Annotated in this window: 57 protein-coding genes and 1 pseudogene (1 of these 58 only partly in view); 40 read left to right on the plus strand and 18 right to left on the minus strand. The window is 70.5% G+C overall.

The features are described from left to right. The first annotated feature begins 130 nt into the window (after positions 1 to 130). Both ACFHW1_RS09870 and ACFHW1_RS09875 read left to right on the plus strand, forming a co-directional pair. The gene (locus ACFHW1_RS09870; RefSeq protein ID WP_416615274.1) at positions 131 to 280 is read left to right on the plus strand and encodes a tetratricopeptide repeat protein; all 150 of its coding nucleotides are present in this window, start codon (positions 131 to 133) and stop codon (positions 278 to 280) included. 898 nt (positions 281 to 1178) lie between these two features. Next, positions 1179 to 2006, plus strand: a complete 828-nt coding sequence (locus ACFHW1_RS09875; RefSeq protein ID WP_416615275.1) for a hypothetical protein — start codon at positions 1179 to 1181, stop codon at positions 2004 to 2006. Positions 2007 to 2186: 180 nt separating this feature from the next. On the opposite strand, the gene ACFHW1_RS09880 is transcribed toward ACFHW1_RS09875, so the two are convergent. Further along, a complete protein-coding gene (locus ACFHW1_RS09880; RefSeq protein ID WP_416615277.1) occupies positions 2187 to 2756 on the minus strand; it encodes a GntR family transcriptional regulator in 570 nt (189 codons plus the stop codon). A gap of 669 nt (positions 2757 to 3425) precedes the next feature. On the opposite strand from ACFHW1_RS09880, the gene ACFHW1_RS09885 reads away from it, so the two are divergent. From ACFHW1_RS09885 to ACFHW1_RS09955, 15 genes are all read left to right on the plus strand, one after another. Next, a complete protein-coding gene (locus ACFHW1_RS09885; RefSeq protein WP_416615278.1) occupies positions 3426 to 3674 on the plus strand; it encodes a hypothetical protein in 249 nt (82 codons plus the stop codon). Beyond that, the gene (locus tag ACFHW1_RS09890; protein ID WP_281550829.1) at positions 3671 to 4183 is read left to right on the plus strand and encodes a hypothetical protein; all 513 of its coding nucleotides are present in this window, start codon (positions 3671 to 3673) and stop codon (positions 4181 to 4183) included. The genes ACFHW1_RS09885 and ACFHW1_RS09890 overlap by 4 nt, the downstream gene beginning before the upstream one ends. Positions 4184 to 4290: 107 nt before the next feature. Beyond that, positions 4291 to 5103 (plus strand): GntR family transcriptional regulator, encoded by an 813-nt coding sequence (locus ACFHW1_RS09895; RefSeq protein WP_416615279.1) that lies wholly within the window; start codon positions 4291 to 4293, stop codon positions 5101 to 5103. Beyond that, positions 5091 to 5855 carry a glycosyltransferase family 2 protein gene (locus ACFHW1_RS09900; RefSeq protein WP_416615280.1) on the plus strand — a complete coding sequence of 255 codons (765 nt, stop codon included), beginning with the start codon at positions 5091 to 5093 and terminating at the stop codon, positions 5853 to 5855. The genes ACFHW1_RS09895 and ACFHW1_RS09900 overlap by 13 nt, the downstream gene beginning before the upstream one ends. Before the next feature lie 250 nt (positions 5856 to 6105). After that, the gene (locus ACFHW1_RS09905) at positions 6106 to 6525 is read left to right on the plus strand and encodes a transcriptional regulator (RefSeq protein ID WP_416615281.1); all 420 of its coding nucleotides are present in this window, start codon (positions 6106 to 6108) and stop codon (positions 6523 to 6525) included. A gap of 102 nt (positions 6526 to 6627) precedes the next feature. Beyond that, on the plus strand, positions 6628 to 6855 hold the full coding sequence (locus tag ACFHW1_RS09910) for a hypothetical protein (protein ID WP_416615282.1): 228 nt from the start codon (positions 6628 to 6630) through the stop codon (positions 6853 to 6855). Continuing rightward, entirely contained in the window at positions 6852 to 8534 is a 1683-nt protein-coding gene (locus ACFHW1_RS09915) for an FtsK/SpoIIIE domain-containing protein (protein WP_416615284.1), read from the plus strand. Before ACFHW1_RS09910 ends, ACFHW1_RS09915 begins: the two co-directional genes overlap by 4 nt. Further along, positions 8531 to 8800, plus strand: a complete 270-nt coding sequence (locus ACFHW1_RS09920) for a hypothetical protein (protein WP_416615286.1) — start codon at positions 8531 to 8533, stop codon at positions 8798 to 8800. Before ACFHW1_RS09915 ends, ACFHW1_RS09920 begins: the two co-directional genes overlap by 4 nt. Positions 8801 to 8806: 6 nt before the next feature. Beyond that, entirely contained in the window at positions 8807 to 9019 is a 213-nt protein-coding gene (locus ACFHW1_RS09925; protein ID WP_416615287.1) for a hypothetical protein, read from the plus strand. Continuing rightward, positions 9016 to 9621, plus strand: coding sequence for a DUF2637 domain-containing protein (locus ACFHW1_RS09930; protein WP_416615288.1), 606 nt, complete (start codon positions 9016 to 9018; stop codon positions 9619 to 9621). The genes ACFHW1_RS09925 and ACFHW1_RS09930 overlap by 4 nt, the downstream gene beginning before the upstream one ends. Continuing rightward, positions 9618 to 11378 carry a replication initiator gene (locus ACFHW1_RS09935; RefSeq protein WP_416615289.1) on the plus strand — a complete coding sequence of 587 codons (1761 nt, stop codon included), beginning with the start codon at positions 9618 to 9620 and terminating at the stop codon, positions 11376 to 11378. Before ACFHW1_RS09930 ends, ACFHW1_RS09935 begins: the two co-directional genes overlap by 4 nt. Before the next feature lie 17 nt (positions 11379 to 11395). Beyond that, entirely contained in the window at positions 11396 to 11578 is a 183-nt protein-coding gene (locus ACFHW1_RS09940) for a helix-turn-helix domain-containing protein (protein ID WP_281567298.1), read from the plus strand. A 2-nt stretch (positions 11579 to 11580) separates the two neighbouring features. Beyond that, positions 11581 to 12852, plus strand: a complete 1272-nt coding sequence (locus ACFHW1_RS09945) for a tyrosine-type recombinase/integrase (protein ID WP_416615292.1) — start codon at positions 11581 to 11583, stop codon at positions 12850 to 12852. A 175-nt stretch (positions 12853 to 13027) separates the two neighbouring features. After that, positions 13028 to 13183 carry a hypothetical protein gene (locus ACFHW1_RS09950; RefSeq protein WP_416556353.1) on the plus strand — a complete coding sequence of 52 codons (156 nt, stop codon included), beginning with the start codon at positions 13028 to 13030 and terminating at the stop codon, positions 13181 to 13183. Between the two features lie 577 nt (positions 13184 to 13760). Further along, positions 13761 to 15056: a cellulose binding domain-containing protein gene (locus ACFHW1_RS09955; protein ID WP_416615294.1), complete on the plus strand. Its 1296-nt coding sequence runs from the start codon at positions 13761 to 13763 to the stop codon at positions 15054 to 15056. A 218-nt stretch (positions 15057 to 15274) separates the two neighbouring features. On the opposite strand, the gene ACFHW1_RS09960 is transcribed toward ACFHW1_RS09955, so the two are convergent. After that, positions 15275 to 15979: an alpha/beta hydrolase gene (locus ACFHW1_RS09960; RefSeq protein ID WP_416615296.1), complete on the minus strand. Its 705-nt coding sequence runs from the start codon at positions 15977 to 15979 to the stop codon at positions 15275 to 15277. Between the two features lie 189 nt (positions 15980 to 16168). After that, positions 16169 to 16517 (minus strand): annotated as a pseudogene (locus ACFHW1_RS09965) (iron chaperone). Positions 16518 to 16728: 211 nt separating this feature from the next. On the opposite strand from ACFHW1_RS09965, the gene ACFHW1_RS09970 reads away from it, so the two are divergent. After that, positions 16729 to 17217 (plus strand): NUDIX domain-containing protein, encoded by a 489-nt coding sequence (locus ACFHW1_RS09970; protein ID WP_416615298.1) that lies wholly within the window; start codon positions 16729 to 16731, stop codon positions 17215 to 17217. Between the two features lie 36 nt (positions 17218 to 17253). Here the strand turns inward: ACFHW1_RS09970 and ACFHW1_RS09975 are convergent, their stop codons facing one another. Then, positions 17254 to 18012: an alpha/beta hydrolase gene (locus ACFHW1_RS09975; protein WP_416567533.1), complete on the minus strand. Its 759-nt coding sequence runs from the start codon at positions 18010 to 18012 to the stop codon at positions 17254 to 17256. Between the two features lie 194 nt (positions 18013 to 18206). On the opposite strand from ACFHW1_RS09975, the gene ACFHW1_RS09980 reads away from it, so the two are divergent. Next, complete coding sequence (locus tag ACFHW1_RS09980) at positions 18207 to 18647, plus strand: GNAT family N-acetyltransferase (RefSeq protein ID WP_416551426.1); 441 nt, start codon at positions 18207 to 18209, stop codon at positions 18645 to 18647. On the opposite strand, the gene ACFHW1_RS09985 is transcribed toward ACFHW1_RS09980, so the two are convergent. The 3 genes from ACFHW1_RS09985 to ACFHW1_RS09995 form a co-directional block, all read right to left on the minus strand. Continuing rightward, entirely contained in the window at positions 18598 to 19314 is a 717-nt protein-coding gene (locus ACFHW1_RS09985) for an HAD family hydrolase (protein ID WP_416551427.1), read from the minus strand. The two genes, ACFHW1_RS09980 and ACFHW1_RS09985, sit on opposite strands and share 50 nt — an antisense overlap. A gap of 146 nt (positions 19315 to 19460) precedes the next feature. Further along, complete coding sequence (locus tag ACFHW1_RS09990) at positions 19461 to 19658, minus strand: DUF397 domain-containing protein (RefSeq protein WP_416551428.1); 198 nt, start codon at positions 19656 to 19658, stop codon at positions 19461 to 19463. An 18-nt stretch (positions 19659 to 19676) separates the two neighbouring features. Beyond that, complete coding sequence (locus ACFHW1_RS09995; protein ID WP_416551429.1) at positions 19677 to 20531, minus strand: helix-turn-helix domain-containing protein; 855 nt, start codon at positions 20529 to 20531, stop codon at positions 19677 to 19679. A gap of 369 nt (positions 20532 to 20900) precedes the next feature. Here ACFHW1_RS09995 and ACFHW1_RS10000 point away from each other — a divergent pair, with 369 nt between their 5' ends. Further along, positions 20901 to 21293 carry a DivIVA domain-containing protein gene (locus tag ACFHW1_RS10000; RefSeq protein WP_416551430.1) on the plus strand — a complete coding sequence of 131 codons (393 nt, stop codon included), beginning with the start codon at positions 20901 to 20903 and terminating at the stop codon, positions 21291 to 21293. Continuing rightward, entirely contained in the window at positions 21265 to 21513 is a 249-nt protein-coding gene (locus ACFHW1_RS10005; RefSeq protein WP_416551431.1) for a hypothetical protein, read from the plus strand. Before ACFHW1_RS10000 ends, ACFHW1_RS10005 begins: the two co-directional genes overlap by 29 nt. A 178-nt stretch (positions 21514 to 21691) precedes the next feature. On the opposite strand, the gene ACFHW1_RS10010 is transcribed toward ACFHW1_RS10005, so the two are convergent. Continuing rightward, positions 21692 to 23572, minus strand: coding sequence for a heavy metal translocating P-type ATPase (locus tag ACFHW1_RS10010; RefSeq protein WP_416615300.1), 1881 nt, complete (start codon positions 23570 to 23572; stop codon positions 21692 to 21694). 318 nt (positions 23573 to 23890) lie between these two features. On the opposite strand from ACFHW1_RS10010, the gene ACFHW1_RS10015 reads away from it, so the two are divergent. The 6 genes from ACFHW1_RS10015 (at position 23891) to ACFHW1_RS10040 (ending at position 30994) form a co-directional block, all read left to right on the plus strand. Further along, the gene (locus tag ACFHW1_RS10015) at positions 23891 to 25204 is read left to right on the plus strand and encodes an NB-ARC domain-containing protein (protein WP_416567535.1); all 1314 of its coding nucleotides are present in this window, start codon (positions 23891 to 23893) and stop codon (positions 25202 to 25204) included. Continuing rightward, positions 25155 to 25703, plus strand: coding sequence for a tetratricopeptide repeat protein (locus ACFHW1_RS10020; RefSeq protein ID WP_416567536.1), 549 nt, complete (start codon positions 25155 to 25157; stop codon positions 25701 to 25703). Before ACFHW1_RS10015 ends, ACFHW1_RS10020 begins: the two co-directional genes overlap by 50 nt. Before the next feature lie 67 nt (positions 25704 to 25770). Then, positions 25771 to 26673 carry a carbohydrate ABC transporter permease gene (locus tag ACFHW1_RS10025; protein ID WP_416551436.1) on the plus strand — a complete coding sequence of 301 codons (903 nt, stop codon included), beginning with the start codon at positions 25771 to 25773 and terminating at the stop codon, positions 26671 to 26673. Beyond that, positions 26670 to 27539 carry a carbohydrate ABC transporter permease gene (locus tag ACFHW1_RS10030; protein WP_416551438.1) on the plus strand — a complete coding sequence of 290 codons (870 nt, stop codon included), beginning with the start codon at positions 26670 to 26672 and terminating at the stop codon, positions 27537 to 27539. The genes ACFHW1_RS10025 and ACFHW1_RS10030 overlap by 4 nt, the downstream gene beginning before the upstream one ends. 25 nt (positions 27540 to 27564) lie before the next feature. Then, the gene (locus ACFHW1_RS10035) at positions 27565 to 28899 is read left to right on the plus strand and encodes an ABC transporter substrate-binding protein (RefSeq protein WP_416551440.1); all 1335 of its coding nucleotides are present in this window, start codon (positions 27565 to 27567) and stop codon (positions 28897 to 28899) included. Positions 28900 to 28975: 76 nt separating this feature from the next. Continuing rightward, positions 28976 to 30994, plus strand: a complete 2019-nt coding sequence (locus ACFHW1_RS10040; protein ID WP_416567537.1) for a beta-galactosidase — start codon at positions 28976 to 28978, stop codon at positions 30992 to 30994. A 42-nt stretch (positions 30995 to 31036) separates the two neighbouring features. Here ACFHW1_RS10040 and ACFHW1_RS10045 read toward each other — a convergent pair whose 3' ends face one another. Then, on the minus strand, positions 31037 to 32077 hold the full coding sequence (locus ACFHW1_RS10045; protein WP_416567538.1) for a LacI family DNA-binding transcriptional regulator: 1041 nt from the start codon (positions 32075 to 32077) through the stop codon (positions 31037 to 31039). Between the two features lie 154 nt (positions 32078 to 32231). Here ACFHW1_RS10045 and ACFHW1_RS10050 point away from each other — a divergent pair, with 154 nt between their 5' ends. The 4 genes from ACFHW1_RS10050 to npdG all read left to right on the plus strand — a co-directional run bounded on the left by ACFHW1_RS10050 (position 32232) and on the right by npdG (position 35120). After that, positions 32232 to 32990 (plus strand): HAD family hydrolase, encoded by a 759-nt coding sequence (locus ACFHW1_RS10050; RefSeq protein ID WP_416551446.1) that lies wholly within the window; start codon positions 32232 to 32234, stop codon positions 32988 to 32990. A 213-nt stretch (positions 32991 to 33203) separates the two neighbouring features. Then, on the plus strand, positions 33204 to 33407 hold the full coding sequence (locus ACFHW1_RS10055) for an SPOR domain-containing protein (protein WP_123604862.1): 204 nt from the start codon (positions 33204 to 33206) through the stop codon (positions 33405 to 33407). 91 nt (positions 33408 to 33498) lie between these two features. Next, positions 33499 to 34104 carry a histone gene (locus ACFHW1_RS10060; RefSeq protein WP_416567540.1) on the plus strand — a complete coding sequence of 202 codons (606 nt, stop codon included), beginning with the start codon at positions 33499 to 33501 and terminating at the stop codon, positions 34102 to 34104. Positions 34105 to 34424: 320 nt separating this feature from the next. Further along, complete coding sequence (gene npdG, locus ACFHW1_RS10065; protein ID WP_416551451.1) at positions 34425 to 35120, plus strand: NADPH-dependent F420 reductase; 696 nt, start codon at positions 34425 to 34427, stop codon at positions 35118 to 35120. An 88-nt stretch (positions 35121 to 35208) separates the two neighbouring features. Here npdG and panB read toward each other — a convergent pair whose 3' ends face one another. Both panB and ACFHW1_RS10075 read right to left on the minus strand, forming a co-directional pair. Further along, the gene (gene panB / locus ACFHW1_RS10070) at positions 35209 to 36054 is read right to left on the minus strand and encodes a 3-methyl-2-oxobutanoate hydroxymethyltransferase (protein WP_416551453.1); all 846 of its coding nucleotides are present in this window, start codon (positions 36052 to 36054) and stop codon (positions 35209 to 35211) included. A gap of 129 nt (positions 36055 to 36183) precedes the next feature. Beyond that, on the minus strand, positions 36184 to 37995 hold the full coding sequence (locus ACFHW1_RS10075) for an NAD+ synthase (protein ID WP_416551455.1): 1812 nt from the start codon (positions 37993 to 37995) through the stop codon (positions 36184 to 36186). 341 nt (positions 37996 to 38336) lie between these two features. Between ACFHW1_RS10075 and glnA (ACFHW1_RS10080) the strand changes: the two genes are divergently transcribed. Further along, positions 38337 to 39689, plus strand: a complete 1353-nt coding sequence (gene glnA, locus ACFHW1_RS10080; RefSeq protein ID WP_123602782.1) for a type I glutamate--ammonia ligase — start codon at positions 38337 to 38339, stop codon at positions 39687 to 39689. Between the two features lie 76 nt (positions 39690 to 39765). Further along, positions 39766 to 40191, plus strand: a complete 426-nt coding sequence (locus ACFHW1_RS10085) for a DUF350 domain-containing protein (RefSeq protein WP_416551457.1) — start codon at positions 39766 to 39768, stop codon at positions 40189 to 40191. A gap of 109 nt (positions 40192 to 40300) precedes the next feature. Here the strand turns inward: ACFHW1_RS10085 and ACFHW1_RS10090 are convergent, their stop codons facing one another. Further along, positions 40301 to 40819 (minus strand): hypothetical protein, encoded by a 519-nt coding sequence (locus ACFHW1_RS10090; protein ID WP_416551459.1) that lies wholly within the window; start codon positions 40817 to 40819, stop codon positions 40301 to 40303. A gap of 118 nt (positions 40820 to 40937) precedes the next feature. Beyond that, positions 40938 to 41849 carry a S66 peptidase family protein gene (locus ACFHW1_RS10095; protein WP_416551802.1) on the minus strand — a complete coding sequence of 304 codons (912 nt, stop codon included), beginning with the start codon at positions 41847 to 41849 and terminating at the stop codon, positions 40938 to 40940. 226 nt (positions 41850 to 42075) lie between these two features. On the opposite strand from ACFHW1_RS10095, the gene ACFHW1_RS10100 reads away from it, so the two are divergent. From ACFHW1_RS10100 to mptB, 3 genes are read left to right on the plus strand one after another with little or no spacing between them, the layout of a single operon-like run. Continuing rightward, positions 42076 to 42834 (plus strand): type 1 glutamine amidotransferase, encoded by a 759-nt coding sequence (locus ACFHW1_RS10100; RefSeq protein WP_416551461.1) that lies wholly within the window; start codon positions 42076 to 42078, stop codon positions 42832 to 42834. Positions 42835 to 42841: 7 nt separating this feature from the next. Further along, on the plus strand, positions 42842 to 45937 hold the full coding sequence (locus ACFHW1_RS10105; RefSeq protein WP_416567543.1) for a bifunctional [glutamine synthetase] adenylyltransferase/[glutamine synthetase]-adenylyl-L-tyrosine phosphorylase: 3096 nt from the start codon (positions 42842 to 42844) through the stop codon (positions 45935 to 45937). Further along, entirely contained in the window at positions 45930 to 47462 is a 1533-nt protein-coding gene (mptB, locus tag ACFHW1_RS10110) for a polyprenol phosphomannose-dependent alpha 1,6 mannosyltransferase MptB (protein WP_416551465.1), read from the plus strand. Before ACFHW1_RS10105 ends, mptB begins: the two co-directional genes overlap by 8 nt. Positions 47463 to 47564: 102 nt before the next feature. Here the strand turns inward: mptB and glnA (ACFHW1_RS10115) are convergent, their stop codons facing one another. After that, the gene (gene glnA, locus ACFHW1_RS10115) at positions 47565 to 48989 is read right to left on the minus strand and encodes a type I glutamate--ammonia ligase (RefSeq protein WP_416551467.1); all 1425 of its coding nucleotides are present in this window, start codon (positions 48987 to 48989) and stop codon (positions 47565 to 47567) included. A 260-nt stretch (positions 48990 to 49249) separates the two neighbouring features. Here glnA (ACFHW1_RS10115) and ACFHW1_RS10120 point away from each other — a divergent pair, with 260 nt between their 5' ends. Beyond that, positions 49250 to 49594 carry an RDD family protein gene (locus ACFHW1_RS10120; protein WP_278174568.1) on the plus strand — a complete coding sequence of 115 codons (345 nt, stop codon included), beginning with the start codon at positions 49250 to 49252 and terminating at the stop codon, positions 49592 to 49594. Positions 49595 to 49654: 60 nt separating this feature from the next. On the opposite strand, the gene ACFHW1_RS10125 is transcribed toward ACFHW1_RS10120, so the two are convergent. The 4 genes from ACFHW1_RS10125 to ACFHW1_RS10140 form a co-directional block, all read right to left on the minus strand. Further along, the gene (locus ACFHW1_RS10125) at positions 49655 to 50344 is read right to left on the minus strand and encodes a DUF4191 domain-containing protein (protein ID WP_416551469.1); all 690 of its coding nucleotides are present in this window, start codon (positions 50342 to 50344) and stop codon (positions 49655 to 49657) included. Positions 50345 to 50388: 44 nt separating this feature from the next. Then, positions 50389 to 51330, minus strand: a complete 942-nt coding sequence (gene lipA / locus ACFHW1_RS10130) for a lipoyl synthase (protein WP_416551471.1) — start codon at positions 51328 to 51330, stop codon at positions 50389 to 50391. Positions 51331 to 51452: 122 nt separating this feature from the next. Continuing rightward, positions 51453 to 52094: a lipoyl(octanoyl) transferase LipB gene (gene lipB / locus ACFHW1_RS10135; RefSeq protein ID WP_416589652.1), complete on the minus strand. Its 642-nt coding sequence runs from the start codon at positions 52092 to 52094 to the stop codon at positions 51453 to 51455. Positions 52095 to 52145: 51 nt separating this feature from the next. Next, positions 52146 to 54059, minus strand: a complete 1914-nt coding sequence (locus ACFHW1_RS10140; protein WP_416615302.1) for a DUF2079 domain-containing protein — start codon at positions 54057 to 54059, stop codon at positions 52146 to 52148. Positions 54060 to 54175: 116 nt separating this feature from the next. Between ACFHW1_RS10140 and ACFHW1_RS10145 the strand changes: the two genes are divergently transcribed. The 3 genes in view from ACFHW1_RS10145 to ACFHW1_RS10155 are tightly spaced (at most 21 nt apart) and all read left to right on the plus strand, a layout consistent with a single transcriptional unit that may run on beyond the window. Further along, positions 54176 to 55153, plus strand: a complete 978-nt coding sequence (locus tag ACFHW1_RS10145; protein WP_416551477.1) for an ATP-binding protein — start codon at positions 54176 to 54178, stop codon at positions 55151 to 55153. 21 nt (positions 55154 to 55174) lie between these two features. Next, positions 55175 to 55567 (plus strand): SCO5389 family protein, encoded by a 393-nt coding sequence (locus ACFHW1_RS10150; RefSeq protein ID WP_416551479.1) that lies wholly within the window; start codon positions 55175 to 55177, stop codon positions 55565 to 55567. Continuing rightward, positions 55557 to 56166, plus strand: the 5' portion of a protein-coding gene (locus ACFHW1_RS10155; RefSeq protein ID WP_416551481.1) for an LLM class flavin-dependent oxidoreductase. It continues 413 nt past the right edge of the window; 610 of the gene's 1023 nt are visible here — the first part of the coding sequence; its start codon is at positions 55557 to 55559; its stop codon lies off the right edge, out of view. The genes ACFHW1_RS10150 and ACFHW1_RS10155 overlap by 11 nt, the downstream gene beginning before the upstream one ends.

Consider the following 56166-nt stretch of genomic DNA (forward strand, 5'->3'; position numbering starts at 1 on the left):
CCTACTTGCGGGGTGAGGCGGGTGACGCTGCCGGTGCGGTGACCGCCTTCGAGCAGTTGCTTGCCGATCAGTTGCGGGTGCTGGGCCGGATCACCCCGACACCCTGCGCACCCGCAACAACCTCGCCCTTATGCGAGGTAAGGCGGGTGACGCTGCCGGTGCGGAGACCGCCTTCGAGCAGTTACTTTGCGACTGTCTGCGGGTGATGGGGCCGGATCACCCCCACACCCTGACCACCCGCAGCAACCTCGCCCACTGGCAACGACAGAGCAGCCTCTGATCTTCGCCGCAGACGCCTTCCAGACCACGGCAACCGTCCCTCGTTGAAGGCCGAGGTGACACGGCGTGGCGCGGCGGGCGGTTGTCCGGCGGTGACGGTGGTTTTCCGCCCCGGCCGCGTAGCGGTCCGGGGCGGCTTGCCGCTGGGCGGTGTTCCGCCGGCGCGCCGCGCTGGGCGCGGCGTCTTGATCCAGAACAGAGCTATTCGGCAACTCGTGGAGGTAGTCATTGGTGGAGTAGCCACCTGACACTCGAGAAGTTCTGGGAATTTGCCCGAATTTTTCCATTTCTGTAATTTTGGCGAGCTGTCCGTATCCTCTGGAGCCCTTTTCGCCATTGCCGTCGGTCGCACTATGATGTCGAGGTCCTAGCCTCAGAGGTATCGGAGCTTCTGTGGAATCAAGATCCACTACTGCCAGCAGGTCTCTCGGTGTCCACGGTGTGTCCAGCAGTTCCGAAAAGTCCTCACAGCGGGTTGCTGATGTCGGTGCGGACCATCAACAAGATCAAGAAGTTGAGTTTCGGGTGTCCGTCCCAGGTGGGACCACGGCTGCCGCAGTTGATAGGTATATCACATGCGTTCAGGATTTCGCCCGTGCGCTGTCGAGGGAGACGTCTCGACTCGAGGAGGCCGAAAGGGCAGACGTCCTTGAGCGTCCAGAAATAACTGCCACAATGGTGGTGAAAGCGTATGAAGAGGTCAGGAAGCCGAAGATCGGATCCGAGCCGATCCCTCCGTGGCCACTGATTGCACAGGTGATCGCCTTCGCCGCCGCAATGCTGGCAGGCATCTTTGGGAGCTATTTGAACTCCCGATGGCAATGGGGTGCTACAATTGGAGCCGCATCCGTGGGTCTTTTTGCGCAAGGATATGCAATTATGGCACTTAGGAGGCGAAGGTGAGTCTAGGGGATTCCGGCGGCATCGCACCATCTGCGATGGACATATCTGACTCCGCTGAGTATGCTCTGGCGGAACACCTTAACTCTATTCGTGATCGAATTGTCAGGGAAGCGTCTAGCTTAAGTCGGGCAGACGGAGATTGTGAGATTAGAGCGACAGATATCTCTCGTGCCATCGAGCAAATCTCCCAAGAAGAAATGAAGCTGCACTTTTTCAACAGGGTTCGAAGAGTTGTTAGGCTCGGTGCATCGATTACCCCCTTAATGATTGTGCTTCCGGCGGTCTCGGTGTACGTGTATCGTACATCTGAATCTCAAGATTTTCCCTGGCCTGCGCTTATCGCGGGACTCATCGCAGGACTCTTCGTGCCGGTAGCGCCGGAGGTGGCAACTCGCATCCTGCGGAAGCGGATTGCACGCATCACCAATCGCTCACATGAATTCGTTCGGGTGATAGCAAGACTAGAATCAGAGGCGCGAAGCTATGCGGCGAATATCGGAGGCGAGGAGGTGGCGGAAGGTAGTCTCTCTGTGGTATTCGATCTACTGAAGATGCGAAGAATTTGGACTGACGATGATATTCATGTTTTCCGGCTACTTCTGCGCATCAGGAATTCTGTTGTGCATGAAGGAAAGATTTTAGGATCTGACCACGACTTCGAAAATGCAATAGCACAAGCTACCAAGCTTCACGAATTGATTCCGCAACCACCGCGAACGATTGGTCGCGACCTCCGTCGGCAGGCATCCGATGGAGACCGTCGGCCAAACAGAACCAAAAGGCCATTAAGCGTGCCCTACCCCCGACAGAATATTCACCATTGATCAGTAGGCTGTGTTCAAGTTCTGCCTGATTAGCGGGAATGCATACCTTGACTGCCTCGTTGCGGGCGTAGGTTTGACGGTTGGATGGACGACTATTGGGACAAGAATTCTATCCCTCGTCTCTAGGGTGTTGGCCTCCCGGATGCGGCAAGCCGGGCGGATGCGTTTCGTGGACGGGTGTCACTCGGAATCCGAGAATGGCGAGTCTGGCGGCGTTTCAGGTCGGCTCTGGTCTGCTTGGGGATTGCGTGGTTGATGTGCTTGGTTGTCGGCGGCGGTGACGGTGGTGTCCTGGTGATGGATTTCGCGTAGCTCAGGGCGGTAGTCGGCGAGGATCGTTGCGATGGTGTGGGCTGTTTCGATTGCTGCGGTGAGGTCGCGGGCGTGGATCGGGATGCGGACGACGTAGCGGGATTGAGTGTGGGAGTCGCCAGGTACGAAAGGCTCCCTGTTCCCGGTTGACTGGTCTGCCTCGTCCTGGTGGGCGGTGGTCGCGGTGACCCCGGTCGGCGGCGGTGCGGGTGTTGGTCGGGTGTGGGTGCCTCGGCCGTGTTCGGTGGTGACGAGTCCGTCTTGGCGTAGGGCGTTGATGGCGGCGCGGATGGTGCCGCGTGCGACGTTGAACTCTTTGGCGAGTGCGGTTTCTGGGGGTAGGAGTGCGCCGGGTGGTATGGCGCCGCTGGTGATGCGGTCGCGGAGTTGGTCGGCTACGCGGCGGTAGCGGGGTGTTCCGTAGTGCGGGGTTGGCACTCGTGTCACGTTACCTGTCTGTTGTGTAGTCAAGTGCCGTCTGACTGCTCGTTTCTACGTCTGGACAACAGGTCCACTTGTAGGTACGTTTCCCTGTGTGTGGTCGGGTTAGCCGCTCGTGATCAAGGGGTTGGCTGCGACGGCTTCCGGCCACACGCTCGCGCACCTTCTGTCGGCGCCTCCTCTGTGTGGGGGTGCGGGTGGTGTGCGTCCTGGTCGGGGTGCGGCGTTACCCGACTCCGCCCGCCGGGCGGTGCGCCGTATCTCGCGGTGGGGCCGGCGGCTCCTGTGCGTTCCCCCCGTTGCGTGCGGGGTCGCCGGTCTCCTGTCAGCGTGGGAGGTGCTGATCATGAAAGCTCCGCGGTCACGTCTGGTGGCGTGGTGGCATCGTCGACGTCGGACCGGCCCGACTGTGCGGGCGGTGGCCCGTGTCGTTCCTGGGTGGGCGGTGGAGCCGACCCGGGTGTCTCCGCTGGTGGTGGGTGCGCCGTTGTTGACGGTGGGTCAGCGGTTCCGGGCTGCTGGTGGGCGGTGGTCGCGGTGACCCCGGTCGGTGGTGGCGCGGAGAAGGTGGAGCATCCGGCGTGGTGTGCGCGGGAGCGGTGTGGGCATGTGGTGCCTCCGCTGTTCGCGCACATGGCGCGGCGGCACCGGTCGAGGTTGTGTCAGGTGGGCACGCCTCGTGTCGCGGGCGGCAGTGTGGTGGCGTATCTGATCGGTGGTGACCGGTTGCCGCCGGTGGTGGCGGTGCACGCGGCTGCGCCGTGGCTGGGCGCGGGGTGTGCCGAGTTGCGGTTGTCGGAGGTGCGCAAGCTCGTCGACGCGTTGACCGGCCTGCTCGCCGACGCCGACGCGGCCGGCACCGGACCGGGCGACGACACCAACGGCGGCGGCCGAGGGAAGGTGGGCGGCTCGTGAACGGGGAGGATGCCCGGCCGGGTGGGCTGGTGTTGTGTCCGGTGTGGTGTGCGGGGTGTGGTCCGCGTGACCGGATGCACCGGGCCGGTCTGGTGACGGCGGGTACGGAGCGCACGGGCTGGGTGAGTGCGGATGTGATCGCTGATCACGGGGCGGTGTCGGATGTGCGGGTGAAGGTGGACGTCACCCGGTACGCGTCGACGCAGACGGTGTTGCTGCAGCCGGGTCCGGCGGCGCGGTTCCTCGGCGGCCTGAATCAGGCGACGCGGCTGCTGCACGCGTTCACCCGCCCGACAGTGCGGGTGGAGGGGTTGGCGTACCGGCGGGCGGCGCAGTTGGAGCCGGGGATGCGGGTGCTGCTGTTCGGCGGCGTGGTCCTGGTCGTCGACACCGACGAGGTTCCGGAGTTCCCGACGGCGGCTCTGTTGTCGGTGCGGCAGGAGTCCGGCGGCCCGGTCTACACCGTGCTGGTGCCGGCCGATATGGAGCCGCTGGTGATCGGACCATGACCCAGCGGATCACGCGCAGGGTGGTGCGGGGCGGGGTGTGGGCCGACCGTCCCGGAGCGCCGACTACCTGGCAGACGTATGAACGTCTAGGGGGTAGCGTTGCGGGTGTGACGGCCAAGGACTGGCGACCCCGGTATCTGCAACTCGCGGAGCAGTTGCGGGGTCAGATCCTGTCCGGGGACATGCCGCCGGGCACGTTGATGCCGTCAGAAACCGAGTTGGCCGACTCGTCGGGCCTGTCCCGCACGAGTGTCCGCAACGCGATCCGGCAGCTGCGGGAATGGGGCCTGGTCCGCGCCGAACAAGGGCGGGGCACGTATGTGCGGGCTCCTCGTCAGCGGGTGCGGCGGCGGAACACGGAGCGCTACCAGTGGGAGAAGGACCGCGTCCTGCTGTCGGAGGCGGAACGGCGGGCGACGGGTGGCACGGAGCATGACACCGGGCTGACGGTCGATGATCTGAAGTTCCACGCCGAGTACACCCGCGTCCCGGCCGATGCCGAGATGGCGGCCGCGTTCGGCCTGGAACCGGGTACGGAGTTGCTGCGGCGGGTGTACTGGACGACGACCCGGTCGGAGTCGGCTCCGTTGTCGGTGTCGTACTCGTTCCTGCCGGTGGCGTTGATCGCCGGGAACCCTGACCTGCTCGACGCGGGCAAGGAGCCGTGGCCCGGTGGGACGCAGCATCAGCTGTACACGGTCGGGATCGAGCTTGACCGGATCGTGGACGAGATCCGGGCGCGGCCTCCGTCGCCGGATGAGGCCGAACTCCTCGACATCGATCCGGGCGTGTCCGTGCTGACCGTGCGGAAGACCTCGGTGGACATCGGTGAGCGGGTGGTGGAGGTCGCCGACGTCGTCATGCCCGGCGACCGGACAGAGCTCGTGTACTCGAACACGCTGACGCGGTGGCCTGCTTGACCCAGGTCGTTTCGGTCATCACCCCGGTGCACCTGCCGAGCATCGGCTACCTTGCCGACGCCTACGCCTCCCTGGCCGCCCAGGACATGCCGGACGGCTGGGGGTGGCGGTGGCTGGTCCAGGAGGACGGACGCACCGGGGCCGTCGCCGACGCCCTACCCGACGACCCGCGTATCTCGGTCGGTGTCGGCCGTCCCGGCGGCCCCGGTGTGGCCCGGACCCTCGCGATGGACCGGGTCGACGGGCCGTTGGTGAAGGTCCTCGACGCCGATGACCAGCTCACCCCCGGTGTCCTCGCCCGGGACATCGCCACCCTGGCCGCGCATCCGTCGATCGGGTGGTCGACGTCGCGGGTGCTGGATCTGCTGCCGGACGGGTCCACGGTCGGCTTCGACTCCGACCCGCCAGCCGGCCCGATCGCCTGCGGTGACGTGCACGCGTTCTGGCTCGCCAACAACTACCGGGCACCCGTGCACCCGGCGACCCTGTGTCTGCGCACTGATGTGCTGTTCGCCCTGGGCGGTTGGATGGCCCTGCCCGCGTCCGAGGACACCGGCCTGCTCCTGGCCGCGAGCACCATCACCGGCGGCTTCTTCCACGCCGAAACCGGCCTGCTGTACCGCAAGTGGCCCGGACAGGTCACCAGCCAGGCCGCGCACCGCGAACCCGGCGAACACGCGACCCGGATGCGGATCATCGACACCCGCGTCAAGGCGCTGACCGCGCTCAACACCACGATCACCCTGCCCTAACCGGCTCCCGCCCCGGCCTGGTCCACAGCCGGCCGGCGGGGCTTCTTCGCATGCCCGTCGACCTCTCCGGGTGCTCGTTGATGTCGCCCGACCCCTTTAACGAGCGCGAGCCGGGGTTGCGGTGCTGTCCGCAAGGGTTATTCGGGGTATACCGGACCACTTTTCGAGGCTTGTTGACATGTCTGCCAAGTGGTCTCTACCTTTGGTCCTGCCGGTTGGCAGACGTTACTACAAGTTGGGAGTGGCAGAGATGGCTCTGCGAGGCGGAACGAGGTTCTCGGTCCGGTGTTCGGACGTGTTCCCGGCGGGGTGCGCGTTGGTGCCCGAGTCGCTGGGTGAGGTCGAGGACTACGACGAGAAGACGGGCCGGCGGTCGCCGGCGAAGGACAAGCTGACGGGCCAGCGGGTGTGGCAGGTCCGCGTCATGGACCTGGACCCGGAGTTGGGCAAGCGGTCGCGGGAGACCACGGTCAAGATCTCGGCCGACCACCAGCCGGTCCCGCCGACCGGCACGCCGTTTGAGGCGGTGGAGTTCGACGACATGACGGTCACGCCGTACGTGGCCAACAACGGACGGATGGCGTACTCGCTGCGGGCGTCGGGGATGCGCGCCCCGGCCGGTGTCGCGTCCAACGGCACCGGTAAGGCGCGGGCGGCTACGGGCTCGTAGCACTCGGTTCGGGGTGGGGCTGTCTGGTCTTGGCGGACGGCAGCCCCACCCCTGGCGCCTTCCCCCCACTCCTCTTCTTCACAGATTCGGTGAGGTTCCGACGTGTCCCAGGTTAAGCGCGCCCAGACTCGGGCGCGGATCCGCTGTGCCGACTGCAAAAACATGTTCACCCCCACCCCGACCGACGCCCAGGGCGACACCGACAACGCCGCGACGGATGGCGGGGATGCGGCCCGGTGTGGGCTGTGCGCGGGCCAGCTGGTGTTGCCGTTCCCCCGGCTGCGCGACGCTCGCGGCCGCTTCCTCCCCGTCGCCGGGGGTGACCGATGATCGGCCGTCCGCGTGGTGAGGTCGTCACCACCGTCTCCGGTGACCTGCTCGTCGTCCGGCCCCGCCGACTGCGGCTGCCCTGGTGGGCCGTACTCCTCGGGCTGCTCGCGCGGTGGACCGGTCGGGGCCTGTGGTGGTGCCTCAAGCATCCGCGCATCCTCACCGTCTCCGTGATCACCGTGGCCGTGTACCTCGACTACGGCACTGCCGGGCTGGTGACTCCGGTTGTGCTGGCGGGGTTGGGGTCGGCGGTGTGGCGGTGGCGGCACGAATCGTCCTGGTGGGCGTGGTGCGCCGGACCTGTGCTCGGCCGGTGGCGGCACACGGTCGTCTACCGGCGAGTGTGGCGCGAAGCGATGACCATGTGTGACCTGTCACGGGTCTACCAACACCAGACCGTGCTACCGCAACTCCTCGCCGTGCACTGCGACCAGGCCCTCGACGTGTTGTCGGTACGGATGCTGCGCGGCCAGACTCCCGCCGACTTCCAACGCGCGACCGAACAGCTGGCGTACGCGTTCGGCCGGCGGCACGCACGCGTCTACACCGAACGGCCCGATGAACTGCCGGTGCGTGACGGTGGCTGGGTGGGGTGGCTGCTGCGCCAGGTCGACGCCTACCGGTTCCGCGACCGGCCCGACGTGGTCTACGTCGTCCTGGTCCGCACCGACGCCCTACGCCGAACGGTCCCGCCGTTCCCGGTCCCGACGGTGCCGGACTTCACCGCGCTGCCCCTCGCGGTGCGGGAAGACCTGCGGACCTGGCATCTCCGGCTGTTGGCGACGCATGTGCTGATCGGTGGGGCGACCCGACGCGGGAAAGGCTCCGTCCTCTGGTCGCTGGTCCGCTCGTTGGCGGGTGGGGTGGCGTCCGGGCTGGTCCGGCTGTGGGTGATCGACCCCAAGGGCGGGATGGAATTCGCGTTCGGCCGGCCGATGTTCGCCCGGTTCGCCTCCACCTCCTTCGACGCCATGGCCGATCTCCTCGATGAGGCCGTGCAGGTGTTGCGGGAGCGGCAGGCACGCCTTGCCGGCACGGTCCGGGTCCACACACCCACGACCGATGACCCCCTCGTCGTGGTGGTGATCGACGAAATGGCGGCGCTGACCGCCTACCTGCAAGACGTCGAGCTGCGTAAGCGCATCGCTGCCTCGTTGGGGCTGCTGCTGTCCCAGGGTGCCGGCGTCGGCGTCCTGGTCGTGGCGGCGTTGCAGGACCCGCGTAAGGAGGTGCTGCCGTTCCGGGACCTGTTTCCCACCCGGATCGCGCTCGGCCTGACTGAGGCGTCGCAGGTGGACATGGTGTTGGGCGACGGCGCACGGGCGCGGGGCGCGTTGGCGGATCAGATGCCGTCGTGGGCCAAAGGCGTCGGCTACGTCCTGCTGGACGGCACCCCCGACCCGGTCCGGGTCCGGTTCTCCTACCTCACCGACACCGACATCAAAACCATGGCGGCCGAGTACGCGGCACCGGTGGCCGCTGCGGACATCCTCGCCCAAGTCGGCCGGGAAACCGCCCCCGAACCACAACCCTCCCCGGCGACACCTCGGCGGATTCCGTTGCCTCGTAAGCCTTCCGGGCCGCTGCTGCCTGACTCACTACTCAACCTGCTGGGCGACAGCGGCCAGCACGACCAGGGCGACACCGACACCCCGAACAAGGGGGGTGGTTCTCGGTGAGCGAAACATCGACGTCGGGGCGGCGCTTCTACCGGCTGCGGACCCCCACCCCCGACGGCGGACGCGGAACAGCCGTCTCCGTGCGGGTCGACACCGACCGGCCCGACCCCTACCCGCTGTATGTCGCCATCGGCTCCGGTCGGCGCCGGGTCTACCTGACCCCCGGTGAGGCGTGGGCGCTGTGGCGCTGCCTGTCCGAAGCGGTCGCCTCCCTCGGCGACCCACCCGACCACATCCGCACCACCATCCACCCGACCGGGAGGTAACCCCCGATGGCATCCCTCAACCGACCCTCCTGGCTTCTCGTCCGGCTGCCGTGGCTGGCCCGCCTGCTGCACCGGCCGATCCGCATCACCGCGACCGGCCCCGCCGATCAACTCGCCTCCTTCCTCACCGGGCTGAGCACGTTCCTGCACCGGCACGGACGACCCGGCCGACGCATCCGCATCGACCTCACCATCACCGACGACAAGGACAACGCATGAGCTGGCAGCGTGCGGAAACGGTGCTGCGGTTGGTGATCCTGCTCGCTATCGGCTCGATGGCCGGCGCGGCGGCGTTCACCCACGTCCATGACCTGTCCGTCGCTCACGGCCAACCCCACTGGATCGGCTGGGCCAACGCCGTCGCCGTCGAACTGATGGCTATCTACCTCGGCCTGGAAATCCGGGCACGACGCCGGGCCGGTCGACCCGTCGGGTTCGTCGCCGTCCTCCTCGTCGGCTTCGCACTCCTGTCGTTGGCCGCACAGGTCGCTGAAGCCGAACCCTCGGTGTGGGGCTGGATCGTCGCGGCCGTGCCGTCGCTGGCGTTCCTCGCCCTGGTCAAGGTCGTGCTGTCCAGCGCACCCGCTGTCCCGGCCGGTCCGGCGGCGTCGACTGTGGCGGCCAACCCGGCTGATCGGGTGCCCGTCGACCAGGCCGGCGGCGTCGACCAGGTCCCGACCGACGACACCGACCCGGAACCGGATCACGTCGAGCGGCCGGCGGTCGTCGAACCGGTCCGCGTCGGCGGTCACGCGTCGGTGCTGCCGCCGCTCGGGGTCGTTCAGCCGCGACGGGCAAACGGGATGGTGGTCGGCCGGTGACCGCACCCACCACCCTGCCCGGACTCGGCACCGATCGGCCTGCGACCGTCGAGCAGCCTCGGCCCGGCTCCCGTGCCGCGCGGATGGGCCTGCCCCGGTCGGTTGATGTCCTGCGCGATGTCGCCACCGAATACGGCGTCTGTATCCGTCCGCTCACGATGCGGCGGACCGATCTCGACACCGGCCGTACCGAGGTCATCGACCTGCCCTGCGGGGCGACCCGCGAGGACAAGTGCCCGCCGTGCGCGAAGCGGAACCGCCGACTACGGCAGGCGCAGATCCGCGACGGCTGGCACCGCGACGACGAACCCTTGCCGCCACCCGAACCGGCCACGGACGCGCAGAAGGCGCTGATCGTGCTGCGGGCGCACTTCGAGTTCGAACGCGACGCAGCCGTACGGGAAGCCGACTGGCAGCAGGTCACCGACCTCGACGACGCCATCACCGAGGTAGAAGACGCCATCACCGCCGAAGGACTACGCGGCCGGGTCGCACCACCCCACACCTCAACCGACGCCGATGGCGTCGACCAGGGCGACGCGCAGGACAACGGCAAGCGGCGGAAGCGGTCGACCAGGCGGCGGCAGGACGCACCCGACCTACCCCGCAAGCCTGTCGAAGCCCGCACCGTCGGCAAGACCTACACCGCACCCGACGGCAGCCAGTATCGCCCGTCGATGTGGCTCACGCTCACCCTCGACTCCTACGGACCCGTCCGCCCGGACGGCACCCCGGTCAACCCCGACCGCTACGACTACCGGCGGGCGGCCTGGGACGCGGTCCACTTCCCCCGACTGCTGGACCGGTTCTGGCAGAACCTGCGCCGCTGCGAAGGCTGGAACGTCCAGTACGCCGGATGCGTCGAGCCGCAACGACGTCTCGCGCCTCACGCGCACTTCGCGATCCGCGGCACCATCCCCCGGCAAACGCTGCGGACGGTGGCGGCGGCGACCTATCACCAGGTGTGGTGGCCGTCGGTCGACGTCCAGCACTACGGCGGGGAACACCTGCCCGTCTGGGACGTCGACCAGGGCGCGTGGGTCGACCCGCACACCCGCGAACCGCTGACCAGCTGGGCGGAAGCACTCGACGCGGTCGACGCCGATCCGGACGCGGAACCGGTCCACGTCGTCCGCTTCGGCACCCAGGTCGACGCACGCGGCGTCATGCCCGGCACCACCGACGCGGAACGGACCATCCGCTACATCACGAAGTACATCACCAAACACGCCGCCGACTGCCACACCACCACGGGTGGCCGGCAACGCCAGCATCTCGAACGGTTCTGGCAGCAACTGCAGGTCACCCCATGCACCGACCGGTGTGCGAACTGGCTGCTCTACGGCGTCCAACCGAAGAACGCCAGCGCGAAGCTGCGGCCGGGACGCTGCCGGGGCAAAGTCCACCAACGCGCCACCCTCGGCATCGGCGGCCGGCGCATCCTCATCTCCCGCGACTGGTCCGGCAAAACCCTGTCCGACCACAAACACGACGCACGCGCCTGGGTCCGGGCACTGCTCGGCGCAACGACCGACCTGGCCGGCGTCGACCAGCCGACCGGCACCGACGGCGCGACCTCGTCTCGGCACGCGTGGGAGCTGGCCCGGCCCGACGACCCGGACGTCACACCCCTCGGACACCGGCTCCTGCGCTCCATCTCCGAACGCGCCCGCTGGCGCTCCCAACTCCTCGCCGCGAAGGACCGAGCGGCACAGGAGTCGAGGCACGACCTTTCGGCAACGGGGACGGCGGCGTGATGGGGGAGGGGCACAGCGTGGCGAAGCACGGGGAACTGTGGTCGGTCGAGGACGTCTCGGCGTTCCTGCGGGTGCCGGTGGAGACCTTGTACCGGTGGCGTAAGCACAAGAGCGGTCCGCCGGCTGCCCGGATCGGCCGGCATTTGCGGTACGACCCGGCGGACGTACGCGAGTGGTTCCGCTCGCAGGCGGCGGCGTAGCCGTGGCGCACATCGAAGATCGCTGGTATAAGACGATCAAGCATCCCGGCGGCCGTACCGAGCGGGTCAAGTCGGAACTGTTCGGCAAAGGGCTGAGGTACCGCGTCCGCTACGTCGGCCCGGACGGGCGGGAGCGCAAGAAGTCGTTTCCCGACCGGGCGAAGCGCGAAGCTGAGGCGTTCCTGGTCTCGACCGAATCGGACAAGCTGCGCGGCGCGTATGTCGACCCGTCCGCCGGTCGGATCACGTTCCGGGAGTACGCCGAGGAGTGGTTGCGGACGCGGTCGTTTGACGAGTCGACGCGGGAGAGCACTGAGATCCGGGTGCGCAAGCACATCCTGCCGTACTTCGGGCACCGGTCGTTGGCGTCGATCATGCCGGGGCACGTGCGGGCCTGGGATGCCAGCCTGGTCGGCAAGATCGCGGTCACGACCAGGTCGGTCGTCTTCGCGCACCTGCGTACCATCCTCGGCGCGGCCGTGGATGACGAGCGGATCGCCAAGAATCCGTGCTCGGCGCGCTCGGTCAAGGCACCTCGGCCCGCTGAGCGGCGGGTGGTTCCGTGGACCGCCGACCAGGTTTCGGCAATCCGGTCCGGTCTCGCGTCGCGTTACCGCCCGATGGTCAACCTTGGTGCCGGGTGCGGGCTGCGTCAGGGCGAGATCTTCGGCATCGGCGTCGATGATCTCGACCTGGATGCCGGCTGGGTGCATGTCGTACGCCAGGTCAAGCGGGTCCGGTCCCGGCTGGTGTTCGGCCTCCCGAAGAACGACCGGGATCGCCGGGTGCCGCTGTCGGCGTCGGCCGTACGGGTGCTGCGGGAGCACCTGGCCGCCGTCAAGCCGGTCACTATCACCTTGCCGTGGGAAGACCCGTTCACGGGCGACCCGGTGGCGGTGCCGCTGCTGTTCACCACGACGCGGGGCAACGCGCTGAACCGGGCGACGTTCGATGGCAAGAGCTGGCAGCCGGCGGTCGAAGCGGCGGGCATCGTGCCGACCAGGGCGACGGGGATGCACGCGTTGCGGCACTTCTACGCCTCGGTTCTGCTCGACGCGGGGGAGAGCGTCAAGACGCTGGCGACGTACCTGGGCCACGCTGACCCCGGCTTCACGCTGCGGGTGTACACGCATCTGATGCCGGCCGGCGAGGAGCGGACCCGGCGGGCGATCGACGCGCTGTTCGGTGACGACGCCGGGATGGGCGACGACGGTGGGGACGGCCGGGACGGTGACGACGGCGGGGACGTCTCGGATGACCCGGACGCCCTGTAGACGCCCTGAGGGGCCTTGGTGGGGGTGTTCGTGCAGCTCAGATGGGGTGTGGGTGCGAGAATCCGGCGTACAGGTCGACTCGTCCGTCCACCCCAGCTCACAGCCACGCGCGTACCGCCGGCTGCGTCAACAGGGCGGGCATCGACGTTCGTGCCAAGGTTCTATCGTCGGTGCCGTGTCCGACATCCTGCAGATCGGCTCCCTCGCCGTCCCCGTTGGTGCCCTCGTCGTCTACGCGGTCGGGTTCGTCGTCCTCTACTGGGTCATCCGCCTTGCTGTCCGGCACGCCATCCGAGACGCCGACCGGCGGCGGTCAGGTGACCGGCGGTAGCTCCGAGAGGTGGATCGGTCGGTCGGGCTGTTGCCCGAGTGGCTGGAGCTGCTTGACGCTCGACGCCGCCCCAGTTAATCTCGTTCATAGTCGAATATCTATGCGCTGTGAAATCTGTGCTTCGTTGAGGGCATCCGTCGGCCGGTGACCGGGCCGCCGTTCCGACGGTTCACGGCCGTGTGTTCAACGCTAACGGAACGGTGTGCGGTCGACCGCTTCCGGCTGACTTTCGGTGCCACAGGGCCGGGATCGCCAGCGCGTCCGAACGGCATGGGCACTGCTGACGGGTCTGCGTAGCCCGGGAACTGGGCTCATCTGAGTCGGATTCCGCTGACTTCTGGCCGCGTCTACCGCAGGAGAAATCAGGAGGCACTTCGTGAAGAACGTTGGGACCAGCGTTTTCACAACAGGACGTTCACCAGGTACAACAACCGTGCTTGGTGTGGCTGTCACCCTCGCCGCTGTCGGGGCACTCGCCGTGTCCGGCATGTCGGCTGCCGCTGTTCAGGCTGCGGCCGACGAGCCAGCGGCATCAATGTTGGCAAGTTGCGATGACCGGCTGTTCGGCTGGGCGTCAGTGTCGGCGAACGGTGTCGCCACGACGACCGGCGGCGGCAACGCCGCCCCGCAGACGGTCACATCGCTTAGCGACCTACGGCGGTACGCCAACGACTCGACCCCACGCGTCCTGCGGATCTCCGGCACGATCAGCACTGGGTCGGCGGCCGTGGAGGTCGGCAGCAACAAGACCCTGATCGGCGCAGACGCGAACGCGACGATCCGTGGCGGCATCAACATCAACGGCGGTAGCAACATCATCATCCGCAACTTGAACGTGCAGGGTGGCGGCCAGGGCAGCAGCCCGGCCGACACGATCGCCGCGCGCAACGCCCACCACCTATGGTTCGACCACCTGAACCTGTGGGACGCCAGCGACGGGTTGCTGGACCTAACCCGAGGCGTCGACTACATGACGGTGTCCTGGGTCAAGTTCTGGTACACCAACAGTTCCCACTCGCACAGGCTGGCCAGCCTGGTGGGTGGAGGCTCGAACCACGGCGACACCGACAGCGGAAAGCTGAACGCCACCTACCACCACAACTGGTTCGCTGATCTGGTTGACCAGCGTGGACCACGAATGCTGTTTGGCAAAGGCCACGTCTACAACAGCTACTACAATTCCCCCGGGAACGCGTACGCCATCGGCACCGGATCGTACGCCTCCGTTCTCGTGGAGAACAACTACTTCAAGGACATACGGGACCCGCACCGGTTCCAGGACTCGAACCCCACGTACATCACCGCGCGGGGAAACGTCTACGACAACACCAGCGGTCGGCGTCACACAGGTGCCCAGGGTAGTGGCGTCACTCCGTTCACGAACCCGCCGTACAGCTACTCGCTCGACGCCGCAAACGACGTCCCCGGCATCGTCAGTGCCTGCGCGGGCCCGAGGCTGTCCGGGACGCCGCTGCCGCCGACGACGGCGCCGCCGCCCACTACGCCACCACCGACGACCGCGCCGCCGACGACGGCGCCGCCCACCACGCCACCACCTACCACCGCGCCACCGGCCACTGGTGCCTGCAGCGCCTCCTACCAGACCGTCAGCTCGTGGCCCGGCGGCTTCCAGGGCGAGGTGGTCGTACGAGCAGGAAGCACGGCGATCAACGGCTGGACCGTCCGCTGGACCCTCGGCAGCGGGCAGAACATCAACCAGCTCTGGAACGGAAGCCTCAGCACCAGCGGCTCCAGCGTGACGGTACGCAATGTGGACTACAACGGCACACTACCGGCCGGTGGGACCGCGACCTTCGGGTTCCTCGGCTCCGGCTCACCGTCCTCGCCGTCTCTGACCTGTTCCAGCCCGTAAGGTGCCGCTGGGCCAGGTGCCTTGGCCCGAGGCCCTGGCCCAGCAGCGCTCCGCCGGTCACGGATTGTTCGTCCGCGTTGCGTCAGGAGCCGTACGGGGCAGCAGCTGATCGAGTGCCGCGCTCGCGCAAGCATGCCGGACCCGCCGTCTCGAGAACGGCAACCGGGTCTGCTGAGGTCGAGCCGATCCGGACGGATGCCAGCTTCGATCAGTGCTGGTCAGTGCGGCATGAGGTGGCGGATGAAGAACCGTACCGTGCTGTCCAGTTCGTGTTCCGGGAGCCGGTCGGCGTGCCGGCCCGGGTTGGCGTGCAGCGTCTTCTCGGTCGAGCCGAACCCGTCGAACAGGGACAGGCTCTGCTCGCGGGGGACCCGTTCGTCGTCCCACTGGATCAGGAACTCGACCGGCACGGCGATCCGTGCCGCAGCGTCCAGCGTGGCTGCGGCGCTGGCTCCACCCAGGCCGAGGACCGCCGCGCGGACTCGCGGCTCGGCGGCGACGAACGGTACGCCGAGCCCGCAGCCCAACGAGACTCCCCAGTAGCCGACCGGCCCGGCGCCGAGGTGGTCGAGGACGGCCCGCCACTCCGGGACGGTCTGCCGGGCGACCAGGGCATGGAAGTCGCCGAGCAGCGCGGCCAGGTCGCCGCCGGAGCTGGCAGCGGTCTGAATCTCGGTGACGATGTCCTGGTAGCGCTCGTCGGTCGGCCGCTCGCCGTGGTTCGGCACGTCGACGCAGACGGCGGTGAAGCCGCTGGACACGAAGCAATGGGCCCGGTGCAGGACGCCGGGAGCGGTCTTGTGCTGGCCGCCGCCGTGGCCGATGACGATCAGCGGCGGGCGGTCGGTGCCGCTGCCGGCTGAGGTCCAGAGCACAGCGGGTACGCCGTCGATGGCGAAGTGTTCTTCCTGGATGTTGTGCATGCGCGGACGCGCCTTTCGAGAGTGCCTTGTGCGGGCGCTCCCTAGACCATGCGGGGGAGGGAGTCCCGACCTGTCACAGCGTTGATCGGACTCACCTCCTCGGGCAGCAGTCATGCACGGCGCAGCGAGCGTACCGTAACCTCACCCCGCTATCGGCGCTCACCTGTCGGTCGAAGCCGTACCCGCAGGTCAGCTCACGGCCTTCTTGACGAGGGCGGCGATGGTCTCTGCGGCCTGCTCGCTGAGCTGGGCGACGGCGAAGGACGTCGGCCACAGGCCGCTGTCGTCGGCGAGGTTGGCCGCAGCGGAAGAAGCACAAGACCTTGCCCTTCCTCGCGTACGCCGGCTGGCCGTACCAGAGCTTCGGGGACAGTTCGGGGGCGTTGGTGGTGACGATGGCGTGGATGCGTTCGGCCAGTGCGCGGTCCGACGGTTCCATTTGGGCGATCTTTGACAGCACGTCGAGTTCCTCGGCGGCTGCCTTGCCACCACGACTGCGGGTTGTCTCCCTCCTGAGCTCTGCGGCGCGTTTCTTCATGGCGGTGCGCTCGCCCTCGGAGAAACCCTCCGTGTCTGCCTTGCCCGTCGTGTCGCTCCTGGTCGTTGTCGGGTGTGACCGAGGGTCACGCTAGCCGTGCTGCGACGGCTGGTGCTTCTCAAATCCTGATCGGCACAGGCGGCCCGCCGCCACGAGTCCTGACTGGCAGAAGACGCCGCGAGCCGGACATTCGGGCGGTTAGCCTCCGGTGGTGAGCTCCCCGTCTGACGATTACACAGCGACATTGCTGCGAAAGCGGATGGGCTCGGCTGTGCTGCTGCGCGACCATGACGGACGAATCCTGCTTGTCGAGCCGACGTACAAGGACTACTGGGAGCTGCCAGGTGGCGTGGTGGAGGCCGACGAGTCGCCGTACGACGCGGCGGTCCGTGAGCTGGCCGAAGAACTTGGCCTGGCGGTCACTCCCGGCCGGCTGCTGGTGGTCGACTGGGTGCCGCCTCGCCCCGGCCGTACCGAAGGAGTGATGTTCGTGTACGACGGCGGCGTCCTGGAGGCGTCGCAGACCGACGCGATCCGGCTTCCGCCGCAGGAGTTGCGGAACTGGGCGTGGTCGACCCTGCCGCAGGCGCAGCAGCGGCTCTCGCCGCTGCTGGCTCGGCGGGCCGCCGCCGCGCTGGAAGCGGCGACGGACAGCGGGACTGCCTACCTTGAGGGCGGCAATCGGGTAGGGGGGCCGTAGGGCGCGCAGAGTCAGATCGGTGATCGCTCGGTGGTGTCAGGAACTGCTTGCGGTGCCAGAGCTACCCAGGTGCCGGGCGAAGAACCGGATCGAGCTCTCGATTTCGAACGACGGGACTCGGAAGTGGCTGCCAGGGTTGGCGTGCAGCGTCTTTTCTGCGGAGCCAAGTGCGTCGAAGAGCTTCAGGACGGAGTCCCGTGGATTGCCTTCGTCGTCCCACTGCAGCAGGAACTCGACCGGGATCGTGATCCGCGCTGCGATGCCGGTGAGCCACTCGCTTCCAACGAGGCCGAGGACCGCAGCCGTGATCCGAGGCTCGGCCGCGACCAGGCGGATACCCGTCTCACCGGCCTGGGACAGGCCGTAGTACCCGACGGGCTGGCTGTCGCCGACGGAGTCCAGGTTCTGCAGCGCGTCCAGCGTGGTCCGCCAGTCGGGTATGAGCTGCGCCGCCACGGTGTCGTTCAGGGCGGGCCACGCCGGGCCGAAGGGCTCGCCCGCAGCCTCCCGTTCCTCGATGAGCGCGACAAGCCGTCGGATTTCCGGGTGCTCCGGCCTGTCGCCAGTACCGGGCGCGTCGATCGCGGCGACCGCGAAGCCACCGGAGGTGACGTAGGGGAAGGCTCGGGAGACGACCTCCCAGCCCTTTTTGTGCTGGCCGCCGCCGTGCCCGATCAAGACCAGCGGACGGGGACCGGAGCCCTCGGCGGGCGTCCAGAGAACCCCGGGGATGTCTCCGACGCTGAAGAGCTGCTCGCGGATGCCGTCATCGACGGTCTCCGAGGTGATGCGCATGGCAGTGATTGCACCGGCATTCCCGCCGACGAGGCGAGCCAATTACCCGATGAGGAGGCGGTCGGCAACGACGGCGTAGGCCGGCACGCCCGCTGCCGAACCCGAGGGTGTCATCAGAGTGTGGTGACCCTGGCTGACTTACCGAACTCGCTGGGCCGCCTCGCGTGGGGCATCCGGTGGATAGAGTCGCGAGCATGAGCGTCGAGATCGAAGCCGTCCGAGTCGCCACCGACGAGGTCGTGAAAGCGTTCGGACGGCTCCTTCCACAGCTGTCCCGTTCCGCCCAGCCGCTCGACCTGACGGCGCTGGACGAGCTGGTGGCGTCGGACGCAAGTACTTTGCTCATCGCTCGCCGCGAGGGCGAGATCGTCGGCGCGCTGACCCTGGTGATGTTTCCGATCCCGACCGGTAGACGGGCGTGGATCGAGGATGTGGTGGTCGACGAGGTGGCGCGCGGTCTCGGGGTCGGCGCGGCGCTGACTCAGGAGGCCGTCAGGCTGGCTCGGGAGGCTGGCGCTCGGACCGTTGACCTGACGTCGCGCCCGTCTCGTGCTGCCGCGAACCGGCTCTACGAACGACTCGGCTTCAGTCTCCGTGACTCGCGGGTCTACCGCCTTGCACCCGGCGGTCGGTGAGGGCGGCGACGACTTCGGCCATGCTGCCGATGATGGCGTCTGATCCGCTGAGGCTGTGGTATTTGCGGGGTTTGTTGGCGTAGCCGATCGTGGGTACCCCGGCGGCCCGGGCAGCTTCGATGTCGGTGGGTGAGTCGCCGATGAGTACGCATTCCTCGGGGTGGGCGTGCAGTTCACCGATGGCGGCGAGCACCGGTGCCGGGTTCGGTTTCATGCCGGCGGGGTCGGCGTACGGGCGGCCGATGACGGGGTGGATGTAGACGTCCAGCTGTCGCGCGATCAGGTACCGGTTGACGGCGTCGGCGCTGTTGTTGGAGACGATCGCGATGCCGCGTCGGGCGCGATGGGCGGCCACGATGACTTCCTGGGCGTACGGGGTGGGTTCGGCCACGGCGACGGCGTCCAACTCGGCAGCGCGCAGGGCGTCGTCGACTTGGCGCACGATGGTTGGCCGGTCAAGGGTGGCGCTCCAGCGCAGCACGGCGAGCGGGTCGGGTTCATCGAGCAGGTTGGGCGGGACGGTGACGCCCTGGTCGACGAGCAGCCGGCGCAGGGTGGCGGCGACCTGGGGCGCGGGGTGGTTGGCGAAGACCTTGCAGACGGGTCCGTCGAAGTCGAGCAGCAGGAACCGGGCGCGGCCGATGACGGCGGCGAGTTCAGCGGTCATGAGGCGTGCTCGCGGGCGATGGCGGTCAACTTGCTGTCGAAACAGCTGGCGTGACCGCAACGCAGTCGCAACGCGGTCACTGTTCCGCTACCTCTGGTTCGCAACTTCGCCAGCGACGTGGTGAAAGACATCCACGCCGCTGGCGGTTACGCGGAGAGCTGGGACGACTTGAGCGCGGTGGTGAAGGCGGTCCAGGCGGAGGGGGCGAAGGTCAGCGCCGGGCCGGTCGGGTCCTTGCTGTCGCGGGTGGCGACGACTCCCGGCAGGTTGCGGGCGACCTCGACGCACTGGCTGTTCGAGTCGCTGCGGCTGCTCTTGATCCACACGGCGCGGGTGAGGTCCATCGCGCCCCTCCTTCTGGTCTACGCCAAGTCCTTGGCGATCGCGGCGATCAGGTCCCGGGACTTGCCTGGGCTGAGCGCCGCCGTCTGCAGGTGGGTGTAGGTAAGCGTAACCCGATTCATGTCCTCGGGACGTTCCAGATACACGTCTCCAGCTGGGCTGATCACGTACGCGACAGGGCTGTGCACGTCCTCGTCGAAGTCCAGGATCGAGAACGATCCGGTGGTGCCGGGATGATGGCCTTCGCTGAACGGCAGCACCTGCAGCATGACGTTCGGCCGGGTGCTCACTTCGGTCAGGTGGTCGAGCTGGCGGCGCATCACCGCGTCGCCACCCGTACGTCGGTGTAGCGCAGCCTCGTCCACGATGGCCCAGAACTTCAGTGGTGGGTCCTCGGTGAGGCGATCCTGTCGCGCCATTCGTAGCTCGACCCGCCGATTCACCTCGCCGAGATCGTCCGGCCAGGCAGCTTCGACGACGGCTCGGGCGTACTCCTCGGTCTGGAGCAGGCCGGGGACGATGGCCAGCTCGAAGTTGCGCACCTCGCGGGCGGCGCCTTCGAGACCGACGTACATGCTGTAGTTCATCGGGATGGTGCCGTACTTGGACCACCAGCCGCGCTGCTTGCCCTGCTTCTGCAGGTCGAAGATGGTGGTGCGGCGATCTTCGTCGGTGACACCGTAGCGGTCGAGCATGACGATCAGGTCGCCACGGCCGACGCCGACGTCACCGGCCTCGATCTTGTAGATCTTCGACTCGCTGCAGGCGAGCACCTCGGCGATGGCGATCTGGGTGATGCCGGCCGCCTCGCGGGCGGCCTTGAGCTGCCTGCCGAGCTGCCATCGGGCGATCGTGGGTCCGCTTGCTCGTGACATGTAGACCTCCTCCGGATCCTTTTCGGACCTGCCGGTAGGCAGTCTTCCCTTGATTACCGCAACTTTCAAGACCTGACTCCATCCAGTCGGCCGTCTGGAGAAAACTTACACTGAAGTCTTGTAGCCGTACGACAGAGATGTCAATCTGTCTCTGGTTGCGAGAGCCGGGCCGGCAGACCCGAAGTCGGCGTACCGCCTCGTCGCCTCGCACATCCCCGTCCACCTGGGCGCCGGCCGGCGTCGCGGCAAGGAGGCCGGCCGGCGTCCCGACCTGAAGAGGGGGTAGGTCCTCGTGGAAGTCGGTGCGTTGGTCGGCGCGGTCCTGCTGGGGTTCCTGGCCGGACTGTTCGCCTTCAAGGTGAAAGTCAGATGGTGTCCCTGGTGCGGGCGGTCGACCTGGCCCGGACCGCCGCCGCCGGAGGGAGAAGCGCTGTGACCAGGGCATCCGCGAGCTCATCCGGCCGGCACCGGCCGCCGGCGGTCAGCGTCAACGGCGAGACGTACGAGGGGGACGTCGCGCCGGTGCCACTGACCGCCGAGCAGGTCGCCCGGGTGCGGTTCCGCACCCGCTGGCGTGGCCTCGACCCACGGCACGTCGCGGCGTACGTCGCCCAGGTCGCCGTCGAGCTGCGTCGCCGCGACCAGAGTATCGCCCAACTCGTCGAAGAGTTGTCCCTGCTCAAGCAGGCGTTGCGGGACTGGCAGAACGATCAGGCCCGGCTGCCGTATGTCGGTGAACTCGACATCGACCCCGGCGCCTGAGCCGGGTGACGTGCTGGCGATCGGGGCCGCCGCCAGCGTCCAGTTCGCCGGTGACCGGGGCTTCCGCTTCCGGGTCACCGTCGTCGACAAGCGCTGGACCTACGCCGACTGGGTGTGGCTCACCGGCTACGTGCTGGGCCGCGACGGTACAGCCGTCGAACGGCGGGAGATCTTCGTGCAGCGGGACGGGCTGCGCCTACTCTGCCGGCGGCAGCGGTGAGCACCGGTCCGGGGCGACGACGCCCAGGAAGGTGTTCGGTGCCAGGCCGAGCGTGGCGAGTTGCCGCAGGTCGACCCGTCGCTCGTCGTGGCCAACCTGGTGCTGCAGGCTCGGCAACACCGTGGCGAGGTGCCGCACATGACGGCGCTGTCGGACCTGTCGGCGGCCTGAACCAGGGTCATGGCATGCCGGGTGACGACGTGGCGGGTCGGCGGCCGGGGCGCAGCGCGCGCAGCGCGTTGAGGATCACCGCGACGTCGATGCCCTCCTGAGTGAACGCGCCGGCCACCGGCGGCAGCAGGCCGAACGCGGCGACCGCCATCGCCACCACCGCCAGGCCCATGCCGACCGAGGCGCTCTGCACCGCGATCCGCCGGGACCGGTGGGCGATGTCGACCGCGTCGGCGAGCCGGTCCAGCCGGTCACCGGTGAGCACCGCGTCGGCGGCCCCGGCCGCGGCGCTGGTCCCGGTGCCGCCGACCGCCACGCCAACGTCAGCGGCGGCCAACGCCGGGGCGTCGTTCACCCCGTCGCCGACCATCACCGTCACCGCGCGGGCCGACTCGTCGCGTACCCGGGCGGTCTTCTCCTGCGGCGGGCAGCGCGCCACGATGTCGTCCACCTCGACCTGCGCGGCGACCCGCTCGGCCACCTCCCGCCGGTCGCCGGTCAGCATGACCAGCCGGGTGAACCCGGCTTGCCGCAGCCGCCGCACCGTGCCGGCGGCGTCGGGCCGCACCGGGTCGCGCAGCAGGATCGCCCCGGCGGGTACGCCGTCCACGCCGACCCACACCGCCGACAGCCCGTCGGCCTCGGCCCGGTCCCGGACCCGGACCGCCCAGTCCGGCAGCGGCCCGTCCGGCTGGCCGACCCGCACCGTACGGCCGTCGACCCGGCCGTGGACGCCCCGGCCGGGATCCTCGGTCACCTCGGCCGGGGCGGTCAGCCGCAGGCCCCGGTTGCCGGCGGCCCGTACCACCGCACCGGCCAGCACGTGCGGGGAGAGCTGTTCCACCGAGGCGGCCAGCCGCAGCAGGTAGGCCGGGTCGGCCCCGTCGCCGGTGACCACGTCGGTAGTCGCCGGCCGGCCGGTGGTCAACGTCCCGGTCTTGTCGACCAGCAGGGTACGGGCGCGGCCGAGCTGCTCCAGCGCGCCGCCGTCGCGGACCAGCACGCCGCGGCGGGCCGCCCGGGACAGCCCGGCGACGATCGCGATCGGGGTGGCCAGCAGCAGCGGGCAGGGGGTGGCGACGACGAGCACGGCGACCGCCCGGACGAACTCACCGGAGACGAGCCAGCCGGCACCGGCCAGCACCAGGGTGAACGGGACGAACGCGGCGGCGTACCGGTCGGCGAGCCGTACCGTCGGCGCCTTGCCGGCACCGGCCTCGGTGGCCAGCCGGACGATCCCGGCGTACGTGCTGCCCTGCGCGGTCTCGACGGCCCGCAACCCGAACGCGACCCCGGCGTTGACCACTCCGCTGGCGACGCGCTCCCCGGCGGCCCGCTCCACCGGCCGCGACTCGCCGGTCACCACCGACTCGTCGAGGGTGGCCGGCTCCTCGACGACGCCGTCGACCGGGACCACGTCGCCGGGGCCGACAACCAGCCGGTCCCCGGCGACGACCTCACCCACGTCGACGGCGGCGACGGTGCCGTCTGCGGCCCGCCGCCGGGCGGTACGCGGTGCGTGCGCCACCAGCGCCTGCAGGTCCCGGCTGGCCCGTCGCTGCGCGTACGTCTCCAGGGTGTGCCCGCTGGCCAACATCAGCGCCACCACCGCGCCGGCCAGGTACTCGGCGGCCAGTAGCGCGCCGACCAGGGCGAGTACGGCGATGACGTCGACGCCGATCCGTCGCCGTCGCAGCGACTGACCCATCCAGCGCAGCGCCGGCAGCAGCGCGGCGAACGTGGCGGCCGCCCACACCCCGTCGGCGACCGGGCCGGCACCGGCGAGCCGCAGCACGCCGCCGGCCAGCACCACGGCGGTCAGCGCCGCCAGCGGCGCCCAGGTCCGCCAACGTGGCGACCGGCGTTCAGCGGTCTGCTCGTCGTTCACCAGGCCAGTCTGCCGGCCGGTGGACCCTGTGGTGGGCGGTACGCCGGGAACGAACACGCGGGTGACCGGGGCCCCGTCCGGTCACCCGCCGCCTGACCGTAGTGCGCCTTCGCCACCCGCGTACCCGCGTGGACCAGTACATGGGTCGGTATCCTCTCTGTCCGCCGTGGATCGGTACGCGTCCAGGGTGCGGTGCCGACCGGTGGCGGGATGGTGATCACGATCATCTCCGTACATCGGCGTACATCGACTAACATCCGCTGTGGAGCGGGTCGCCGCACGGCGGGTCGCCACAGTGACGGCTGACCGGTGAAGGTCGTGAGAGTCGCGATGGTGCACGGAGTGGACACGCGGCCGCCGGACCGGCTGGTGCGCGACGCCGCCGGGGTGCGGACAGTGGATGACCTTGCCGCGTTGCTGCGGGCGCTGCGGCGGCGGCACGCCCGCCGCGAGGGTCAGCGGGTGCTGTCCTACCGGGTGCTGGCTACCCGCGCCGGCTGGTCGCACACGGCGGTGGCGGAGTATCTCACCGGGAAGACGCTGCCGCCGACGGACCGGTTCGACGTGCTGGTCGCGGTGCTCGGTGCCAGTGCGGTCGAGCGTGGTGCGCTGGCCAGCGCCCGGGACCGGGTCGACGAGCAGCGTCGCGTCGCCGTGCCGACGGACCCGGCGGTCGGGCCCGTCGAGCTGGTCGTCCGGGCGGTGCCCCGGCAGTTGCCACCGGCGCTCGGGCACTTCAGCGGCCGCCGTACCGAGTTGGCGCAGCTGGCCCGGCTCGCGCCGGTCACCGACCCGGCGCGGCAGATCACCCCGGCCGGTACGGTCCGGATCGTGGCGGTCGGCGGCACCGCCGGGGTCGGCAAGACGACCCTCGTCGTGCAGTGGGCGCACCAGGTCGCCGACCGGTTCCCCGATGGACAGCTCTACCTGAACCTGCGCGGTTTCGACCCGGACGCTCAGGCCGCCCTGTACCGCACCACGTTGGCCGGTCGTCGGCTGTTGATCGTGCTGGACAATGCCCGCGACAGCGCTCACGTGCGGCTGCTGCTGCCCAGCTCGCCGCAGTGCCTGGTGGTGATGACCAGCCGGAACCAGCTCACCGGGCTGGTCGCCGCGCACGGCGCCCAGCCGTTGACCCTCGACCTGCTGCACCCGTCGGATGCGGCGGAACTGCTGCGGCGGCGGGTCGGCCAGCGGCGGTGCGCCGCCGAGCCGATGGCGGTGGACGAGATCGTCGCCCGGTGCGCCGGTCTGCCGTTGGCGTTGGCGGTGGTCGCGGCGCGTGCCGTCATCGCACCGCAGATGCCGTTGGCGGCGCTCGCCACCGAGCTGCGGGTCGCCCGGCACCGCCTCGACGCGCTGGCACCGGACGACCCGCAGCTCGGGGCGCGCCGTCTTCTCCTGGTCCTACCAGGCGCTGAGTCCGTCGGCGGCGCAGCTGTTCCGGCTGCTCGGTACTCACCCCGGTCCTACCGTGTCGGCCCCGGCGCCGACGGTGCCCGTTCCGGCTTGCCCCGGTGTCGTCGCCGAGCTGCCGACGGACAGCCAGGCGGCGCTGACCTGGTTCGCCGCCGAGCACATCGTGCTGGAAGCGGTGTTCGACGCGGCCGTCGCCGCCGGGCTGAGGTCTGAAGCGCTGCATCTCACTCAGGTGACGTACACCTATCTGGACCGACGCGGGCACTGGTCGGCGTTGACCGTCCTGCAGCGGTCCGCCTTGCAGTTGAGCCTGTCGTTGCTGCGGGAGCGGCAGGAACGTCATCGCGAGGCGTTGGCGCACGGGCGGACGGCGTACGAGTTCTACGCGGCGGCCGGTGACCGACGGGGGGAGGGCAAGGCGCTCAACGTGGTCGGCTGGCAGCACGCCCAGCTCGGCGAGTACGCCGAGACGCTGGACTGGTGCGGTCGGGCGTTGCGCCTGCTGCGGGAGTTCGGGGACGGACCCGGGCAGGCAACCACCTGGCACAGCCTGGGGTACGCGTACCAGCATCTCGGTGATCCGGACGAGTCGGCTGAACCGGCTGAATTGGTCGGTCCGGCCGGCGTGCCGGTGACGCGCGACGGGGTTGACGCGGCGTCGGGCTGGTGCAAACATCGGACCCCGATGTTTGCGCTAACATCACCTGGCTAAGGTCGATGTTTGCGCAAACATCGGTCCCTCGGCTCCTCGGCCCCTCAGCAACCGAAGGTTGGGCGTGATGACCATTCCGCCGGCGCGACCCCGCTGGCTGCCGCGCCGGCGCTCGCTGGCCGGCTGGCAGTTCGTCGCGCCGTTCATGCTGGTCTTCGCGCTCGTCTTCATCGCACCGATCGGCTACGCGATCCACCTCAGCCTCTACCGACGGCAACTGATCGGCGGCAACTCCTTCGTCGGGCTGGACAACTACCAGCGGGCGCTGACCGACCCCCAGTTCTGGTCGGCGCTCGGCCGGGTGGCCGTCTTCCTCGCCGTCCAGGTGCCGATCATGCTGTTCCTCGCACTGCTGGTGGCGCTGGCCATCGACAGCGGTCGGCTGTACGGCAGGAGCTTCTTCCGGGTCGCGATCTTCCTGCCGTACGCGGTCCCGGCCGTCGTCGCCACCCTGATGTGGGGCTTCATGTACGGCACCCGGTTCGGGCTGGTCGGCAACATCAACGACACGCTCGGCGTGACGCTGCCCGACCCGCTGCGCCCCGACCTGGTGCTGCTGTCCATCGGCAACATCGTCACCTGGGAGTTCGTCGGCTACAACATGGTCATCTTCTATTCGGCGCTGCGCGTGGTGCCGACATCGCTGTACGAGGCGGCCGAGGTCGACGGTGCCGGTCAGCTGCGGGTCATCCGCGCCATCAAACTGCCGGCCATCCGGGGGGCGCTGGTCATCGCCACCATCTTCTCCATCATCGGCAGCTTCCAGCTGTTCAACGAACCGAGCATCCTGCAGCACCTGGCACCCAACGCCATCACTACCTACTTCACCCCCAACCTGTACGCGTACTCGCTGTCGTTCTCGGGGCAGCAGTACAACTACTCGGCCACCGTCGCCATCGTGATGGGCCTGGTGACCATGGCGATCGCGTACCTCGTCCAGTTGCGCGGCATCCGGGAGGACGGTCGATGACGCCCGGCCTCACTCGGGTGCGTCGGCCCGGCCGCAGTCTGACCCTGACCGCGCTGACCGGGATCGTCCTCGTCTACAGCCTCGTCCCGCTGCTCTGGCTGCTGGTCAACGCCACCAAGTCGCAGCCGGGTCTGTTCTCCTCGTTCGGGCTGTGGTTCGCCGACGACTTCGCGCTGTGGGACAACGTCGTCGAGACGTTGCGCTACGACGACGGGATCTTCCTCCGCTGGCTGGCCAACACCCTGTTGTACGTGCTCGCCGGTGCCGGCGGCGCCACCCTGCTCGCGACCCTCGGTGGGTACGGCCTGGCCAAGTTCGACTTCGTCGGCCGCCGGGCGGTCTTCGCGATCGTTATCGGCGCGGTTGCCGTGCCCGGCACCGCGCTGGCCGTGCCGACCTTTTTGATGTTCAGCCGCCTCGGCCTGACCAACACCCCGTGGGCGGTGATCATCCCGTCGCTGATCACACCGTTCGGGCTCTATCTGATGTGGGTCTTCGCCGCCGAGGCGATCCCCGACGAACTGCTGGAGGCGGCGCGGTGTGACGGGGCGAGCGAGCTGCGCACCCTGTTCCAGATCTGCCTGCCGCTGCTGGCACCCGGCATCGTCACGGTGCTGCTGTTCAGCATGGTCGCCACCTGGAACAACTACTTCCTGCCGCTGATCATGCTGAAGGACCCGGACTGGTATCCGCTGACCCTCGGCCTGGACGCCTGGAACGCCCAGGCCGCCACCGCCGGCGGCCAGCCGGTGTTCCACCTGGTCATCACCGGGTCGCTGCTGACCATCCTGCCGCTGCTGGCGGCCTTCCTGCTCCTGCAGCGCTACTGGCAGTCGGGGCTGGCCGCCGGCGGCGTCAAGGAGTGACCACCCATCACCGAAGGGACACCCCATGAACGGCACCACTGTGCGGGCGGTCGCGGTCGCCGCAGCGGCCACCCTGGCGCTGGCCGGCTGCGGCTCCGGCGACGACCCGACCGACTCCGCCGGTGACGAGCAGGTCTCCGCCGCCGACGTGCGGGCCGCTCTGGAGGCCGGCGGCGAGTTGACCGTCTGGGCCTGGGAACCGACCCTCGCCGAGGTCGTCACCGGATTCCAGGCCGCCTACCCGAACGTCACGGTGGAACTGGTCAACGCCGGCACCGGCGACGACCAGTACACCGCCCTGCAGAACGCGATCGCCGCCGGCGACGGGCTGCCCGACGTCGCCCAGATCGAGTACTACGCGCTGCCGCAGTTCGCCCTCGCCGGGTCGGTCACCGACCTCACCGACTACGGGGCCGGCGACCTGGCCGGCACCTTTACCCCCGGACCCTGGTCGTCGGTGAACACCGGCGGCGGCGTCCACGGTTTGCCGATGGACTCCGGCCCGATGGCGCTGTTCTACAACCAGGAGGTCTTCGACGAGCACGGCATCGACGTGCCGGCCACCTGGGCGGAGTACGTCGACGCCGCCCGCGAACTGCACCGGGCCGACCCGCAGGTGTACATCACCAACGACGTCGGCGACGCCGGCTTCACCACCAGCCTGATCTGGCAGTCCGGCGGCCAGCCGTTCCAGGTCGACGGCACCGAGGTGCGCATCGACTTCACCGACGACGGCTCGTCCCGGTTCGCCGACACCTGGCAGCAGCTGATCAGTGAGGACCTGCTCGCCCCGGTCAGCTCGTGGAGCGACCAGTGGTACCAGGGGCTGGCCGACGGGACCATCGCCAGCCTCGCCACCGGCGCCTGGATGCCGGCCAACCTGATCTCCGGCGTCGCCGACGGCGCGGGGAAGTGGCGGGTCGCCCCGCTGCCGCAGTGGGAGGCCGGCGGCACCGCCAGCGCCGAGAACGGCGGCAGCTCGCTGGCCGTGCCGTCGGCGGCGGCGAACAAGGCCCTCGCGTACGGGTTCATCGAGTACGCCAACGCCGGCGACGGGGTGCAGATCCGCGTCGACGGCGGCGCCTTCCCGGCCACCACCGCTCAGCTGCGGTCGCCGGAGTTCCTCGGCACCGAGTTCGCGTACTTCGGCGGGCAGCGGGCCAACGAGATCTTCGCCCAGTCGGCCGGCGGCGTCGTCGACGGCTGGTCCTACCTGCCGTTCCAGGTGTACGCCAACAGCGTGTTCAACGACACCGTCGGGCAGGCGTACGTGTCGGACACCCCGCTGACCGAGGCGCTCGACGCCTGGCGGGACACCTGCGTCAGCTACGGCACCGACCAGGGCTTCACCGTCAGCTGATCCACCCGGCCCGGCACCGCCGCGACGGCGGTGCCGGGCCCGTGGCGCTACCACCCCGACCATCGAGGAGAAGTACGTGGCATTCGGCGTCGACTACCGCTGGCTGCGCTGGCCGGGCAACGGCGGCCCCCGGATCGGCTACGGTGCCGACTACAACCCCGAACAGTGGCCCCGGTCGGTCTGGGACGACGATGTGGCGGCCATGCGCGCCGCCGGGGTGAACATCGTCTCGCTGGCCATCTTCTCCTGGGCCCGGCTGCAGCCCGGCCCGGACGAGTTCGACTTCGCCTGGCTCGACGACATCATGGACCTGCTGCACGCCAACGGCATCGCCGTCGACCTGGCCACCGCGACCGCTTCGCCGCCGCCGTGGCTGACCGCCGCCCACCCGCAGATCCTGCCGGTCGACCGGCACGGCGCCACCGTCTGGCCGGGTGCCCGGCAACACTGGCGGCCCACCTCACCGATCTTCCGGGCGTACGCGTTGCGCCTGGTCCGGGCGATCGCCGAGCGCTACCGTGACCATCCGGCGTTGGCTGCCTGGCACGTCTCCAACGAGCTCGGCTGCCACAACGTCTACGACTTCTCCGACGACGCCGCCGCCGCGTTCCGGACCTGGCTGCGGGACCGCTACGGCGACATCGACACGCTCAACCACGCCTGGGGCACGGCGTTCTGGTCGCAGCGCTACACCGACTTCGCCCAGATCCTGCCGCCCCGACAGGCCGCCTCCTACCCGAATCCGACCCAGCAGCTGGACTTCAAACGGTTCTCCTCCGACGCGCTGCGCGCGCACCTGCGCGCCGAACGCGACATCCTGCGCGAGGTCACCCCGGGCGTGCCGGTCACCACCAACTTCATGGTGATGGGGGAGTCGTCCGGGATGAACTACGCCGACTGGGCGAGTGAGGTCGATTTCGTCGCCAATGACCACTACGTGCACCCGGGACCGCAGGCCCTCGACGAACTGTCCTTCTCGGCGAACCTGACCGGCAACCTGGCCGGCGGACGGCCCTGGTTCCTGATGGAGCACTCCACCAGTGCCGTCAACTGGCAGCCGGTCAACCTGCCCAAACGCGCCGGTGAGCTGGCCCGGGACTCGTTGACCCATGTGGCGCACGGCGCCGACGCGGTCTGCTTCTTCCAGTGGCGCCAGTCGGCGGCCGGTGCGGAGAAGTACCACTCGGCGATGCTGCCGCATGCCGGGGCCGACAGCGACCTGTTCCGCTCGGTCGCCGCGCTCGGCCGTACGCTGTCCGACCTGGCCGGTGTCGCCGGCACCGGGCGCACCCCGGCACCGGCGGCGATCCTGTTCGACTGGGAGTCGTGGTGGGCCTGCGAGCAGGACTCCCATCCGACGTCGCGGCTGCGCTACAAGCAGGAGGCGCTCGACTGGTACTCGGCGTTCCTCGCGCTCGGCATCCGGGCCGACGTGCTGCCGGTCGCCGCCGATTTTTCCGGGTACCGCCTGGTGGTCGCCCCGATCCTGCATCTGGTGCCGGCGGCGCTCGCCGGCCGGCTGCGCGGTCACGTCGCCGCCGGCGGCCACCTGGTGACCACCTACTTCTCCGGGATCGTCGACGAGCACGACCACATCTGGCTCGGCGGGTACCCGGGGGCGCTGCGGGACCTGCTCGGAATCCGGATCGAGGAGTTCGGCCCGCTGCCCGACGGCGCCGAGGTGCTGCTGGACACCGGCGCGACCGGGCAGCTGTGGACCGACCGCGTCACGGTGACCGATTCGCAGGTCGAGGTGCTGGCGGCGTACCGCACCGGCGAGTACGCCGGCCGGCCGGCGGTCACCCGCCGTACGGTCGGTGCCGGTTCAGCCGGCTACGTCTCCACCCGGCTCGGAGTGTCCGATCTGGCCGGTGTACTGGCCAGCTTCGCGACGGCGGCCGGGGTGACCAGCGACCTGCCGGAGCGGTTGCGGGGCAGGGTCGAGTTGGCCGTCCGGGGCGAGCACTGGTTCCTGATCAACCGGACCGACGAGCCGGTGTCGTTGGCCGACGTGGCGAGCGTACCGCTGGTCGGGCCGGCCGAGACGCTGCCGCCCCGGGGGGTCGCGGTACGGGCGGTGCCGACGGCGCACTGACCGGACGTGGGATCCGGTCAGCGCGCCGTCGGCACCGCTGGGTCAGCGTGCCGGCGGCGGGGCGGTACTGGACCGGACCACCAGGCGGGTCGGCACCAGGGTGGTGCCGGTCTGTGCGGTGCCGGTGCGGACCTGGTGCAGCACCGCCTCGACGCAGCGCCGGCCGACCTCGGCGAAGTCCTGATGGACGGTGGCCAGCGGCGGGATGAACGACCCGGCCTCGGCGATGTCGTCGAAGCCAACCACGCTGACGTCACGCGGCACCACCCGGCCGCGTTCGTGCATGGCCCGCAGCACCCCGAGCGCCATCTGGTCGTTGGCGACGAAGATCGCGGTGCAGTCCGGTTCGTCGGCCAGTTCGAGGCCGGCCCGGTAGCCGGCCTCGGCCGACCAGTCGCCGCGGCGCAGCGCCGGCACCTCCCGGCCGGCCTGCGACAAGGTGGTACGCCAGGCGGTCGCTCGCCGCTCTGCGGCGTACGACTCCGGCGGTCCGGCGACATGCCACACCGTACGGTGGCCGAGGTCGAGCAGGTGCCGGACGGCCTGCCGGGCACCGTCGGCCTGGTTGGTGTCGATCACCCGGTAGCGGTCACCGGCATCCGAGTCGACCACGACGAGATGCACGTCGGGAGGCAGCAGCACGGTGCTGGTGTCGAGCAGGTGCACCTCCATGATCACGATGACCGCGTCGACCGCGAGTTCGCCGAGCCGGGTGAAGGCGCCGAGCACCCGGTCCTGGGTGGGAGCGGCGACCGGGATCAGCGTGATCACGTAACCCTCGGCTGCGGCGTGGGTGGCGATCGCCTCCACGGTGTTGCTGTTGCCGGTGGTGGACAGGGTGAAGGTGATCACGCCGATGGTGCGGAACTCGCCGTACTTGAGTGCCCGGGCGGCGCTGTTGGGCCGGTAGCCGAGCTGCTGCATCGCGGCGACGACCTGCTCGCGGGTGCTGGGGATGACACCTGGGTGCCCGGTGGACACCCGGGAGACGGTCTGGGTGGAGACCCCGGCCAGCCGGGCCACGTCGGCCATCGACACCCGGCGTCGGCGACGTCCCGGCGGGTCGGCTGCAGTCGAACTCATCGGGCGTCGACACCTTCCTCTCCCGGCGTCGGCGACGCCCGGTGTCGGGGGTACGCCGGTAGCCGCGCTGACACTAGCAGTGCTCGCCGTGTTTGCGTAAACATGGCGGGATCCCGGAGTCGCCGGTGAGCCCGCCCGCCGGGATGATGGTCGGATGTTGCCCACCCCTCGCGCCCTCCTGCTCGATTTCGGCGGTGTCCTCGTCGACGCCCCCTCGATCTCACCGCAGCCGACCCACCTGGTCGACCGGCTTCGTGCGCTCGTCGGCGACGCGTTGTCCGCCGAACGGATCACCCGGTCGCTGGTCGACGGGCAACGTGAGTACGCCGCCTGGCGGGACCGGATCGGCGAGCAGGACCGCCCCCGGGAGTACGGCCACGAACAGGTCTGGCGGGAGTTCATCACACCCGGCTGGCCGGCCCCGGCCCGCGACGCGGTGCTGCGCGAGGCGACCGCGTTGAGCTACGCGTGGACCCGGCGCGCGGACTGGGCGGTACGCCCCGGCATCCGTGCGGCGTTGGACGCCGCCGCTGCCGCCGGCCTGCCGCTGGCGATCGTCAGCAACACGTTGTGCGGCGCGGCGCACCGCGACTATCTCGACTCGGTGGATCTCGGCGACCGGTTCGCTGTGCAGATCTACAGCGACGAGGCCGGGGTGCGTAAACCCAACCCTGAAGTCGCCTGGCTCGCCGCGCGGGCACTCGACGTGCCGGTGGCGGACTGCTGGTTCGTCGGGGACAGCCCGGCCCGGGACGTCCCGTGCGCCCGGCGGGCCGGAGCCGGTGCGGCGGTGCTGATGGTCTCGGCCCGCACCGGTCGGGAACGTGGCCAGCCCGGCGGGGTGCCGGACGTGACCGTCGATGACGGCCACGGGCTGCGGCGGCTGATCGAGACCGCGTTCGCGACCGGTTGACCTGGCTCTGTTTCCGCGACGGCACCCGGTCCGCTCCGCCCAGGATGGACTCGACTCGACTCGACTTGGCTCGGGGCGTTGCCGGCCTTTCGTATCGAGCTGTCAATTGCCGGCATGGGAGCCGGCCGCAATGGCGCACGTCTATTATGGAGAAGCGGCGACATTTTGGGCGAAACGGTAGCGCTTTGCCGTTTTTCCGTGCACAGTGTTCTCATGAGCGACAGCGGACCTGGTGGCGAGTACTTCTGGTGCCTTCGTCATCAGCGCGTGGAGTCCGGGGCGGACCTGTGTGCCGCCAAGTACCGGCTCGGTCCCTACACCTCGAAGGCCGAAGCTGAGCAGGCGCTGCAGCGGGTGTCGGAACGCAACGAGGAGTGGGAGACCGAGGACGCCCGCTGGACCGGGGAGCAGGGCTAGGCCGGTCCGGCCGTACCTGGGTCGGGGACCGGAGACTCCATTGTCTCCATAGGGGGCAAATCCATTGAAAGTCCGCAAGGAGGAGAAAGCCATGGTTGCTGGCACCAAAGCCGCGACCCGTCCCGCCGCCCGGCGGGCGTCGAGCACCGGCACCACGAAGACAGCGGCGCGCAAGACGAGTCCGGCGGCGAAGAAGACGTCCGCGCGGAAGGCATCCGCGACGGCGGCGAAGAAGCCCGCTACGAAGAAGACCAGCCCGACGGCGAGCAAGACCAGCCCGACGGCGAAGAAGGCAGCGGCCAAGAAGACCAGCCCGGCGGCGCGCAGGACGACGGCCACGGCGCGCAAGACCAGTCCAGCCAAGAAGGCGACGGCCACCGCTCGCAAGGCCAGTCCAGCGAGGAAGACCAGTCCGGCGAAGAAGACCGCGACCGCAGGCAGGAGCACGGCCACGAAAGCCACGGCGACGACGACCGCGACCAGGTCCACGCCGGCCAAGGGCACCACCGGCCGGGCCGGGAAGAAGGTCGCCGCCGCGACGAAACGCACCGCGGGCCGGGTGCAGCGGGCCACCTCACCGAGGAACGCCACCCCCGCCCAGCGGGGCACCGCCAAGAAGGCGGCGGCCACCCGCAAGACCGCGAAGAAGACCACCAAGAAGGCCGGGACCCAGACCGCCCGCAAGGCCGGCCGCTGACCCGGGGGGCATACCGGCCACCGTATCTGCACACCGTGTCCGGCCGGCCGCCGCCGTACCACCGACGCGTCACGTGGCGGCCGGCTGCTAGGAATGGTCCGTGCCCTGGGTGTCTGGTGGCCGCCGGCCACGGCGCGGTCGGTGCCTTGTACGCCCACGTCACCGCGCCGTTGCGGCGGCTGGCCGACCGGTACGAGCCCGGGCCGGTCGATGCCGTCGACGGCCGTTGACGCACGTCAGACCAGGTGACCGGCCTGGTCCGGGGTGGTCGACGTCACGGTCCGGTCCCGTGCGGCCGTCCGGTGGGTGAGGATGAGCGGATGGGATATGACGCCAGCACACTGCCCGACGTCTCCGGCCTGACGGTCGGCATCATCGGTGGCACCGGCGACCAGGGACGGGGCCTGGCGTACCGGCTCGCCCGCGCCGGCCAGCCGGTCCGCATCGGGTCCCGCGACGGCACCCGGGCTGTCGCCGCGGCCAAGGAGATCGCCGCGTTGCCCGGGGTCGCGGCCGGGGTGATCAGCGGCGACGGCAACGACGAGGTGGCCGGCGGGTCCGACCTGGTGATCATCGCGGTGCCGTGGGAGGGTCACGAGGCGACCGTCGCCGCACTGCGCGACCCGCTCGCCGGCAAGATCGTGGTCGACTGCGTGAACCCGCTCGGCTTCGACAAGCAGGGCCCGTACCCGTTGCCGGTGGCGCAGGGCAGCGCCGCGCAGCAAGCCGCGGCGCTGCTGCCCGACTCACGGGTCTGCGCCGCCTTCAACCACCTGAGCGCGCCGTTGCTGGCCGACCCGAGAATCGAGCGGATCGACCTGGACGTACTGATCTGCGCCGAGGACCGGGAGGCGGCGGGGGTCGTCGCCGCGCTCGCCGCCCGGATCCCGGACATGCGGGGGATCTACGCCGGCCGGCTGCGCAACGCTCACCAGATCGAGGCGTTCACCGCCAACCTGATCGCCATCAACCGCCGGTACAAGGCGCATTCCGGGGTACGGGTCACCGATCTGTGAGATCCGCCGGATCCCGGGCGATCGGCGGATCCGCCCCGGGACCCGGACGAATCCCGTTGCGACCGGACCGGACGGTGACGGCGGTCGGTCAGAAGGTGTGCGCGGCGGTCGGGAACCGGCCGTCACGGACGTCGTCGGCGTACCGGCGGGTCGCGTCGGCGAGCACCCCGGCGAGGTCGGCGTAGGTCTTCACGAACCGTTGGGTCGGGCCGGACCGCAAGCCGGACATGTCCTGCCAGACCAGCACCTGCGCATCGGTCTCCGGGCCGGCGCCGATGCCGACCGTCGGCACCGGCAGGTCGTGGGTGATCCGCTTGGCGACCACCCCCGGCACCATCTCCAGCACCACGGCGAACGCGCCGGCCTCGGCGACCGCGTGGGCGTCGGCGATCACCTCGTCGGCGGCGTCGCCACGGCCCTGCACCCGGTAGCCGCCGATGGTGTGCTCCCGCTGCGGAGTGAAGCCGACGTGCGCCATCACCGGGATGCCGGCCCCGGTCAGCGCGGCGATCTGGTCGGCGACCCGGCGGCCGCCCTCGAGTTTGACCGCGCCGCAGCCGCCTTCCTTCATGAACCGTACGGCGGTGCGCAGCGCCTGCGTCGGCCCCTCCTCGTAGGAGCCGAACGGCAGGTCACCGACGACCAGCGCGCCCCGGGTGGCCCGGACCACGGCCCGGACCAGCGGCAGTAGTTCGTCGACGGTGACCGGCACGGTGGTCTCGTGGCCGAACACGTTGTTCGCCGCGGAGTCACCGACCAGCAGCACCGGTATGCCGGCCTGGTCGAAGATCGCGGCGGTGTACTGGTCGTACGAGGTGAGCATGGCCCACCGTTCGCCGCGTTCCTTGGCGGCGATCAGGTCTCGGGTGCGGACCCGGCGGCTGACCGGTCCGCCGTACAGTGCGACGGCCTCGGCTGGCGTGGATCGGGACATCGTCGTCTCCTCTCACCCTCGTGGCCGCGGTCGCGGTCCCCGGGGTACGTCCCGATGGTGCCACCGGTGGCACCGGCGCGGAGAGGCTTCAGTGCAGGAATTCACACCTCACCCGGTCACCCGGGGGTCTCATCCGTCGCCGGGCTCCCGCCACCGGTTGGTGATCGGCAGCCGTCGATCACGACCGAACGCCTTGATCGATATCTTGGTGCCGGGCGCCGACTGTCGCCGCTTGTACTCCGCCAGGTCCACCATCCGCAGCACCCGGTCGACCAGTTCCGGATCGTGCCCGGCGGCGACCAGGTCGTCGCGGCCGGCATCGCCGTCGATGTAGCCGGTGAGCACCCCGTCGAGGAGCGCGTAGTCGGGCAGCGAGTCGGTGTCGAGCTGACCGGGACGCAGCTCCGCGCTCGGTGGCTTGGCGATCGAGTTCTCCGGGATCGGCGGCTCGTCGCCCCGCCGGACGGCGTCGTCGTTGCGCCACCGGGCCAGCGTCCACACCAGCGACTTCCAGACGTCCTTGATCGGGTTGAAGCCGCCGACCGAGTCGCCGTACAGGGTGGAGTAGCCAACCGCCAATTCGCTCTTGTTGCCGGTGGTCAGCACCAGATGGCCCTCCTGGTTGGACAGCGCCATCAGGATCACCCCGCGTACCCGGGCCTGCAGGTTCTCCACGGCCAGCCCGGAGAGCGAGATGTTGGCCAGGAACGGGTCCACCATCGGTTGGATCGGCTCGATCCGGTAGTCCAGGCCGGTCCGTTTGGCCAGCTCGGCGGCGTCGGCCCGGGAGTGTTCGGAGGAGAACTGACTGGGCAGCGAGACGCCGACGACCCGGTCCGGGCCGAGCGCGTCCACCGCGATCGCGGCCACCACCGCCGAGTCGATCCCGCCGGACAACCCCAGCACCACCGAGGAGAAGCCGTTCTTGCGGACGTAGTCGCGCAGCCCGAGCACCAGTGCCGACCAGATCTCCGCCTCGGTCGGCAGCGGCTCGGCGACCCCGCCGCTGACCGGCCCGCCCGTCGGGTCGGCCGGCCGGTCACCGACCACCACCCGGTCGATGCTCATCCGGTCCGGGCCGTCCGGGGTCTCCGGGGTGGCCGTCGCGTCGGCGGTCTCCGGGGTCGCGGCGGGGTCCTGCGCCGGGGCGTCCGCGGCCGGCAGCGTCAGGTCGTGCAGCAGCAGATGCTCGACGAACTGCGGCGCGCGGGCCAGCAGCGTGCCGTCCGCGGCGACGATCATCGAGTCGCCGTCGAAGACCAGTTCGTCCTGGCCGCCGACCAGGTTGACGTACGCCACGGTGGCGCCGGCCTCGGCGGCCCGCCGCCGCACCAACGGCAGCCGGGCGTCGTCCTTGTCCAACTCGTACGGCGACCCGTTGACCGTGACGACCAGGCCGACGCCGGCGCGGCGGGCGGCGGTGAACGGCCCGCCGGCCTGCCACAGGTCCTCGCAGATGGTCAACGCCACGTCGACCCCGCAGACGCGCACGACGGTCAACGCGATGCCCGGCACGAAGTAGCGGTCCTCGTCGAAGACACCGTAGTTGGGCAGGTGGTGTTTGAAGTAGGTGGCCGCCACGGTGCCGCCGTGCAACACGGCGAGGGCGTTGCGCGGGCCCCGGCCCGGGTCGGCCTCGGCGCTGATCGCGGCCGGCCCGTCGGCGTCGAGGTAGCCGACCAGCACAGGTACGTCGCCGAACCCGTCGGCGGCCAGGTCGGCGGCGAGTTGCCGGACGCCGGACCGGGCGGCGGCGACGAACGACTCCCGGAACACCAGGTCCTCCACCGGGTAACCGGTGAGCATCATCTCCGGGAACACGACCAGTTGCCCGCCGGCGTCCACCGCCGTACGGGTGAAGTCGCGGACCAGCCGGGCGTTGCCCGGTAGATCGCCAACGGTGGGGTTGACCTGGGCGAGGGCGATGCGCAGCGTCGGCATGTCGCTATCTTCCCCCAGCGCGACCCCGACCAACCCGCCGGTCGCCGACGCCTCGCTACGGGGGACCGGTCAGGTGACTGTGCGGACATGCTCCGGCGTGCCCCGGTGATCGTGGTCTAATATCCCTTTCGTGGTGGCCAATAGAAAAGCGCCGGAATGGCGTGGATTGTCGGCTGGCCCCGCCAGGTGCGCGACCGGAGCGGTCCCGTAACGTCGGTGTAACGAGGTCGGTAAAGACTGGGCAGCTCAGGTGGGAGCCGACAGCACCTGGTCCTGCGCTGGAGGGCAGCAGCGCGGAGAATGGAACCGGTCCGGGCAGACCAGTGTCACGAGGGGTAGACGTGGACCGTCAGCAGGAGTTCGTGCTCCGTACTCTGGAAGAGCGCGACATCCGTTTCGTTCGGTTGTGGTTTACCGACGTGCTCGGCACGCTCAAGAGCGTCTCGGTCGCGCCGGCTGAGCTTGAGGCGGCATTCGAAGAAGGCATCGGCTTCGATGGCTCCGCCATCGAAGGGTTCGCCCGGGTCTTCGAGTCCGACATGGTCGCCATGCCGGATCCCACGACCTTTCAGGTTTTCCCGTTCGAGGGCGGCGTCAGCGGCGAGAGCGCCCGGATGTTCTGTGACATCCTGCTGCCCGACGGTACGCCGTCCTGGGCCGATCCCCGGCACGTGCTGCGCCGGGCGTTGTCCCGGGCCGCCGACAAGGGCTTCACCTTCTACACCCATCCCGAGATCGAGTTCTTCCTGCTGGAGAACAGCCCGGCTGACGGGTCCACCCCGGTGCCGGTCGACTCCGGCGGCTACTTCGACCACACCACCCACGCGGTTGCCCGCGACTTCCGCCGCCAGGCGGTGCTCGCCCTGGAACGGATCGGCATCTCGGTCGAGTTCAGCCACCACGAGGTCGCCCCCGGCCAGCAGGAGATCGACCTGCGCTACGCCGACGCGCTGACCACCGCCGACAACATCATGACCTTCCGCCACGTGGTCAAGGAGGTCGCCCTGTCGCACGGCGTCGCGGCGACCTTCATGCCCAAGCCCTTCACCGACCAGCCGGGCAGCGGGATGCACACCCACCTGTCGCTGTTCGAGGGCGAGCGCAACGCGTTCCACGACGCCGGCGACCCGATGAAGATCTCCAAGGTCGCCAAGGCGTTCATCGCTGGACTGCTGGTGCACGCCCGCGAGTACACCGCGGTCACCAACCAGTGGGTCAACTCCTACAAGCGGCTGTTCCCGCAGGCGCTGCCGGACCGGATCACCGAGTCCCCGGCGTACGTGTGCTGGGGGCACCTGAACCGGTCCGCGCTGGTGCGGGTTCCCGCGTACGGCAAGCCGAACTCGGCCCGGGTCGAGGTCCGCTCGCTGGACTCGGCGACCAACCCGTACCTGGCCTTCGCGGTGATGCTCGGTGCCGGTCTCAAGGGCATCGAGGAGGGCTACGAGCTGCCGCCCGGCTCCGAGGACGACGTGTCGGCGCTGTCCGCCGCCGAGCGCAAGGCGATGGGGTACGAGTCGCTGCCGGAGAACCTCTCCGAGGCGATCGAGGTGATGGCCAGCTCGGAGCTGATCGCCGAGGTGCTCGGCGAGCACGTCTTCGACTTCTTCCTGCGCAACAAGCGCTCCGAGTGGGAGCAGTACCGCCGCGAGGTCACCCCGTACGAGCGTCGCCGCTACCTCGGCGCGCTCTGAGCGGGCTGGCGCCGCCACGCTATCGTCCCTCCCGACACTCGCCGCCCCCGCGGCGACTCGATCGGGAGGAACGTGCGTGCTGGAGGATCTGCTCACCGGAGCTTGGCAGAGCATCGTCTTCGGAGCGGTCGGCGTTGCTCTGATGGCGGCCGGCTTCGTGGTGGTCGACTGGCTCACCCCTGGGAAGTTGCGCGAGCTGATCTGGGTGCATCGCAACGGCAACGCGGCGTTGCTGCTCGCCGCCAACCAGCTCGGCGTCGCCGGCATCGTCTTCACCGCGATCCTGACGAGCTACCCGTCGTTCACCAAAGGGCTCGCCTCGACGATCCTCTTCGGACTGATCGGGCTCGGCATCATGGCGTTGGCCTTCGCCGTGCTCGACTGGCTGACCCCCGGCCGGCTCGGCGCGGTGATCTGCTCCGACGAGCCGCACCCCGCCGCCCGGGTCAGCGCCGCGACGCACTTCGGCGCCGCCCTGATCGTCTGCGCCTGCATCGCCTGAGCCGGCTCGTCGTCCCCGGCCGCCGCCGGCCGGCGCGAAGACGATCCTGGCGCCGGAGCAACCCCGCGAGGGGCGTTCCGGCGCCAGGACCTTTCGGGGCGGGAGCGGATCAGGCGCCGTCCGGCGACTGGTCGGCCGCCGGCCCCTCGTCCGTACCGCCCATTGGGCCGCCACGGCCCGGACCACCGCCGCGTCCGGGGCCGGCGAGCACCCTTTCCTCGTACGCCTTGAGCACCGCGTCGGCCTCGGCCCGGGTGAGCTTTCCGTCGGCGACCGCCGCGTCGAGCCGTTCCTGCAGCGCTGCCTGCCGGTCGGCCGTCCCCTCCGGCCGCTCTCCGCGTTCGGGCCGGTCACCGGTCCGCTCCTCACGGATCTTCTCCAGGGCGGCGGTGACGTCGTCGGCGGAGACGCCGAGTTCGTCGGCCAGCGCCTCAGCCAACTCGGTCATCTTCGCCGCCCGGCGCTCCTCGCCGGTCGATCCGTCGGCACTGGCACTGGCACTGGCACTGGCGCTCGGCTCGGCGCCCTCCTGCGCGAAGGCGATGGTCGGCGCCGCGATCCCGACGCTGAGCACGCCCGCCGCGGCCAGGCCCGCGAGCGCCCGCTTCCTCGTGATCCGTCTGGACAAGTCAACCTCCGGATGTCGTTGCGGTGTGGTGCGATGACCTGACCGACGGTGCCTGGCGGTCCTCAACACAACCCATGCCGAAGCTGTCAACGGGCTGTGAGCATCCGGCCGGCTCGGGTCAGCGCACGGCGGGGGAGACCATGAGGGTGCCGGCGGCGGCGTCGACGGTGGCCGGTACGCCGAGGCCAACGGTGCGTGGGGTCTGCCCGTGCCCGAGCGGCAGCCCACCCAGCACCGGTACGCCGAGATCACCGAGCCGTTCAGTGAGCACCTCGGCGACGTCCACCCCGTGCCGGTCGGTGCAGCCGGTGAACTGGCCGAGGGCGACCCCGGCCAGGCCATCCAGCGCGCCGGCCCGGCGCAGCTGAGTGAGCAGTCGGTCCACCCGGTACGGCGGCTCACCGATCTCCTCGATCAGCAGGATCGACCCGGTCAGGTCCGGCAGGTCGGCGGTGCCCACCGAGGCCGCGAGCACGGTCAGGTTGCCGCCGAGCAGGGTGCCGTCGGCCCGACCCGGCACTAGCACCGCCGCGCCGGCCTCGTCCGGCGACCGGGCGAGCACCGTCGGCACCGGCTTCATCAGCGCCCGGCACAGCGACCCGGCGGACACCGCCGGGGTCCGCTCGTCGTCCCAGGCCGCCACCGGCCCGTGCACCGTCGCCAACCGGGCACCCCGCCACAGCGCCAGGTGCAGGGCGGTGATGTCCGAGTACCCGCAGACCACCTTCGGATCCCGGCGCACCGCCGCCATGTCCAGCAGGTCCACCACCCGCTGGGTGCCGTAGCCGCCCCGGGCGCAGACGATGCCGCGTACCGCCGGGTCGGCGAACGCCTCGGCGAGGTCGGCGGCCCGCTGCTGGTCGGTCCCAGCCAGGAAACCGTGCCGGCCCAGTGCGTGCCGGCCCAACCGGGGCCGCAGCCCCCAGCCGGCGAGCACGGCCATTCCCCGCTCGACCGGCTCCGCGGCGACCGGCCCACCCGGGGCCACGATCCGGACCTCGTCACCGGGGTGCAGCGCGAGCGGGCGCAGCGTCGCAGCGCCAGGTCGGGCCGGCTCAGCGGCTGGGGAAAGCAGCTCGCCACCTCGGCGGTCGGCCGGTCGCGGGTCGGTCACCGGCGCGAGACTACGCGAGGTTCCCGGTCCGAACGAGCAGATTTGGTTCCGGTCCGAGCGAGCAGATTTTACGAGTACGCAACCGCGAGCACGCAGGGACCACCTACGGTCACCGCCCCGGCCGATTGGATAGCCTCGACACGTGGGCAGCGCTCTGGTGATCGAGAACGACCCGACCGACGATCTGCGACGGCTGGGGGAGTGGCTCGCCGAAGCCGGCCTGCCGATCGAGGTGTGCCGCCCGTACGCCGACGACCCGGTCCCGGCCGACCTGGCCGACCGACCGGCGGTGATCGTCCTCGGCGGCCGGCCGTCCGCCGTCGGTCCGGACCCGGCCGCCAGCTGGCTGCCTGCGGTCGAAGGGCTGCTGCGCAAGGCCGTCCGCCACCGGATCCCGACCCTCGGCATCGGGCTCGGCGCGCACCTGCTCGCCACCGCGCACGCCGGCACCGTCGAACGCAGCGCCGCCGGCCCGGAGATCGGGCCCGCCCTGGTCGGCAAGCGGGACGCCGCCGCCACCGACCCGCTGTTCCGGTACGTGCCACTCGCGCCGGACGTGCTGCAGTGGCACGTCGACGAGATCACCGAGCTGCCGCACGGCGCGGTGCTGCTGGCCGCCTCCACGCACTACCCCCACCAGGCGTTCCGCCTCGGTGACCGGGCCTGGGGGCTGCAGTTCCACATCGAGTGCGACCGGGACATGGTCAGCACCTGGGCGGCCGGGTCGACCATCCTGACCGAGCTGCGCCTGCCCGCCGACGTGGTCGTCGATGCCTGCGTCGAGGTGCTCGCTGACATCGAGGAGGTCTGGCAACCGTTCGCCGTCCGGTTCGCCGCGCTCGCCCTCGGCCAGCTGCCCGACTCGGACATCCCCCGGACCCTTCCACTGCTCGGCAGTTAGGCCCCCGATGACCAGACCGACCAGTGCCACCGGCCGGCTCGCCCGATACGGCTTCGACGTCAGCGGCACGGACACCGTCCGGGCCGCCGACCTGCTCGGCCCCGACGGGCTCGGGCTGTGGCAGGTACAGGCGCAGCAGCCCGTCGACCCGCCGGCCGCCGAACTGCTGACCGCACTGTCCCGGGCCGCCGACCCCGATCTGGCGCTGCGCCAGCTGCACCGGCTCGTCGAGGCGCAGCGGCGCGGCACCGGCACCGGCGGCTTCGGCACCGGCGGGTCGCCGGTGCTCGACGCCCTGCACGCCGACCCCGGTCTGCGTCGACGGCTGATCGCCGTCCTCGGTGCCTCATCCAGTCTCGGCGACCATCTGGTCGCCAACCCGGACCAGTGGTCGGTGCTCGCCACCGAGAACGGGGTGGCCCCCACCGCCGACGGTGTCCTCGCCGTCGCCCCGACCATCGCCGACGCCGCGTCGACCGTCGAGACGGCCGCTGGTTCGACCGCCGCGCCGACCCCGCTGGTCGGCGCGGCGGCGATCACCGCGCTGCGCCAGGCGTACCGGTTGGCCCTGCTGCGTATCGCGGCGGCCGACCTGACCGGGGGACGGTGCCTGGAACAGACCATGGCGGCGTTGTCCGCGCTGGCCGACGCGACCCTGTCCGCCGCGTACGACATCGCCGTCGCCGAGCTGCCCGACGGCAGCGGCCCGCCCGGCCTCGCCGTGGTGGCGATGGGCAAGTGCGGCGGCAACGAGCTGAACTACGTCTCCGACGTGGACGTGATTTTCGTCGCCGCCGACAACGCCGACCTGACGGTTGCCACCACCGTCGCCACCCGGTTGATCCACATCTGCGGGTTGGTGGCCTGGCCGGTGGACGCCGCGCTGCGCCCGGAAGGCAACCGGGGGCCGCTGGTCCGTACCCTCGGCAGCCACCTCGCCTACTACCAGCGGTGGGCCCGAACCTGGGAGTTCCAGGCGCTGCTCAAGGCCCGGCCGGCGGCCGGCGACCGCGACCTCGCGCAGGAGTGGATCCGGCTGCTGTCGCCGCTGGTCTGGCATGCCGCCGAGCGCCCGGAGGCGGTCGAGGACGTGCGCGCCATGCGCCGCCGGATCATCGAGAACGTCCCGCCCCGCGAGCTGGAACGCGAGATCAAACGCGGCCCCGGCGGGCTGCGCGACATCGAGTTCGCCGTCCAGCTGCTGCAACTGGTGCATGGTCGGGTCGACGAGACGCTGCGGGCCCCCGGCACGCTGCCCACCCTGCGGGCCTTGGTCGCCGGCGGGTACGTCGGCCGCGCCGACGGCGAGGCGCTGCTGCGCGGCTACCGGTTCCTGCGCGGTGTCGAGCACCGGCTGCAACTGCAGGGGCTGCGCCGTACCCATACCGTGCCGGCCGACCCGGTGGCGCTGCGCTGGCTCGCCCAGGCCCTCGGCTATGCCTCGACGCCCGAAACCGACGTCGTCGAGGCATTCCGGGCCGACTGGGTCAGCCACGCCACCGAGGTACGCCGGCTGCACGCCAAGCTGCTCTACCGGCCGCTGCTCGAATCAGTCGCCCGGGTGCCGGCCGAGTCGCTGCGGATGACCCCGCAGGCCGCCCGGCGCCGGCTCGAGGTGCTGGGCTTCGCCGACCCGGCCGGGGCGCTGCGGCATCTGGAAGCGCTCACCGGCGGCGTCTCCCGGACCGCCGCCATCCAGCGCACCCTGTTGCCGGTGCTGCTGCAGGAGTTCGCCGACGCTCCCCAGCCGGACCGGGGGCTGCTGAGCTACCGGCAGGTTTCCGACAAGCTCGGCAGCACCCCCTGGTATCTGCGGCTGCTGCGCGACGAAGGCCTGGTCGCCGGCCGGCTCGCCCGTACCCTCGGGCTGTCCCGGTACGCCGCCGACCTGCTGGCCCGCGAGCCCGAGGCGCTGCGGATGCTGGCGGCCGACGCCGAGCTCACCCCGCGCGACGCGGCGGTGCTGCGCGCCGGCTTCGATGCCGCTGCGGCCCGCCACCTTGGCAGCGGTGGCGGCGAGCCGCCGGATCCGGTCCAGGCGGTCTGCGCCGTGCGGGCCCTGCGCCGCCGCGAACTGCTCCGGCTGGCCTGCGCCGACGTGCTCAACCGGGCCGGCGCGCTGGCCCCGGCCCGGGAAGCCCGGGGCCGGCTCGACGTGGCCGCCGTCGGTGCCGGGCTGTCCGCCGTGGCCGACGCCACGCTCGCCGCCGCGCTGCGGGTCGCGGTCGAGACTGTGCCGCCGCCGGATGGTCTGCGGTTCGCGATCATCGGCATGGGCCGCCTCGGCGGGTACGAGATGAGCTACTCCTCCGACGCCGACGTGCTCTTCGTCTACGACCCACCGCCCGGCCTCGCCGACGACGAGGCCAGCGCCGCCGCCCGGGCGGTCGCCGAGGAACTGCGCCGGCTGCTCGGCATGCCGGCCCCCGATCCACCGCTCGGGGTGGACGCCGACCTGCGCCCCGAAGGCCGGCAGGGGCCGCTGGTGCGCAGCCTCGCAGCGTACGCCCAGTACTACGCCCGGTGGGCGAAGGTGTGGGAGGCGCAAGCTTTGCTGCGGGCCCGGTTCGTCTGCGGCGACCCGTCGCTGGGCGAGGAGTTCGTCGCCGTCGCCGACCCGGTCCGCTACCCGGCCGGCGGGTTGGGCCGGGAGCAGGTCGTCGAGATCCGCCGGATCAAGGCCCGGGTGGAGACCGAACGACTGCCGCGCGGCGCCGACCCGGCCACTCACACCAAGCTCGGCCGGGGCGGGCTCGCCGACGTCGAATGGGCGGTGCAGTTGACCCAGCTGCGGCACGGGCACGCGGTGCCGGCGCTGCGCGACACCCGTACCCTGGTCGCGCTGGCTGCGGCCCGCGACGCCGGCCTGGTCGACGGGGCCGACGCGACCGCGCTGCACGACGGATGGGTCCTCGCCTCCCGGGTCCGCGACGCGCTGATGCTGGTCCGGGGCCGGGCCACCGACCAACTGCCCCGGCACGGTGCCGAGCTGGCCGGGGTGGTCCGGTTGCTCGGCGGTACCGACCCCGGCCAGTTCCTGGACGGCTACCTGCGGACCGCCCGCCGCTGCCGGGCCGCAGCGGAGCGGGTCCTCGGTGCCTGACCGCTGCGGCGACGCCGGAACGCGGTACCACCTCATCCGCTACGTCGGTCTGGCCGGCGCGGTCGCCCTCGCGGTCGCCGCCGGCCTGGGCGGCGCGCTGCCCGAACCACCGGCCGCCGGCTGGGCGGTCTTCACCAGCGGAACCGGCGTGCTCAGCGTGCTCGCCTGGGCCGCCGGCACCGGTGCGATGGTGTGGGCCTGGTGGTCGGCCCGGCACGGTGTGCCGTCGGTACGGTGGGCGTCGACCACCGTCGGCATCTGGGCGGTGCCGCTGCTGGTGGCGCCGCCGCTGGGCAGCCGGGACATCTACTCGTACGCCTGCCAGGGCTGGATCCTGCGCGACGGTGGCGACCCGTACTCCGGAGTGGCCGGTCAGGGCTGTCCCTGGGTCGACGCGGTCGCCCCGTTGTGGCGCGACACCCCGGCCCCGTACGGGCCACTGGTCGTCTGGCTCGCCGGGCTGGCGGTCGCGGTCGGTGCCGGTCTGACCGGCACCCTGCTGGCGCTGCGGCTGACCGCCGTGGCCGGGCTGGTGCTGGTGGCGGTGGCGCTGCCCGGTCTGGCCGCCAGGTGCGGCCTGCCGGCCGGCCGGGCGCTCTGGCTGACCTTGGGCTGCCCGGTGGCGCTGATCCACCTGGTCTCGGGGGCGCACAACGACGCGTTGATGGTCGGTCTGCTGGTCGCGGCGTTATGGGTGATCGCCGCCGGATCGGCCCGTGTGACCGATCCAGGGACCGACGGCATCGGTGGTGCGTCGGTGGCGACCGTCGCCGGTGGGCTGCTGCTCGGGCTGGCCGTCGCGGTGAAGGCGACGGCCCTGGTGGTCGTACCGTTCGCGGCGGTGCTCGCGGTGGCCGGGCCGCGCCGACCGGCCGCCCTGGTACGGGCCGGGGCGCTGGTGGTGGCGGGGGCGGTCGGCGCGGTCGCGGCCACCACGGCGCTGTCCGGGCTCGGTCTGGGCTGGGTGAACGGGCTGTCCCGCAGCGGCGACTCGCGGCAGTGGACCTCGCCGCCGACCGCTGTCGGGCTGCTGATCGACTACCTGGGGCGGCTGGTCGGGGTGCGACTGGACGCGGTGGGGGCGGTCCGCGTGGTGGGCCTGGCGCTGCTCGCCGGTTTCCTCGTGTGGCTGTGGTGGCGGGTGTGGCGCGGCGGTGACCCGTTGTCCGGCTGGCGGGGCCCGGACGGTCGTGCCGTGCCGGTGGCGGACTCCGTCGGCCCACCGGCGACCTGGGACCGGGGGACCGTGGTGTTCGGGGCAGGGCTGGCGCTGGCCGCCACGGTGCTCGCCGCGCCGGTCGTCTACCCGTGGTATCTGAGCTGGCCGTTGGCGTTGCTGGCCGCCGCCGCGTACCGCACCGGGTGGTTCCTGCTGCCGGTGGCGGTCGCCGGTTTCCTGGTCCTGCCGGACGGTTCGGGGGTCGCCGCGCTCACCAAGGCGCCGGGCACGGTGGCCATGTGCGCGCTGATCGTCGTGCTGGTGGTGCGGGCGGTCCGATCCGCCCGGCACCCCGACGCGAGCTGACGGACGTCGGACGAGACCGGGGCGGGCAGCGAAACGGCGGTGGGGGCGAGCCGAGGCCCGCCCCCACCGCCGTCGTCCAGTGCTGGACCGGCGCGGCCGGAATCAGCAGTCGAAGTACATTGCGAACTCGTGCGGGGTCGGCCGCAGGCGGACCGGGTCGACCTCGTTGGACCGCTTCCAGTCGATCCAGGTGGAGACGAGGTCCGGCGTGAAGACCCCACCCTCAAGCAGGAAGTCGTGGTCGGCCTCCAGCGAGTCCAGCACGGCCGGCAGCGAACCCGGCACCTGCTTGACGTTGCCCCACTCCTCCGGCGGCAGGTCGTACAGGTCCTTGTCGATTGGCTCCGGCGGCTCGATCTTGGTCTTGATGCCGTCCAGACCGGCCATCAGCATGGCCGAGAAGGCCAGGTAGACGTTGGCCGACGGGTCCGGCACCCGGAACTCGACCCGCTTGGCCTTGCCGTTGCTGCCGGTAACCGGGATGCGGGTGCAGGCGGACCGGTTGCGCTGCGAGTACACCAGGTTGACCGGTGCCTCGAAGCCGGGCACCAGCCGGCGGTACGAGTTGACCGTCGGGTTGGTGAAGGCCAGCAGCGACGGCGCGTGGTGCAGCAGACCGCCGATGTACCAGCGGGCGGTGTCCGACAGGCCGGCGTAGCCGGTCTCGTCGTAGAACAGCGGCTCACCATTGAGCCACAGACTCTGGTGGGTGTGCATGCCGGAGCCGTTGTCGCCGAACAGCGGCTTCGGCATGAAGGTCGCCGTCTTGCCGCTGGCCCAGGCGGTGTTCTTCACGATGTACTTGAACAGCTGCAGCTGGTCGCCGGCGTGCAGCAGGGTGGAGAACTTGTAGTTGATTTCGGCCTGGCCGGCGGTGCCGACCTCGTGGTGCGACCGCTCCACGGTGAAGCCGGTGTCGATCAGCTTGCGGACGATCTTGTCACGCAGGTCGGCGTAGTGGTCGACCGGTGGCACCGGGAAGTAGCCGCCCTTGTAGTTGGTCTTGTACCCGCGGTTGCCGCCCTCTTCCTCGCGACCGCTGTTCCACCAGCCCTCAATCGAGTCGATGTAGTAGTAGGCCTGGTTCGCGGAGGTCTCGTGGCGGATCGAGTCGAAGATGTAGAACTCCGCCTCGGGCCCGAAGTAGGCGGTGTCGGCGATGCCGCTCGCCGCCAGGTAGGCCTCCGCCTTCTTGGCCACGTTGCGCGGGTCCCGGGAGTACGGCTCCCGGGTGAACGGGTCGTGGATGAAGAAGTTGAGCGCCAGCGTCTTCTCGATCCGGAACGGGTCGATGAAGGCGGTGGCGACATCCGGCAGCAGCAGCATGTCCGACTCGTGGATCGCCTGGAAACCACGGATCGAAGACCCGTCGAAGGCGAGGCCGGTGGTGAAAATGTCCTCGTCGACCGACTCGACCGGCAAGTTGAAGTGCTGCATCACGCCGGGCAGGTCACAGAAGCGTACGTCGACGAATTTCACGCCCTCGTCTTTGAGGTACCGCAGTAGTTCCTCGGGATTGGCGAACACACGTCCTCCTGGCACGTCGCACTGATGGCTATGCTGGTCGCGACGCTATGGCCGCAGGGTTGCCCCACCATGTCTCTAATGTTTCCGCCGTGTTACGTCCGGTGCGGAGCGTGATCCCGACCAATCGTCCCCCGCAGGATACGGCAGACGGCCCAGACTAGTCTGGCCGTTCGTGGGTATCGGGAGGGGGCAGCGTGGCGGCAAGCGCAAATGCGGCTGCGGGTGGAGCGACCGGTGGCCCGGCGGGGCAGGGTGACGAGGTGCCGAGTCTGCTACGACGAACCGGCGCTCTGGTGATTGATTGGCTACTTTGTGTGCTAATCTCCAGCCTTTTCGCCGACCCGGCCCGCTCCGGCTGGCCACCGGTGGTGGTGCTGATCGCCGAGTACGGCTTCTTCCTGGGCCTGTTCGCCCAGACCCCGGGGATGTGGCTGGCCAGGATCCGGTGCGTCTCGGACGCCGACGGCGGCCGGATCGGCGTACCCCGGGCACTGCTGCGCGGACTGCTGCTGGCCCTGGTGATCCCGCCCCTGGTGATGGACGGGCGGCGGCGCGGCCTGCACGACCGGGCCGCCGGATCGGTCGTCGTCGCCGCCCCCCGCTGACCCACGACCGCACCGCCCGGCCCGCGACCCGGGTCGGACCGCAATGGCGGCGACCGCCGGTCAGCGGCCGCGGGTCTGCCGGAAGGCGCCCTTCGGCGGGCGCATGTTCTTCGGAATGGCGCCCTTGGGTATTTGCGGCCGGGCCGACAACGCGGTCAGCCGCTTGTCCAACGCGTTGACGTCCTTGCCGGTCAGGTTGCGCGGCAAGCGCATCAACGTCGTACGCATCTTGCGGATCGACAACTCGCCCTCGTCGGTGCCGATCACGTAGTCGTACAGCGGCGCACTGCCGATCACCTTCGCCAGCCGCCGCTTCTCCTGACCGAGCAGCCCCCGGACCCGCTGTGGGTTGCCCTCGGCGAGCAGGATCACCCCGGGCCGCCCGATCACCAGGTGGACCATGTCCATCTGGGTGGTCGAACTGACCGCCGGCGTCACCCGCCAGTCGCCGCGCATGTTCTCCAGCAGCGAGGCCGCCGCACCCGGCTGGCCCTCGGCGACGTTCATCATCGCCGTGTTCGACCGCAGGTTCAGCACGATCAGTACGGCGAGCAGCGCCACCAGGATGCCGACCGGTAGCCACATCCACCCCAAGGCGATCACCACCGGTACGGTGATCGCCAGCGGCAGCACGACGGCGGCCACCGCCAGCGGGACGAACCACTTGTCGCGCTTGGCGGTGAACGAGAACACCATGCCGATCTGCTTCAGCCGCTGGCCGAACGACACCTTCTCCTGGGGTTTCGCCATGCGAGGGAGTCTAGTTGCCGGGGGCGAAGCCGTTCACCGGGCGGTCAGCCGGCCAGCGGCTGGGCCTCGCGCTGGCGCAGCGCCTGCCGGTAGAGCCGGCCGGCGCGGTACGACGAACGCACCAGCGGGCCGCTCATCACCCCGGAAAAGCCGATCTGCTCGGCCTCCTCGCGCAGCTCGACGAACTCCTCCGGCTTGACCCAGCGCTGCACCGGGTGATGCCGCGGCGTCGGGCGCAGATACTGGGTGATGGTGACCAGCTCGCACCCGGCGGCGTGCAGATCGCGCAGCGCCTGTGACACCTCGGAGCGCTCCTCGCCGAGGCCGAGGATCAAGTTGGACTTGGCCACCAGACCGGCCGTGCGGGCCCGGGTGAGCACCTGGAGCGAGCGCTCGTACCGGAAGGCCGGCCGGATCCGCTTGAAGATCCGGGGCACCGTCTCGACGTTGTGGGCGAGCACCTCCGGTCGGGCGGCGAACACCTCGTCGAGCTGGCCGGCGTCGCCGTTGAAATCCGGGATCAGCAACTCGACGCCGCAGCCGGGCCGCAGTGCGTGAATCTGCCGGACGGTCTCGGCGTACAGCCAGGCACCCCCGTCGGGCAGGTCGTCGCGGGCCACCCCGGTGACCGTGGCGTAGCGCAGATCCATCGCCGCGACCGACTCGCCGACCCGGCGGGGCTCGTCGGCGTCGAACTCGGCCGGTTTGCCGGTGTCGATCTGACAGAAGTCGCAGCGCCGGGTGCACTGGTCCCCACCGATGAGGAAGGTGGCCTCCCGGTCTTCCCAACACTCGTAGATGTTGGGGCAGCCGGCCTCCTGACAGACGGTGTGCAGCCCTTCCCGTTGCACCAGCCCGCGCAGCTCGGTGAACTCGGGCCCCATCCTGGCCTTGACCTTGATCCACGGGGGTTTGCGCTCGATCGGGGTCTCGGCGTTGCGGACCTCCAGGCGCAGCAGGCGTCGTCCCTCCGGAGCAATGGTCACCCTTGCCAGCCTACGCCGGCCGATGCCCGCTCGGGCGGTTGGGCGACCGTGCGGCCGCCGTTCACCGGGTGAGTTGGCTCACCCGAGGCATCGATCGGCCGGCGGACCCGAGAGCTGCCGGCTCACCCGAGCGTGGCCAGGTGCCGTTCGACGACCGGCAGCACCTCGGCGACGGTCACCGGCCGGCCGAGCTCGGCGCTCAGCGAGGTGACGCCGACGTCGCGCAGACCGCACGGCACGATCCGGTCGTACGCCGTCAGGTCCGGATCGCAGTTGATCGCGAAGCCGTGCTGGGTGACCCCGCGGGCGACCCGGATGCCGATCGCCGCCACCTTGCGGGCCGGTCCACGGTCGTCGGCCGGCACCCAGACGCCGCTGTGGTTCGGCCCGTCGAGGCGGGTGGCGGCCAGCCCGAACTCGGCGCAGACGTCGATCAGCAGCTGTTCGACCCGGCGTACGTAGGCGACCACGTCGATCGGTTCCGGCAACCGGACGATGGGGTAGCCGACCAGCTGCCCCGGGCCGTGCCAGGTGATCTTGCCGCCCCGGTCGACGTCCACCACCGGGGTGCCGTCCACCGGGCGGTCCCACGGTTCGGTGCGCTTGCCGGCCGTGTACACGCTCGGGTGCTCCAGCAGGAGCACGGTGTCCGGCTCCTCGCCGGCGACCACGGCGGCGTGCAGTCGACGCTGCTCCTGCCAGGCGATCTGGTAGTCGACGACTCCGGCTCGGACCCCGCGCGCGCGGGGAAGGGTGCTGGTCACGCCGTCCAGCCTAGTCCGTTACCGGTCGGTCGGGCCGGTCCGTGGTCCGGCTCACCAGCCGCCTTCGGGCGCCGGCCAGAGCCAGACGTCGGTGATCCGCTGCGGCGGGCCGAGCAGTTCGGTGGTCGCGGTCAGCAGGGCCTCGGCGTCGACCGGGAACTTCGCCCCGTGCACCTGGTCGGCGAGCACCACCGCCTCGGCGTCCCAGTACCGCAGGTCGGCGCGGGCGGCGGCCCGGTCGGCGTCGGTGATCGGCGGCACCACGCCGGTGCGGGCGACCTCGTGCAGCAGCCCGTCGGTGGCCCGGGGGACCGGTCCGATCCGGCCCCGGCCGTCCGGTCCGCCGGGGCCGAGGAAGAAGCCGGACGGGATGGCGAACTCGCCCTGCCGGTGCGCGAACGCGTACGCCTGCCAGCGTTGACCGTCGGGGAGCACGTCGAGGGTGAACGGCACCGGGGCGAGCACCCCGCCCCGGCTGACGTGGTCGCGCCAGGCACCGGAGGTGATGAAGTCCGGGATCGGCTCCCGTTCGATGGTGAGCAGACTGGCCGGGGTCAGCGGCAGCAGCGCCGCAGCGAACGCTGCTGCCCACCACCGGCCGTACCGCGCCTGCCCGGCCGCCCGACGGGTGAGTAGCAGGCTCAGTGTCAGCGCCAGCAGGATGCCGATGACCGGGGTGACCACCATGGCCAGCCGGGCCGGCAGCGCGGCGTTGAACACCGGTGCGCCGGCCAACGGGGCGTACGGCAGCGGGATGTCGGTGATCGTCCCGCCGATCTTCAGTCGGGGGCCGAGGGATAGCACCGCGAACAGTGCGGCGGTGACGGCGAGGGCCCGCAGCGTGGCCCGGCGGCCGGGATCGGCGGCCCGCCAGAGCAGCACCAGGCAGCCGACGGTCAACATCAGCAGCGGTACGCCGAAGAAGCTGTTCTCCTCGGTCTCGTTCGGCGCCAGCCCGGTGCCCAGCCCGGCGACACCGGCGAGCGAGCGTTCTGGGAACGCCCCGTAGGCGAGGATGTCCTCGCTGTGCACCCGGGCGTCGAAACCGGTGCCGTGGAACACCTGCGGGCCGAAGAAGTGCAACCACAACGGGTACGCCAACAGTGCGGTCGCCGCGACCGCAGTGAGCGCTAGGCCGCGCAGCAGTCGGGGGAGCGCGTCGCGGACCTCGGCGGCGCGGCTGCGGTCCAGCGCCGAGACGCCGAGGAACACGCCGCAGGCCAGGGCGGTGAAGAACAGGCCCTCGGCGGCGATCGAGAAGGCCGCCGCGACGAGCGGGCCGAGGATCAGGCCGTTGCGCACCCAGCCGCCCCGGTCCAGCGGCCGCGCCCCGGGGCGCCCACGCAGCGCGAGGACCCGCCAGACGATGATCGGCACCAGCCAGCCGGCGGTCCAGTTGAGGTGGGCGTTGGCGTGCGACACCATCGCCGGCGCGAAGCCGCAGAACAGTCCGCCGACGGCGGCCGCCAGCCGGGACGGCACGAACGGCGCGCCGTTGTCGCCGGTGGGCAGCCGGGACAGCAGCCAGTACCAGGCGAAAGCGGTGCCGGCCAGGTTGAGGGTGAGGATGACCAGGAAGGTCGCCGGTGGCCCGATCAGGAAGGTCAGCGGCGCGAACAGCACCGCGTACACGGTGATCGAGGTGTTGACCGCGAGATTCACCCCGTCGGGGGCGTTGAGCAGGTAGGTGAACAACGGGTTCTCGCCGTGGGTCAGCGCGTACGCCCCATAGCCGAGTAGCCACTCGAACAGCGCCTGGTCGCTGGAGTTGACGGTGATCGCCCGGCTGTCCGGCCCGGCCGACAGCCCGCTGGTGACCCAGCCGGCGAGGGCCACCGCGACCACCGCGACGACCAGGTCGGCGCGCCGGCGGGCCGGGCCGCCGGCCCGGCCCGGTGGACGGCCGCTGGTCACCGGCCGGTCGGTCGCGGCGCTGTCGGGCAGTGGGGACGGAGCGGTCGGCACCGGCGGAGAGTACCAATTTCGCCCGACACGCCCGTGCCGTACCTAGGCTTGACGAAGTTATTGGAAATGACTTCCAATGTACGCGTACCTGTTGAGTTGTTTGGGAGAGATCCACGGTGAAGATCTGTTTTGTCGGTAAGGGTGGCAGCGGCAAGACCACCCTGGCGGCCCTGTTCGCCCGCCACCTCGCGGCCACCCCGGTCGGCGTCGATGGTGCGCCGCCGCTGCTGGCGGTCGACGCCGACATCAACCAGCATCTCGCCGCGGCCCTCGGCGCCAGCGACGACGAGGCGGTGCTGCTGCCGGCGCTGGGCGACCACCTGGCCGACATCAAGGAGTACCTGCGCGGCGACAATTCCCGGATCAGCTCGGCCGCGGCGATGGTCAAGACCACCCCGCCCGGACGTGGCTCGCGGCTGCTCACCGTCGCCGGGGTCAACCGGATCTACGACGCGCTGGTCCGCGAGGTGGCCGGCATTCGGCTCGCCGTGACCGGGCCGTTCGCCACCGACGATCTCGGTGTCGCCTGCTACCACTCCAAGGTCGGCGCGGTGGAACTGCTGCTCAACCACCTGGTCGACGGCGCCGGCGAGTACGTGGTCGTCGACATGACCGCCGGGGCCGACTCGTTCGCTTCCGGGCTGTTCACCCGGTTCGACACCACCTTTCTGGTTTGCGAGCCCACGGTGCGCAGCGTCGGCGTCTACCGGCAGTACGTCGGGTACGCCCGCGACTACGGCGTACGCGTGCACGTGATCGGCAACAAGATCGACGACGAGTCGGACGTGGACTTCCTGCGCGAGCACGTCGGCGCTGACCTGCTGACCTGGATCGGCCGGTCGGCCTTTGTCAAGGCGGCCGAGCGGGGTCGACACCAGCCGATCACCGCGATGGAGCCGGCGAACCGTGACGCGCTGGACACGATGCGTGCGGCCGTCGATGCTTGTGGCAAGGACTGGGCCAGCTACACCCGGCAGGCGGTGGAGTTCCACCTGCGTAACGCCGCCGCCTGGGCCAACGACCGGGTCGGCGAGAACCTCGCCGACCAGGTCGACCCGGAGTTCGTACTCGGGCCAGATCTGCTGGTCCGCTGACCGTCAGCGTGAGGAGAAAGCATGTCCCTCGACGTACCCGCCGCCCTGCTGGAGCGGGCCGAAGCCGGCCGGATCGACGATGCTGAGTTCGTCGACTGCGTACGCCAGTCCCTGCCGTACGCCTGGTCGGTGGTGTCCCAGGTGGCCGCCGAGGCCCAGGGCGGCACGGCCGAGTTCGCCGACCACGCGGTGCCGCCTCCCAGCGAGGCCGAGCGTGGCCAACTGCTGCGGGCGCTGGCCAGCGACGCGATCCGGGGCGGCCTGGAGCGGCACTTCGGCGTCAAGTTCGCCTTCCAGAACTGCCACCGGGTGGCCGCCTTCAAACTCTCCGCCGTCGGCGGTGAGACCTACCAGGAGTTCATCTCCCCGGTGGCCCAGCTGCGCAACCAGTCACCCGAGCTGCGTGACTGCTGATCCGACCACCGCGCCGGTGGCCGGCGACCTGAACCGGCCGGCAGTGGACCTGTTCCTGCTGGCGGCACACGGTCTGCCGGCCACCGTCGACTACGCGCGCGCCGCCGAGGCAGCCGGCCTCGGCGGCGTGTGGCTGGCCGAACACCACTTCGTCTCGTACGGGCAGTGCCCGTCGGCCACCACCCTCGCCGGCTACCTGCTCGGCGCCACCCGTCGGATCGCCGTCGGCACCGCGGCGGCCGTACTGTCCAACCGGCATCCGGTCGCGCTCGCCGAGGAGACGGTCCTGCTGGACACGGTCTCCGCCGGCCGGTTCCGGCTCGGGGTCGCCCGCGGTGGTCCCTGGGTGGATCTGGAGGTCTTCGGTACCGGCCTGGACCGGTACCGGGACGGCTTCGCCGAGTCGCTGGACCTGCTGGGGTGCTGGCTCTCCGGCGCGGCGACGGTCGGGGCCGACGGCGGGTTCTTCACGTTCCGCGACGTGCCGGTGGTGCCCCGACCGGCCCGCCCGATCCCGGTCTGGGTGGCGGCGACCTCGTCGGCGACGGTCGACCTCGCGGCCGCCCGAGGGCATCCGCTGCTGCTCGGGGTGCACGACG

Origin of the sequence: Micromonospora sp. LOL_014 (assembly GCF_048060245.1) — a bacterium.
Classification (GTDB): Bacteria; Actinomycetota; Actinomycetes; order Mycobacteriales; family Micromonosporaceae; genus Micromonospora_E.

Excerpts from the sequence above, each read along its gene's own strand:
- ACFHW1_RS09870 (WP_416615274.1), top strand. The coding sequence starts at position 131 with ATGCGAGGTAAGGCGGGTGACGCTGCCGGTGCGGAGACCGCCTTCGAG.
- ACFHW1_RS09905 (WP_416615281.1), top strand. The coding sequence starts at position 6,106 with ATGGCTCTGCGAGGCGGAACGAGGTTCTCGGTCCGGTGTTCGGACGTG.
- ACFHW1_RS09915 (WP_416615284.1), top strand. The coding sequence starts at position 6,852 with ATGATCGGCCGTCCGCGTGGTGAGGTCGTCACCACCGTCTCCGGTGAC.
- ACFHW1_RS09925 (WP_416615287.1), top strand. The coding sequence starts at position 8,807 with ATGGCATCCCTCAACCGACCCTCCTGGCTTCTCGTCCGGCTGCCGTGG.
- ACFHW1_RS09930 (WP_416615288.1), top strand. The coding sequence starts at position 9,016 with ATGAGCTGGCAGCGTGCGGAAACGGTGCTGCGGTTGGTGATCCTGCTC.
- ACFHW1_RS09960 (WP_416615296.1), bottom strand. The coding sequence starts at position 15,979 with ATGCACAACATCCAGGAAGAACACTTCGCCATCGACGGCGTACCCGCT.
- ACFHW1_RS09975 (WP_416567533.1), bottom strand. The coding sequence starts at position 18,012 with ATGCGCATCACCTCGGAGACCGTCGATGACGGCATCCGCGAGCAGCTC.
- ACFHW1_RS09980 (WP_416551426.1), top strand. The coding sequence starts at position 18,207 with ATGAGCGTCGAGATCGAAGCCGTCCGAGTCGCCACCGACGAGGTCGTG.
- ACFHW1_RS09985 (WP_416551427.1), bottom strand. The coding sequence starts at position 19,314 with ATGACCGCTGAACTCGCCGCCGTCATCGGCCGCGCCCGGTTCCTGCTG.
- ACFHW1_RS09990 (WP_416551428.1), bottom strand. The coding sequence starts at position 19,658 with ATGGACCTCACCCGCGCCGTGTGGATCAAGAGCAGCCGCAGCGACTCG.
- ACFHW1_RS09995 (WP_416551429.1), bottom strand. The coding sequence starts at position 20,531 with ATGTCACGAGCAAGCGGACCCACGATCGCCCGATGGCAGCTCGGCAGG.
- ACFHW1_RS10000 (WP_416551430.1), top strand. The coding sequence starts at position 20,901 with ATGGTGTCCCTGGTGCGGGCGGTCGACCTGGCCCGGACCGCCGCCGCC.
- ACFHW1_RS10025 (WP_416551436.1), top strand. The coding sequence starts at position 25,771 with ATGACCATTCCGCCGGCGCGACCCCGCTGGCTGCCGCGCCGGCGCTCG.
- ACFHW1_RS10030 (WP_416551438.1), top strand. The coding sequence starts at position 26,670 with ATGACGCCCGGCCTCACTCGGGTGCGTCGGCCCGGCCGCAGTCTGACC.
- ACFHW1_RS10035 (WP_416551440.1), top strand. The coding sequence starts at position 27,565 with ATGAACGGCACCACTGTGCGGGCGGTCGCGGTCGCCGCAGCGGCCACC.
- ACFHW1_RS10045 (WP_416567538.1), bottom strand. The coding sequence starts at position 32,077 with ATGAGTTCGACTGCAGCCGACCCGCCGGGACGTCGCCGACGCCGGGTG.
- ACFHW1_RS10050 (WP_416551446.1), top strand. The coding sequence starts at position 32,232 with ATGTTGCCCACCCCTCGCGCCCTCCTGCTCGATTTCGGCGGTGTCCTC.
- ACFHW1_RS10055 (WP_123604862.1), top strand. The coding sequence starts at position 33,204 with ATGAGCGACAGCGGACCTGGTGGCGAGTACTTCTGGTGCCTTCGTCAT.
- ACFHW1_RS10060 (WP_416567540.1), top strand. The coding sequence starts at position 33,499 with ATGGTTGCTGGCACCAAAGCCGCGACCCGTCCCGCCGCCCGGCGGGCG.
- npdG (WP_416551451.1), top strand. The coding sequence starts at position 34,425 with ATGGGATATGACGCCAGCACACTGCCCGACGTCTCCGGCCTGACGGTC.
- panB (WP_416551453.1), bottom strand. The coding sequence starts at position 36,054 with ATGTCCCGATCCACGCCAGCCGAGGCCGTCGCACTGTACGGCGGACCG.
- ACFHW1_RS10075 (WP_416551455.1), bottom strand. The coding sequence starts at position 37,995 with ATGCCGACGCTGCGCATCGCCCTCGCCCAGGTCAACCCCACCGTTGGC.
- ACFHW1_RS10105 (WP_416567543.1), top strand. The coding sequence starts at position 42,842 with ATGACCAGACCGACCAGTGCCACCGGCCGGCTCGCCCGATACGGCTTC.
- ACFHW1_RS10125 (WP_416551469.1), bottom strand. The coding sequence starts at position 50,344 with ATGGCGAAACCCCAGGAGAAGGTGTCGTTCGGCCAGCGGCTGAAGCAG.
- ACFHW1_RS10150 (WP_416551479.1), top strand. The coding sequence starts at position 55,175 with ATGTCCCTCGACGTACCCGCCGCCCTGCTGGAGCGGGCCGAAGCCGGC.